Annotated in this window: 56 protein-coding genes, 9 tRNA genes, 3 rRNA genes, 1 pseudogene and 1 other annotated feature (2 of these 70 only partly in view); of the genes and pseudogenes, 60 read left to right on the top strand and 9 right to left on the bottom strand. The window is 44.9% G+C overall.

All coding sequences use genetic code 11. From position 1 onward, the window contains the following. From OKX00_RS22730 to OKX00_RS22685, 10 genes are all read left to right on the top strand, one after another. Positions 1–465: the 3' portion of an energy-coupling factor ABC transporter ATP-binding protein gene (locus tag OKX00_RS22730; RefSeq protein ID WP_265408948.1), read on the top strand. It extends 375 nt beyond the left edge of the window; only the last 465 of its 840 coding nucleotides appear in the window; the start codon falls outside the window, past its left edge; its stop codon occupies positions 463–465. Further along, positions 441–1,313, top strand: a complete 873-nt coding sequence (locus OKX00_RS22725) for an energy-coupling factor ABC transporter ATP-binding protein (RefSeq protein ID WP_265408947.1) — start codon at positions 441–443, stop codon at positions 1,311–1,313. Before OKX00_RS22730 ends, OKX00_RS22725 begins: the two co-directional genes overlap by 25 nt. Next, on the top strand, positions 1,307–2,107 hold the full coding sequence (locus OKX00_RS22720) for an energy-coupling factor transporter transmembrane component T family protein (protein WP_265408946.1): 801 nt from the start codon (positions 1,307–1,309) through the stop codon (positions 2,105–2,107). The genes OKX00_RS22725 and OKX00_RS22720 overlap by 7 nt, the downstream gene beginning before the upstream one ends. Positions 2,108–2,126: 19 nt before the next feature. Further along, positions 2,127–2,864, top strand: a complete 738-nt coding sequence (gene truA / locus OKX00_RS22715; protein ID WP_265408945.1) for a tRNA pseudouridine(38-40) synthase TruA — start codon at positions 2,127–2,129, stop codon at positions 2,862–2,864. A gap of 252 nt (positions 2,865–3,116) precedes the next feature. Continuing rightward, positions 3,117–3,554, top strand: coding sequence for a 50S ribosomal protein L13 (gene rplM / locus OKX00_RS22710; RefSeq protein ID WP_007203517.1), 438 nt, complete (start codon positions 3,117–3,119; stop codon positions 3,552–3,554). Positions 3,555–3,572: 18 nt separating this feature from the next. Further along, positions 3,573–3,965, top strand: coding sequence for a 30S ribosomal protein S9 (gene rpsI / locus OKX00_RS22705; protein ID WP_053356167.1), 393 nt, complete (start codon positions 3,573–3,575; stop codon positions 3,963–3,965). A gap of 146 nt (positions 3,966–4,111) precedes the next feature. Then, positions 4,112–4,825, top strand: a complete 714-nt coding sequence (locus OKX00_RS22700) for a DUF421 domain-containing protein (RefSeq protein ID WP_265408944.1) — start codon at positions 4,112–4,114, stop codon at positions 4,823–4,825. 184 nt (positions 4,826–5,009) lie between these two features. Next, complete coding sequence (locus OKX00_RS22695; protein ID WP_082316073.1) at positions 5,010–5,453, top strand: DUF2521 family protein; 444 nt, start codon at positions 5,010–5,012, stop codon at positions 5,451–5,453. 62 nt (positions 5,454–5,515) lie between these two features. After that, a complete protein-coding gene (gene cwlD / locus OKX00_RS22690) occupies positions 5,516–6,229 on the top strand; it encodes an N-acetylmuramoyl-L-alanine amidase CwlD (protein ID WP_265408943.1) in 714 nt (237 codons plus the stop codon). A gap of 107 nt (positions 6,230–6,336) precedes the next feature. Continuing rightward, complete coding sequence (locus OKX00_RS22685) at positions 6,337–7,371, top strand: Mrp/NBP35 family ATP-binding protein (RefSeq protein WP_091010622.1); 1,035 nt, start codon at positions 6,337–6,339, stop codon at positions 7,369–7,371. A gap of 43 nt (positions 7,372–7,414) precedes the next feature. Here OKX00_RS22685 and gerD read toward each other — a convergent pair whose 3' ends face one another. Then, positions 7,415–8,050 (bottom strand): spore germination lipoprotein GerD, encoded by a 636-nt coding sequence (gerD, locus tag OKX00_RS22680; protein ID WP_265408942.1) that lies wholly within the window; start codon positions 8,048–8,050, stop codon positions 7,415–7,417. 150 nt (positions 8,051–8,200) lie between these two features. Here gerD and OKX00_RS22675 point away from each other — a divergent pair, with 150 nt between their 5' ends. Beyond that, positions 8,201–8,812, top strand: coding sequence for a KinB-signaling pathway activation protein (locus OKX00_RS22675; protein WP_265408941.1), 612 nt, complete (start codon positions 8,201–8,203; stop codon positions 8,810–8,812). A gap of 21 nt (positions 8,813–8,833) precedes the next feature. Here OKX00_RS22675 and pdaB read toward each other — a convergent pair whose 3' ends face one another. Then, the gene (pdaB, locus tag OKX00_RS22670) at positions 8,834–9,595 is read right to left on the bottom strand and encodes a polysaccharide deacetylase family sporulation protein PdaB (protein WP_265408940.1); all 762 of its coding nucleotides are present in this window, start codon (positions 9,593–9,595) and stop codon (positions 8,834–8,836) included. A gap of 195 nt (positions 9,596–9,790) precedes the next feature. Between pdaB and OKX00_RS22665 the strand changes: the two genes are divergently transcribed. From OKX00_RS22665 to rocF, 14 genes are all read left to right on the top strand, one after another. Then, a complete protein-coding gene (locus OKX00_RS22665; RefSeq protein ID WP_265408939.1) occupies positions 9,791–10,009 on the top strand; it encodes a hypothetical protein in 219 nt (72 codons plus the stop codon). Positions 10,010–10,284: 275 nt separating this feature from the next. Beyond that, positions 10,285–11,834, top strand: a 16S ribosomal RNA gene (locus OKX00_RS22660). A 258-nt stretch (positions 11,835–12,092) separates the two neighbouring features. After that, positions 12,093–15,030, top strand: a 23S ribosomal RNA gene (locus OKX00_RS22655). 267 nt (positions 15,031–15,297) lie between these two features. Beyond that, positions 15,298–15,413 (top strand): 5S ribosomal RNA (gene rrf / locus OKX00_RS22650). The 16S, 23S and 5S rRNA genes sit together here with 9 tRNA genes alongside, the layout of an rRNA operon. A 36-nt stretch (positions 15,414–15,449) precedes the next feature. Then, a tRNA-Asn gene (locus OKX00_RS22645) sits at positions 15,450–15,524 on the top strand. Position 15,525: 1 nt separating this feature from the next. Next, positions 15,526–15,601 (top strand) — tRNA-Thr (locus OKX00_RS22640). A 3-nt stretch (positions 15,602–15,604) separates the two neighbouring features. Further along, positions 15,605–15,679: transfer RNA gene (locus tag OKX00_RS22635), tRNA-Glu, on the top strand. A 62-nt stretch (positions 15,680–15,741) separates the two neighbouring features. Next, positions 15,742–15,817, top strand: a tRNA-Val gene (locus tag OKX00_RS22630). Between the two features lie 19 nt (positions 15,818–15,836). Further along, positions 15,837–15,912: transfer RNA gene (locus OKX00_RS22625), tRNA-Thr, on the top strand. Positions 15,913–15,950: 38 nt separating this feature from the next. Beyond that, positions 15,951–16,034 (top strand) — tRNA-Tyr (locus tag OKX00_RS22620). 31 nt (positions 16,035–16,065) lie between these two features. Continuing rightward, a tRNA-Lys gene (locus OKX00_RS22615) sits at positions 16,066–16,141 on the top strand. A 49-nt stretch (positions 16,142–16,190) separates the two neighbouring features. Then, positions 16,191–16,264: transfer RNA gene (locus OKX00_RS22610), tRNA-Gly, on the top strand. A gap of 4 nt (positions 16,265–16,268) precedes the next feature. Further along, a tRNA-Ala gene (locus tag OKX00_RS22605) sits at positions 16,269–16,344 on the top strand. Between the two features lie 248 nt (positions 16,345–16,592). Then, positions 16,593–17,495: an arginase gene (gene rocF, locus OKX00_RS22600; RefSeq protein WP_053356158.1), complete on the top strand. Its 903-nt coding sequence runs from the start codon at positions 16,593–16,595 to the stop codon at positions 17,493–17,495. Between the two features lie 26 nt (positions 17,496–17,521). On the opposite strand, the gene OKX00_RS22595 is transcribed toward rocF, so the two are convergent. Next, the gene (locus tag OKX00_RS22595) at positions 17,522–17,689 is read right to left on the bottom strand and encodes an aspartyl-phosphate phosphatase Spo0E family protein (protein ID WP_082316072.1); all 168 of its coding nucleotides are present in this window, start codon (positions 17,687–17,689) and stop codon (positions 17,522–17,524) included. 212 nt (positions 17,690–17,901) lie between these two features. On the opposite strand from OKX00_RS22595, the gene sigW reads away from it, so the two are divergent. From sigW to OKX00_RS22560, 7 genes are all read left to right on the top strand, one after another. Then, the gene (sigW, locus tag OKX00_RS22590; protein WP_265408938.1) at positions 17,902–18,477 is read left to right on the top strand and encodes an RNA polymerase sigma factor SigW; all 576 of its coding nucleotides are present in this window, start codon (positions 17,902–17,904) and stop codon (positions 18,475–18,477) included. 5 nt (positions 18,478–18,482) lie between these two features. Next, positions 18,483–19,100: an anti-sigma factor family protein gene (locus tag OKX00_RS22585; RefSeq protein ID WP_256227729.1), complete on the top strand. Its 618-nt coding sequence runs from the start codon at positions 18,483–18,485 to the stop codon at positions 19,098–19,100. Positions 19,101–19,326: 226 nt separating this feature from the next. After that, the gene (gene cdaA / locus OKX00_RS22580; protein WP_197275530.1) at positions 19,327–20,157 is read left to right on the top strand and encodes a diadenylate cyclase CdaA; all 831 of its coding nucleotides are present in this window, start codon (positions 19,327–19,329) and stop codon (positions 20,155–20,157) included. Then, positions 20,141–21,562 carry a CdaR family protein gene (locus OKX00_RS22575; RefSeq protein WP_265408937.1) on the top strand — a complete coding sequence of 474 codons (1,422 nt, stop codon included), beginning with the start codon at positions 20,141–20,143 and terminating at the stop codon, positions 21,560–21,562. Before cdaA ends, OKX00_RS22575 begins: the two co-directional genes overlap by 17 nt. Positions 21,563–21,565: 3 nt before the next feature. Further along, positions 21,566–22,906 carry a phosphoglucosamine mutase gene (gene glmM, locus OKX00_RS22570; protein WP_265408936.1) on the top strand — a complete coding sequence of 447 codons (1,341 nt, stop codon included), beginning with the start codon at positions 21,566–21,568 and terminating at the stop codon, positions 22,904–22,906. A 468-nt stretch (positions 22,907–23,374) separates the two neighbouring features. After that, a complete protein-coding gene (gene glmS, locus OKX00_RS22565; protein ID WP_265408935.1) occupies positions 23,375–25,177 on the top strand; it encodes a glutamine--fructose-6-phosphate transaminase (isomerizing) in 1,803 nt (600 codons plus the stop codon). A gap of 350 nt (positions 25,178–25,527) precedes the next feature. Then, positions 25,528–25,737, top strand: a complete 210-nt coding sequence (locus tag OKX00_RS22560; protein ID WP_265408934.1) for a hypothetical protein — start codon at positions 25,528–25,530, stop codon at positions 25,735–25,737. Positions 25,738–25,939: 202 nt separating this feature from the next. Here the strand turns inward: OKX00_RS22560 and OKX00_RS22555 are convergent, their stop codons facing one another. Further along, complete coding sequence (locus tag OKX00_RS22555) at positions 25,940–26,230, bottom strand: hypothetical protein (RefSeq protein WP_053356135.1); 291 nt, start codon at positions 26,228–26,230, stop codon at positions 25,940–25,942. A 472-nt stretch (positions 26,231–26,702) separates the two neighbouring features. On the opposite strand from OKX00_RS22555, the gene OKX00_RS22550 reads away from it, so the two are divergent. The 4 genes from OKX00_RS22550 to OKX00_RS22535 all read left to right on the top strand — a co-directional run bounded on the left by OKX00_RS22550 (position 26,703) and on the right by OKX00_RS22535 (position 32,416). Further along, positions 26,703–28,520 carry a PTS mannitol transporter subunit IIBC gene (locus tag OKX00_RS22550; RefSeq protein WP_265408933.1) on the top strand — a complete coding sequence of 606 codons (1,818 nt, stop codon included), beginning with the start codon at positions 26,703–26,705 and terminating at the stop codon, positions 28,518–28,520. Positions 28,521–28,691: 171 nt separating this feature from the next. Next, the gene (locus tag OKX00_RS22545; RefSeq protein ID WP_265408932.1) at positions 28,692–30,812 is read left to right on the top strand and encodes a BglG family transcription antiterminator; all 2,121 of its coding nucleotides are present in this window, start codon (positions 28,692–28,694) and stop codon (positions 30,810–30,812) included. A gap of 1 nt (position 30,813) precedes the next feature. Next, positions 30,814–31,248 (top strand): PTS mannitol transporter subunit IIA, encoded by a 435-nt coding sequence (locus OKX00_RS22540; RefSeq protein ID WP_053356132.1) that lies wholly within the window; start codon positions 30,814–30,816, stop codon positions 31,246–31,248. A gap of 1 nt (position 31,249) precedes the next feature. After that, positions 31,250–32,416, top strand: coding sequence for a mannitol-1-phosphate 5-dehydrogenase (locus OKX00_RS22535; RefSeq protein WP_265408931.1), 1,167 nt, complete (start codon positions 31,250–31,252; stop codon positions 32,414–32,416). Between the two features lie 52 nt (positions 32,417–32,468). Here OKX00_RS22535 and OKX00_RS22530 read toward each other — a convergent pair whose 3' ends face one another. Further along, entirely contained in the window at positions 32,469–33,542 is a 1,074-nt protein-coding gene (locus OKX00_RS22530) for an FUSC family protein (protein WP_053356130.1), read from the bottom strand. A gap of 192 nt (positions 33,543–33,734) precedes the next feature. After that, positions 33,735–33,973: a binding site (T-box leader), on the top strand. 62 nt (positions 33,974–34,035) lie between these two features. On the opposite strand from OKX00_RS22530, the gene proS reads away from it, so the two are divergent. The 6 genes from proS (at position 34,036) to OKX00_RS22500 (ending at position 41,739) form a co-directional block, all read left to right on the top strand. Beyond that, positions 34,036–35,472 carry a proline--tRNA ligase gene (gene proS, locus OKX00_RS22525; RefSeq protein WP_416054359.1) on the top strand — a complete coding sequence of 479 codons (1,437 nt, stop codon included), beginning with the start codon at positions 34,036–34,038 and terminating at the stop codon, positions 35,470–35,472. Positions 35,473–35,652: 180 nt separating this feature from the next. After that, positions 35,653–35,799, top strand: a complete 147-nt coding sequence (locus OKX00_RS22520) for a hypothetical protein (RefSeq protein ID WP_265408929.1) — start codon at positions 35,653–35,655, stop codon at positions 35,797–35,799. Positions 35,800–35,882: 83 nt separating this feature from the next. Then, the gene (locus tag OKX00_RS22515) at positions 35,883–36,326 is read left to right on the top strand and encodes a DMT family transporter (protein WP_265408928.1); all 444 of its coding nucleotides are present in this window, start codon (positions 35,883–35,885) and stop codon (positions 36,324–36,326) included. A gap of 181 nt (positions 36,327–36,507) precedes the next feature. After that, complete coding sequence (gene putP / locus OKX00_RS22510; protein ID WP_053356127.1) at positions 36,508–37,974, top strand: sodium/proline symporter PutP; 1,467 nt, start codon at positions 36,508–36,510, stop codon at positions 37,972–37,974. 156 nt (positions 37,975–38,130) lie between these two features. Next, the gene (locus OKX00_RS22505) at positions 38,131–38,571 is read left to right on the top strand and encodes a MarR family winged helix-turn-helix transcriptional regulator (RefSeq protein ID WP_256227741.1); all 441 of its coding nucleotides are present in this window, start codon (positions 38,131–38,133) and stop codon (positions 38,569–38,571) included. A gap of 15 nt (positions 38,572–38,586) precedes the next feature. Next, entirely contained in the window at positions 38,587–41,739 is a 3,153-nt protein-coding gene (locus OKX00_RS22500) for an MMPL/RND family transporter (protein WP_265408927.1), read from the top strand. 90 nt (positions 41,740–41,829) lie between these two features. On the opposite strand, the pseudogene OKX00_RS22495 reads toward OKX00_RS22500, so the two are convergent. Then, positions 41,830–42,027, bottom strand: a pseudogene (locus OKX00_RS22495) (YjcZ family sporulation protein); the annotation flags it as partial. A 279-nt stretch (positions 42,028–42,306) separates the two neighbouring features. Here OKX00_RS22495 and OKX00_RS22490 point away from each other — a divergent pair. Both OKX00_RS22490 and OKX00_RS22485 read left to right on the top strand, forming a co-directional pair. Beyond that, a complete protein-coding gene (locus OKX00_RS22490) occupies positions 42,307–43,392 on the top strand; it encodes a hypothetical protein (RefSeq protein WP_265408926.1) in 1,086 nt (361 codons plus the stop codon). Beyond that, positions 43,389–43,862 (top strand): DinB family protein, encoded by a 474-nt coding sequence (locus OKX00_RS22485; protein WP_265408925.1) that lies wholly within the window; start codon positions 43,389–43,391, stop codon positions 43,860–43,862. The genes OKX00_RS22490 and OKX00_RS22485 overlap by 4 nt, the downstream gene beginning before the upstream one ends. A 112-nt stretch (positions 43,863–43,974) precedes the next feature. Here the strand turns inward: OKX00_RS22485 and OKX00_RS22480 are convergent, their stop codons facing one another. Beyond that, positions 43,975–44,316 (bottom strand): Mpo1-like protein, encoded by a 342-nt coding sequence (locus tag OKX00_RS22480; protein WP_265408924.1) that lies wholly within the window; start codon positions 44,314–44,316, stop codon positions 43,975–43,977. A 189-nt stretch (positions 44,317–44,505) separates the two neighbouring features. Here OKX00_RS22480 and OKX00_RS22475 point away from each other — a divergent pair, with 189 nt between their 5' ends. The 10 genes from OKX00_RS22475 (at position 44,506) to OKX00_RS22430 (ending at position 51,868) form a co-directional block, all read left to right on the top strand. Then, positions 44,506–44,799, top strand: coding sequence for a hypothetical protein (locus tag OKX00_RS22475; protein WP_062240075.1), 294 nt, complete (start codon positions 44,506–44,508; stop codon positions 44,797–44,799). 67 nt (positions 44,800–44,866) lie between these two features. Next, entirely contained in the window at positions 44,867–45,406 is a 540-nt protein-coding gene (locus OKX00_RS22470) for a general stress protein (protein ID WP_265408923.1), read from the top strand. Positions 45,407–45,586: 180 nt separating this feature from the next. Then, complete coding sequence (locus OKX00_RS22465) at positions 45,587–46,504, top strand: GNAT family N-acetyltransferase (protein ID WP_265408922.1); 918 nt, start codon at positions 45,587–45,589, stop codon at positions 46,502–46,504. A 75-nt stretch (positions 46,505–46,579) separates the two neighbouring features. Beyond that, on the top strand, positions 46,580–47,203 hold the full coding sequence (locus OKX00_RS22460) for a TetR/AcrR family transcriptional regulator (protein WP_265408921.1): 624 nt from the start codon (positions 46,580–46,582) through the stop codon (positions 47,201–47,203). 257 nt (positions 47,204–47,460) lie between these two features. Next, positions 47,461–48,006 (top strand): RNA polymerase sigma factor SigX, encoded by a 546-nt coding sequence (gene sigX / locus OKX00_RS22455; RefSeq protein ID WP_062240085.1) that lies wholly within the window; start codon positions 47,461–47,463, stop codon positions 48,004–48,006. Beyond that, positions 47,993–49,324: a hypothetical protein gene (locus OKX00_RS22450; protein WP_265408920.1), complete on the top strand. Its 1,332-nt coding sequence runs from the start codon at positions 47,993–47,995 to the stop codon at positions 49,322–49,324. The genes sigX and OKX00_RS22450 overlap by 14 nt, the downstream gene beginning before the upstream one ends. Positions 49,325–49,430: 106 nt before the next feature. After that, on the top strand, positions 49,431–49,889 hold the full coding sequence (locus OKX00_RS22445) for a C40 family peptidase (RefSeq protein WP_265408919.1): 459 nt from the start codon (positions 49,431–49,433) through the stop codon (positions 49,887–49,889). A 182-nt stretch (positions 49,890–50,071) separates the two neighbouring features. Further along, on the top strand, positions 50,072–50,401 hold the full coding sequence (locus tag OKX00_RS22440) for a PadR family transcriptional regulator (protein WP_265408918.1): 330 nt from the start codon (positions 50,072–50,074) through the stop codon (positions 50,399–50,401). Further along, positions 50,388–50,939: an HAAS signaling domain-containing protein gene (locus OKX00_RS22435; RefSeq protein WP_265408917.1), complete on the top strand. Its 552-nt coding sequence runs from the start codon at positions 50,388–50,390 to the stop codon at positions 50,937–50,939. Before OKX00_RS22440 ends, OKX00_RS22435 begins: the two co-directional genes overlap by 14 nt. Before the next feature lie 2 nt (positions 50,940–50,941). Beyond that, positions 50,942–51,868 carry a DUF4097 family beta strand repeat-containing protein gene (locus OKX00_RS22430; protein WP_265408916.1) on the top strand — a complete coding sequence of 309 codons (927 nt, stop codon included), beginning with the start codon at positions 50,942–50,944 and terminating at the stop codon, positions 51,866–51,868. A 39-nt stretch (positions 51,869–51,907) separates the two neighbouring features. On the opposite strand, the gene OKX00_RS22425 is transcribed toward OKX00_RS22430, so the two are convergent. Continuing rightward, on the bottom strand, positions 51,908–52,174 hold the full coding sequence (locus OKX00_RS22425; RefSeq protein WP_265408915.1) for a hypothetical protein: 267 nt from the start codon (positions 52,172–52,174) through the stop codon (positions 51,908–51,910). Between the two features lie 35 nt (positions 52,175–52,209). Then, complete coding sequence (locus OKX00_RS22420; protein ID WP_062240104.1) at positions 52,210–53,139, bottom strand: DMT family transporter; 930 nt, start codon at positions 53,137–53,139, stop codon at positions 52,210–52,212. Positions 53,140–53,271: 132 nt separating this feature from the next. Here OKX00_RS22420 and uvsE point away from each other — a divergent pair, with 132 nt between their 5' ends. The 6 genes from uvsE to OKX00_RS22390 all read left to right on the top strand — a co-directional run. Then, on the top strand, positions 53,272–54,237 hold the full coding sequence (uvsE, locus tag OKX00_RS22415; protein ID WP_265408914.1) for a UV DNA damage repair endonuclease UvsE: 966 nt from the start codon (positions 53,272–53,274) through the stop codon (positions 54,235–54,237). A 151-nt stretch (positions 54,238–54,388) separates the two neighbouring features. Further along, the gene (locus tag OKX00_RS22410) at positions 54,389–55,114 is read left to right on the top strand and encodes an SDR family oxidoreductase (protein WP_265408913.1); all 726 of its coding nucleotides are present in this window, start codon (positions 54,389–54,391) and stop codon (positions 55,112–55,114) included. Next, entirely contained in the window at positions 55,114–56,139 is a 1,026-nt protein-coding gene (locus tag OKX00_RS22405) for an S-adenosylmethionine:tRNA ribosyltransferase-isomerase (RefSeq protein ID WP_265408912.1), read from the top strand. Before OKX00_RS22410 ends, OKX00_RS22405 begins: the two co-directional genes overlap by 1 nt. Positions 56,140–56,150: 11 nt before the next feature. Further along, positions 56,151–56,498 carry a VOC family protein gene (locus OKX00_RS22400; protein ID WP_265408911.1) on the top strand — a complete coding sequence of 116 codons (348 nt, stop codon included), beginning with the start codon at positions 56,151–56,153 and terminating at the stop codon, positions 56,496–56,498. Positions 56,499–56,890: 392 nt separating this feature from the next. Then, a complete protein-coding gene (lepB, locus tag OKX00_RS22395) occupies positions 56,891–57,439 on the top strand; it encodes a signal peptidase I (RefSeq protein ID WP_082683654.1) in 549 nt (182 codons plus the stop codon). A gap of 120 nt (positions 57,440–57,559) precedes the next feature. Then, positions 57,560–57,671, top strand: the beginning of a protein-coding gene (locus tag OKX00_RS22390; protein WP_265408910.1) for a DNA-3-methyladenine glycosylase I. 416 nt of this gene lie beyond the right edge of the window; the window shows 112 of its 528 coding nt (coding positions 1–112); its start codon is at positions 57,560–57,562; its stop codon lies beyond the right edge, outside the window.

Below are 57,671 nucleotides of genomic sequence, written 5' to 3'. Positions count from 1 at the left end.
CAGCGTGTAAAGATGCAGGAGTTTATTGAAAGTGAACCTCACCATCTTTCAGGCGGCCAGAAGCAGCGTGTCGCCATTGCCGGCATCATTGCCCAAAAGCCGTCTATCATCATCCTGGATGAAGCGACTTCCATGCTGGATCCGATGGGCCGGAAAGAAGTCATCGACACGGTGAAACAACTGAACGAGGAAGAAGGGATCACCGTTATCTCCATTACGCATGATCTGGAGGAAGCGGTCCGTGCTGACCGGGTCATCGTCATGAAACAAGGTTCCATCCTCACGACAGGCAGTCCGAGACAAGTGTTCCAGAACGAGTCGTTATTGCTGGATGCCGGCTTGGATCTGCCGTTCTCCCTTAAACTCGGATTAGCGCTAAAGGAAAATGGGATAGGCTTAAAAGAACAACATTTAACACAGGAAGAATTGGTGGGTGCATTATGGACATTAAAATCAACAACCTAACCCATCGCTACAAGCCTGGAACGCCTTTTGAGCGGCTTGCACTAAAGGATGTGAATCTATCTATTCCATCGGGCTCATTCCTTGCAGTCATCGGTCACACGGGTTCTGGGAAGTCGACGCTCATTCAGCATTTGAACGGCCTGTTAAAGCCATCTGAAGGCACCATACAGGTTGGGGACCTGACGATTGCTGCCAATGAGAAAAAGAAACAGCTAAAAGCCCTGCGCAAAAGAGTAGGGATTGTCTTTCAATATCCAGAACATCAGTTATTTGATGAAACGGTGGAGAAGGATGTCATGTTCGGTCCGATGAACTTCGGACAGAGTGATGAAGCAGCCAGAAAAACAGCTCGAGAGATGGTTAAGCTCGTCGGGCTTCCTGATGAGGTACTGCAAAAGTCACCTTTTGACTTGAGCGGCGGACAGATGCGGCGGGTAGCTATCGCTGGTGTTCTTGCGATGCAGCCTGAAGTGCTGATTCTGGATGAGCCGACAGCGGGGCTAGATCCAAAGGGGCGCAAAGAGATCATGGACTTATTCCGTGCCCTTCATGATCAGCGTAAGACGACGACCATCCTTGTTACGCATTCCATGGAGGATGCTGCGTATTATGCGGACCATATTGTTGTCATGGATAAAGGATCCACCTATCTAGAAGGCACTCCTGCGGAAATCTTTGATAAACGGGACGAGCTTCAGGCCGTTGGGCTGGATGTGCCGGAAACGGTGCAGTTTTTGCTCAAGTGGCAGGGATTGACGAAGAATCCAATGAAACTATCCTCTTTTACCATTGAAGAAACAGCTAAAGCCATTGCGGCTGACTTCGGCAAAGGAGGGTCAATATGCTAGATAACGTGATCATTGGGCAGTATATTCCGGGCCGTTCCGTCATCCACAAGATGGACCCGCGTGCGAAGCTGCTCAGCATCTTTTTGTTTATTTTCGTGGTCTTTCTGGCCAATAACTGGCTGACCTATGTCCTGCTCGGCATTTTTGCAGCAGGTGCTATGCTGTCATCCCAGGTATCGCTCCGTTATATCTATAAAGGGCTTAAACCCATTTTTCTTATTGTCATTTTTACATTCATCCTGCACATTGTGATGACGAAGCAAGGCGATGTCATCTACCACCTGGGATGGCTGAAGATTTATGAAGGCGGCTTAAAGCAAGGGGTATTCATCTCACTTCGTCTCGTCTATCTCGTGGTCATCACATCATTGCTGACGCTGACGACCACACCGATCGATATAACAGATGGACTTGAATACTTACTGTCTCCTTTTAAAAAGATAAAGCTGCCCGTTCATGAGTTTGCCCTCATGATGTCCATTTCTCTCCGCTTCATTCCTACGCTGCTGCAGGAAACGGAGAAAATCATGAAGGCACAGATGGCCCGGGGTGCAGAGTTTACAACCGGTCCTATAAAAGAGCGCGTCAAAGCGTTTGTTCCGCTTCTGGTGCCTTTGTTTATCTCATCCTTTAAACGGGCGGAAGACCTGGCTCTCGCAATGGAAGCCCGCGGTTACCGAGGGGGAGAGGGCAGGACGAGGCTGCGCATTCTGGAATGGAAATTCAGGGATACAGCCTCTCTGCTCATTCTGCTCGCATTGGCCGTCGTTCTTTTCGTATTCCGAACGCATTAATCTTAAGGGAGTTTGATGTATGCAGCGCTGGAAAGCTACCGTAAGCTATGATGGCACCTTGTTTGCCGGCTATCAGGTCCAGCCGGAGGGCCGTACTGTACAGAGTGAGATTGAACGGAGCCTGGCCAAAATGCATAAAGGCGAGGATCTGCGCATCTCGGCTTCTGGAAGGACAGATGCAGGAGTCCATGCCATTGGGCAGGTATGTCACTTTGACAGCCCGTTGGCCATTGCCGGAGACCGTTGGCAGAAAGCCCTGAATGCGCTGCTGCCCAGTGATATACGCATCACGAAAGTAGAAGCTGTTGCTCCGGATTTTCATGCGCGTTTCAGTGCACAGAAGAAGGAGTATCATTATCGGCTATTGACCTGCAGTCAGCCAGATGTTTTCCGCCGGCATTATGCGTATCATTTTCCTTATTCTCTAAATCGTGACGCCTTGGAAGTGGGCATGAGGATGTTCTTGGGAACACACGACTTTACATCGTTTTCCTCGGCCCGTTCCACTGTTGAGGACAAAATACGTACCATCTACCGTTTTGAAATGGACACGTCTACAGACGAGATCATTTTTAAAGTGAGCGGGAGCGGGTTTTTGTATAACATGGTCAGAATCATGATTGGCACTCTTCTTGATGCAGGCCAGGGCAGGATCGAGCCGAAGGAAATCGAAGCGATGCTGCAGGAGAAGAACCGGATTGCTGCAGGAAAGACGGCTCCTCCGCATGGATTATACTTATATCACGTCACCTATTAAAATTATAAAAAATCACCTAGTGATTTTATAAAAAATCACCTGATAAATTTCGCGACACACTTGACATCGTTGTTTATATGTTATAAGATATTCTTTGGTATTTCTAAGATTATCTCCCTGCCCCGGAAGATAATTCGGCGAAATGTTTAGTAATTCAAAAATGTTCAGCGAACCGTATTTTACTGTGAGTTTGAACAGCATTCATAAAAAAATTGAGCGATTTAGCGAATGAAGATACAGGAGGGAAAATTCATGCGTACGACATTCATGGCGAAAGCTTCTGAAGTAGAACGTAAGTGGTTATTGATCGACGCTGAAGGAAAGACTTTAGGTCGTCTTGCAAGTGAAGTTGCAGCAATCCTTCGCGGAAAACACAAACCAACTTTTACACCACATGTTGATACTGGAGATCATGTAATCCTAATCAACGCAGAAAAAATTCATCTAACAGGTAAAAAGTTAAGTGACAAGATTTACTACCGCCACACTGGACACCCAGGTGGACTTCGCACAAGAACTGCATTAGAAATGCGTACAACTCGTTCTGAGCAAATGCTTGAATTAGCGATCAAAGGTATGCTTCCTAAGAACAGCCTTGGCCGTCAAATGATCAAAAAGCTTCACGTATATGCTGGAGCTGAGCACCAACACCAAGCACAAAAGCCAGAAAAATACGAATTACGCGGATAATAAAAGGGAGGTATTCACGTGGCACAAGTACAATATTACGGTACTGGGCGTCGTAAGCACTCCGTTGCTCGCGTACGTTTAGTTCCTGGTGATGGCCGTATCGTAATCAACGGTCGCAGCATTGACGAATATTTCGGTTTAGAAACATTAAAACTTATCGTAAGACAGCCCCTTAACGAAACAGCTACAGAAGGTAACTACGACGTTCTTGTAACTGTTCAAGGTGGAGGATATACAGGACAAGCAGGAGCAATCCGTCATGGTATCTCTCGCGCTCTTCTACAAGCAGATCCAGAATTCCGCGGCAACCTTAAGTCTGCTGGATTCTTGACTCGTGACGCTCGTATGAAAGAACGTAAGAAATACGGTCTTAAAGGCGCTCGTCGTGCACCACAGTTCTCAAAACGTTAATTCTCAACGTTTCAAAGGCTCTCAACCATTTTGGTTGGGGGTCTTTTTTGTTGTTCAGGCACTTAATCCTCACTTTGAGCTCATGTTCCTTTCGCTACTCGTAAACAATAGCTATAAAAGATCGAGTTTTCTGAAGGAGGGACATGATGTCGGAGTTAATGGAAATCTTTTTAAGGACCTTGCTTGCTTTTGTTTTGTTTATAGCAATTGCCCGGCTGCTTGGAAAGCAAACCTTGTCGTATCTGACACTGAATCATTTTATAGCTGCTGCCACTCTTGGATCGATCACCGCTAACCTGGCATTTAATCTTAATATCGAGACATGGCATACAGTACTCGCCATGATTACCTTCTTTGTTACCTCCATCCTCATTCTGTTTTGGACGGTAAAAAGCAGAAAGGCGCGCAGGTGGATATCGGGAGAACCGACAGTACTGATTGAAGACGGAACCATTCTGGAGAAAAACATGGGGAAAGCAAAATTTACGATTGATAACCTGAACCAGCTTCTTAGAGAGAAGGGGGTATTTGATATCAATGAGGTCCAATATGCTATCCTGGAAACAAACGGAGGCATCTCTGTTCAAAAAAAGCCGCCATTCAGGATGCTTACGCGACAAGACATGGGTATTGCCTCCCAAAAGAATGACGCGAAGTTTCCTGTGGAGCTTATTATGGAAAAACAAGTTCTGACGCAAAACCTTATGCAGAATAATTTATCGGAAGCCTGGCTGCAGGAGGAGTTAAACAAGAAAAACCTCACCCTGTCAGAGGTTTACTATGCAGTAAAAGGAACGAACGGCAACCTGTATATTGACTGTTATAAAGACAAGCTGGAGGCTCCAATTGATAAGGAATAACGGTTAAACAAGCGTTTAAGCTTTTGATCCGTCCAGCTTCAACGCTAAACAGTCGTTTCAGCATCTCTTTTTTCCCATCATTTACGCAGGATGATGCTTTACTCTTTTGCAAAAGATGTAGTTAAGGGTGAACCCATTAATTATATAGATATGTGATTGGCGCATCTGCGCGGGAAGAGGAAAAATGATGGCGATTGTAATTACAACATTTAGGGAGAAGCAGCGTACGAAAAAAGCGGAGTACGAAAGAAAAGTGCTAAGAGATCTTTCCCTAGGAAAGATCAAAAAGGAATTCCAAAGCCTGTATCAGCCCTTCTTTCAATATTCTTTGCTGTATCAGCAGGACATTGAAGACGCCTGCATTGATCTGGCGATTGATGCCTACTTGCTTGGGGCCGCGTACAGCCGGTTTGCGTATCACGGGGAATCGCTGGATGGCATTAAGAAACGCAGCCAACAGGCTGAAAAGGAATTGACGGACAGCCTCTTTGAATATTGGCAGTTCTGGTGCTGGGGAACAGAACAGATGATGGAATCTCTATATATGTGCTGTGAAGTGTATATCCAGCATTGGTGGCTCGAAGGATACTGGAACGGAGAGAAAAGATACAGAATGAAGCTTCATTAAGTTATATTCATCGTCTTGTCCCATATATATAGACATATATGACTGTTTATTAGGGGGCAAAAATGAAGAAGCGGGTAAAGCAAGTTGCCTTTGCCTTAGGTTTTACACTTCTGCTATTTATCTTAACGTACCAGTTTACGGAAAACCGGTCTTGGAAATCGTGGAACCTGCCGCTATCAGGTAAGGTAATCGTGCTGGATCCAGGCCACGGCGGAATGGATGGCGGGGCAGTCGGCAGTGACGGTGTACTGGAAAAGGATATCTCTTTGGACATATCGTTAAAACTGAGGGATTATTTGCAGGAGGCCGGAGCTCTCGTCATTATGACAAGGGAAAGAGATAAAGATTTAGGGAACAAAGATACAGAAAGAATTCGGGCCCGGAAATGGGAAGATTTACGAAAACGAAAAGAAATCATCAATGGATCCAACGGGGACTTATATGTGAGCATTCATCTAAATGCTTTGCCCTCCAGCCGATGGAGAGGCGCACAAGTATTTTTTAATCCCGCAGACAAAAAAGGGGAAGCGGCCTCTAAATTTATTCAAAATGAACTTAAACGCAACCTTCAGAATACCAACCGGATTGCCAAATCCATTGATGGCATCTATTTGATGCGGACGAGCAAACTGCCGGCAACATTGGTCGAGGTTGGCTTCTTGTCCAATCCGAACGAGCGGGAGCTGCTTAAAACCAAGTCCTATCAGCATAAGGTTTCGGCATCAGTTTACCAAGGCATCCTTCGTTATTATACAAAAGAAAAGATACCTGATTAAGGTGCGAGCCCTTCGGCTTGCACCTTTTAGCTTATGAGTCAACGTTTAAAGCCATTTGTGCTATACTGAATATGAAATCGAATACATGCAAAGGAAGTGTCTTTACCATGACAGAAGAGAAAGTAATTGAACTTTTATCTCATATTCAAGACCCTTTTTTACATAAAAGCCTGACAGAATCAGGGGCGATTCAAGAAATAAAAGTAAAGGAAAGCTACGTAAGCTTAAAAGTAGCTTTGCCTCAAACGGGAACACCTGAACAGATGATGCTTCAGCAGGAAATCGTTAATATTCTAAAAGGTGCTGGATTCGAATCAGTCGGCCTGAGGTTTGAAGAACGCAAACCCGCTCAGGGAACCCAAAAGGCGGCACCTGGTGTACCGCCTTTGCTTGCCCCTGAAAGTAAGACAGAATTTATCGCGATTGCCAGCGGTAAAGGCGGAGTCGGAAAATCCACCGTATCCGTTAACCTTGCCGTTGCTCTTGCCCGTCTCGGCAAAAAAGTAGGATTGATCGATGCGGACATTTATGGGTTCAGTGTTCCGGATATGATGGGCATCACAGAACGGCCGAAAGTAGTGGGTGAAACCATACAGCCGGTTGAACGTTTCGGTGTAAAAGTCATTTCCATGGCCTTTTTCGTAGAGGACAATGCACCTGTTATCTGGCGCGGACCAATGCTCGGCAAGATGCTGATGAATTTCTTTAGTGAAGTAGAATGGGGAGAACTTGACTACGTTTTGCTGGATCTGCCGCCGGGAACCGGAGATGTGGCCCTGGATGTTCATAAGATGCTGCCTAAATGCAAAGAAATCATTGTTACCACTCCGCATGCAACAGCAGCTTTCGTTGCGGCAAGAGCGGGAACAATGGCATTAAAAACCGATCATGAGATCATCGGTGTTATTGAAAATATGTCCTTTTTTGAGAGCCAGCTGACTGGAGAAAAAGAATATGTATTCGGTAAAGGCGGTGGAGAGCGCCTTTCAGAAGAACTCGGAATCCCAATGCTTGGCCAGCTTCCACTCGGCCAGCCTGATATTAACGAAGATGACTTTGCACCAAGTATCTATGCTGCAGATCATCGTCTTGGAAGAGCTTATGAAGACATCGCACAAAAGGTAATCGATCAGGTTAAATAAAACAAAACCTCGTACTGAAATCCAGTACGAGGTTTTTTAATGGTTATTGGCCGCCGCCTCCGCCTCCGCCTTGCTGATTCTGCTGCTGACCGCCCTGTTGTCCTTTTTTGGAGGTGGCCTGATCAATTTCGTCGTGTGCAGCTTTTTGCAGCATCTCAGCTAATTGAGCACGCACAATCGGGCTGTCGAAGGTTTCCATCATGACTTTCTTTACTTCTTTTCGGTATTGAGGGGAATTGGCAAGGTCCAATAGTTCTTGTCCCATCTTGGGATCTTTCATAATGTTCATGATCTGTTGCTGATAAGAAGGGTCTTTCATTAGACCTTTCATTAACTTTTCGTGTTCTGGCTTCATGCTTTTTGCATAAGCCGCAGCAAATTTAGGATCCTTAAAGGCTTGTTTCCAAAATTGTTCGCCTTTGGGAGATAACAGTTCTTTCTCGATCGTCTGTTTAATTAATGCCTGATCAAGCAATAGCTGTTCCTTCATTTTTTCATCAGATAATACATCTTTAATGGCCTTTTTGCCGTCATCTGTTTTTAATATATCCACCAGCATCTTTTTGGTTGCATCATAATCGATGTTCTGGGAACTGCTTCCTTGTGCTTCATTTTGCGCACAGGCGCTTAGGGCAAAAAGAAGAAAACAGAAGAGACATGGGATCCACGTTTTTTTCACGTCTGCTCCTTCTCCTTTCTATTAGGTCTTACCTTTAGGTTGGGTGTTTTGAGAAGATTTATGCAGAACAAATATAGGAAAACAGTATGGCTTTTTTGGGGTAGGATTGGTACAATCGATAACGGTTACATTTGGATTGGAGGCAATCACGTGAAGTCAAGAAACTGGGTCTTTTTATTTATTACTACGTTGCTCTTAGGAATTGGCTGCGCTATTGTGGCAGGTTTGATATCACAATTTCCGCAAAGCGGAGGTGTGAAAGAGTTTTTTATCTATATACTCGGTCTTGTTGGTTTTGGCGCATTGTTCAGTGTGTTCAGCCAAATGGGCTTTTTTGCGTACTTAACGGTTCACCGATTCGGTTTGGGAATATTTAAATCGCAATCCCTTTGGAATGGTGTCCAGATCGTTCTTATTATTGTTGTTCTCTTTGACTTATTTTATCTGCGGTATACCGCGTTTCATAAAGCGGGACAAAGCCTTGCTTCCTACAGCTTAATTCCAATCGGCGTGCTGATTATAGGGTTTGCGGTGGCTTATCTTAAACAAAAGCAAACCAACAAGGGAGCATTTGTCCCAACGCTGTTTTTCATCATCGTCGTTACGACGATGGAGTGGGTCCCAGTTTTAAAAACAAACGCTCCAAGTGCCATGTGGATGGCATTTGCGGCTCTTGGTGCCTGCAATACTTATCAGATCTTAATGCTGCACCGGCTCATCAATCAAAATACAGGAACAAAATCAAAAACTTCCGCTGTCTAGGCGGAAGTTTTTTTGTGAGAATTAATGGACTTCCTGGCTTTGTGCCTGAGTGTTGGCAATCATTTCACCAACGCTGACAAACGAATAACCTTCCGATTTTAATTTGCTGATAATTTCTGGCAGGGCTTTATGTGTCTGCTTGACTGAGTCAGAAGCATGCAGGAGAAGGATATCTCCAGGTTTCACGTGACCAGTCGCATTTTGCACGATCTTTTCGACTCCGGGATTTTTCCAGTCTTTCGTATCGATGCTCCAATGCACAACAGAATGGTGAGTACCTTCTGAGACTTCAAGGACCCGTTTATCAAAATTGCCATTCGGCGGACGAAGGAGCGTCGTTGTTTTTCCGGAAACCTTTTTGATTTTTTCCTGTGCGATTAAGATGTCTCTTCGAATTCGGGGAACTTCCCAATCCGTATAGCTCTTATATTGATAACCGAGGCTGGCAATTTCGTGCCCATCTTTTACGATTCGTTCAATAATTTCAGGATGCCTTTCCGCCCAGGCGGCAGAAACAAAGAAGGTGCAATTTTTGATTCCTTGTTTTTTCAGTACGTTTAAGATAGGAATAGCTCTCTTGTCTCCCCAGCTGATATCAAACGTCAGCGCGACTTTGTTCCCTTTTTCTTCACCTTTATAGATTGCCCGGGGCCCATCTTTGGATGAAAAAACAGATAATTGCTCTTGTCCCATAAATGCAAGTGAAGCGGCAAAGAAGGCAGCAAACACAACGACCATATACTGCTTCACTTTCTTACCGTTAACCACCATGAAAAATTTCATACCGTCCCCCCTAATCCTGTATATTAGCTGATCCTTTTTCTTTTTCGTTTGCCAGAGCTGTCTGCCTAAGGAAATATATATGACCAGTGAGGACAAGATAGACCACAGACAGGAAACGGCCATTTATATACATAGAAAACAAGGGGGCGGGAACGATAGCTTAAAACAAACACTAAAGGAAGCTATGGTGGCGCAATGATAGGCTTAATGATGAATCGCAGGGAAGCAAAGGAATTCGAATATCTTCTAAAAAAAGAAATGGAAGAGCTTTTGTTTGATCTGCAAGATGACAGTCTGGATAAGATAGTAAAATCTGCAATCGAAGAAAGGTACCAGGTTCTCTTTAAGCTCTTTGCCAGGCTTGCCGAACCTGCAGAATGCGCGCGTTTCTGCAGAAGAAAACAGAGCCAATAACATGGCATAAAAGGATTCAAACACTTTTTTCAAATAAAGTGTTGACACTAAAAAGCGATACGTGATATAGTATTCCTTGTCGCTGCTGAGACGGTGATGAGCAACAAAATATCAACAAAATAATCGTTGACATGATAGTTGCAAAAATGTTAAAGTATAAAAGTCGCCAAAACGAGTGACACAAACTTGTTCTTTGAAAACCAAACAAAAGCCAGGTAAGTCAGGGATTTTATAATCCCATCAATTTTTAAACTTTAAGAGCTATATCAAACACTTTATTGGAGAGTTTGATCCTGGCTCAGGATGAACGCTGGCGGCGTGCCTAATACATGCAAGTCGAGCGGACCAAAGAGAGCTTGCTCTCTGAGGTTAGCGGCGGACGGGTGAGTAACACGTGGGTAACCTGCCTGTAAGACGGGGATAACTTCGGGAAACCGAAGCTAATACCGGATGATAAAGAGAAACGCCTGTTTCTTTTTTGAAAGTCGGCCTTGTGCTGACGCTTACAGATGGGCCCGCGGCGCATTAGCTAGTTGGTGAGGTAACGGCTCACCAAGGCGACGATGCGTAGCCGACCTGAGAGGGTGATCGGCCACACTGGGACTGAGACACGGCCCAGACTCCTACGGGAGGCAGCAGTAGGGAATCTTCGGCAATGGACGAAAGTCTGACCGAGCAACGCCGCGTGAGCGATGAAGGCCTTCGGGTCGTAAAGCTCTGTTGTCAGAGAAGAACAAGTACCGGAGTAACTGCCGGTACCTTGACGGTACCTGACCAGAAAGCCACGGCTAACTACGTGCCAGCAGCCGCGGTAATACGTAGGTGGCAAGCGTTATCCGGAATTATTGGGCGTAAAGCGCGCGCAGGCGGTTCTTTAAGTCTGATGTGAAAGCCCACGGCTCAACCGTGGAGGGTCATTGGAAACTGGGGAACTTGAGTGCAGGAGAGAAAAGTGGAATTCCACGTGTAGCGGTGAAATGCGTAGAGATGTGGAGGAACACCAGTGGCGAAGGCGGCTTTTTGGCCTGTAACTGACGCTGAGGCGCGAAAGCGTGGGGAGCAAACAGGATTAGATACCCTGGTAGTCCACGCCGTAAACGATGAGTGCTAGGTGTTGGGGGGTTCCACCCTCAGTGCTGACGTTAACACATTAAGCACTCCGCCTGGGGAGTACGACCGCAAGGTTGAAACTCAAAGGAATTGACGGGGGCCCGCACAAGCAGTGGAGCATGTGGTTTAATTCGAAGCAACGCGAAGAACCTTACCAGGTCTTGACATCCTCTGACCATCCTAGAGATAGGACTTTCCCCTTCGGGGGACAGAGTGACAGGTGGTGCATGGTTGTCGTCAGCTCGTGTCGTGAGATGTTGGGTTAAGTCCCGCAACGAGCGCAACCCTTGACCTTAGTTGCCAGCATTCAGTTGGGCACTCTAAGGTGACTGCCGGTGACAAACCGGAGGAAGGTGGGGATGACGTCAAATCATCATGCCCCTTATGACCTGGGCTACACACGTGCTACAATGGGTGGTACAAAGGGTTGCAAAGCCGCGAGGCCGAGCCAATCCCAAAAAGCCACTCTCAGTTCGGATTGTAGGCTGCAACTCGCCTACATGAAGCCGGAATTGCTAGTAATCGCGGATCAGCATGCCGCGGTGAATACGTTCCCGGGCCTTGTACACACCGCCCGTCACACCACGAGAGTTTGTAACACCCGAAGTCGGTGGGGTAACCTTTTAGGAGCCAGCCGCCGAAGGTGGGACAGATGATTGGGGTGAAGTCGTAACAAGGTAGCCGTATCGGAAGGTGCGGCTGGATCACCTCCTTTCTATGGAGACATGAGTGCACTTAGTAGCCTCATGAACTTACCTGAGCTTTTGTTTGGTTTTGAAAGAACATCGTTTCTTTCAAACAATAGAGGTTATGTGACGCGTTTTTTTTGCGCGCACGGACCATGTTCCTTGAAAACTAGATAACGAAACATCCAAACAAAGCCAACTAATTCATTAGTTGTGCGCTGATTATGCAAGACCCATGATCTAACGATCATGTGAAACGATTCAGCTGAAAAGCTGATTCGGTTAAAGGTTAAGCTAGAAAGGGCGCACGGTGGATGCCTTGGCACTAGGAGCCGAAGAAGGACGGGACGAACACCGATATGCCTCGGGGAGCTGTAAGTAAGCATTGATCCGGGGATTTCCGAATGGGGGAACCCACCATCCGTAATGGGATGGTATCCATATCTGAATACATAGGATATGAGAAGGCAGACCCGGGGAACTGAAACATCTAAGTACCCGGAGGAAGAGAAAGCAAATGCGATTTCCTGAGTAGCGGCGAGCGAAACGGAATCAGCCCAAACCAGAGGGCTTGCCCTCTGGGGTTGTAGGACACTCAACATGGAGTTACAAAGGAACGGGGTAGATGAAGCGGTCTGGAAAGGCCAGCCAAAGAAGGTAACAGCCCTGTAGTTGAAACTTCGTTCCCTCCTGAGTGGATCCTGAGTACGGCGGGACACGTGAAACCCCGTCGGAATCCGGGAGGACCATCTCCCAAGGCTAAATACTCCCTAGTGACCGATAGTGAACCAGTACCGTGAGGGAAAGGTGAAAAGCACCCCGGAAGGGGAGTGAAAGAGATCCTGAAACCGTGTGCCTACAAGTAGTTGGAGCCCATTAACGGGTGACAGCGTGCCTTTTGTAGAATGAACCGGCGAGTTACGATAACGTGCAAGGTTAAGCTGATAAGGCGGAGCCGCAGCGAAAGCGAGTCTGAACAGGGCGCCATAGTACGTTGTCGTAGACCCGAAACCGTGTGATCTACCCATGTCCAGGGTGAAGTTCAGGTAACACTGAATGGAGGCCCGAACCCACGCACGTTGAAAAGTGCGGGGATGAGGTGTGGGTAGGGGTGAAATGCCAATCGAACACGGAGATAGCTGGTTCTCCCCGAAATAGCTTTAGGGCTAGCCTCGCGGCTAGAGTCCTGGAGGTAGAGCACTGATTGGACTAGGGGCCCCCACAGGGTTACCGAATTCAGTCAAACTCCGAATGCCAGAGACTTATCCGCGGGAGTCAGACTGCGAGTGATAAGATCCGTAGTCAAGAGGGAAACAGCCCAGACCATCAGCTAAGGTCCCAAAGTATACGTTAAGTGGGAAAGGATGTGGAGTTGCCCAGACAACCAGGATGTTGGCTTAGAAGCAGCCACCATTTAAAGAGTGCGTAATAGCTCACTGGTCGAGTGACTCTGCGCCGAAAATGTACCGGGGCTAAACGTATCACCGAAGCTATGGATTGTACCTTAGGGTACAGTGGTAGGGGAGCGTTCGAAGTGCGGTGAAGTCAGACCGGAAGGACTGGTGGAGCGCTTTGAAGTGAGAATGCCGGTATGAGTAGCGAAAGACAAGTGAGAATCTTGTCCATCGAAAGCCTAAGGTTTCCTGAGGAAGGCTCGTCCGCTCAGGGTTAGTCGGGACCTAAGCCGAGGCCGAAAGGCGTAGGCGATGGCCAACAGGTTGAAATTCCTGTACCACCTCCTTTCCGTTTGAACGACGGGGGGACGCAGGAAGGTAGGGAGAGCGCGCGATTGGAAATGCGCGTCTAAGCAGTTAGGCTGATTGTGAGGCAAATCCCGCAATCGTGAAGGCTGAGCTGTGACGGCGAGGGAAATTACAGTACCGAAGTCCCTGATCCTACACTGCCAAGAAAAGCCTCTAGTGAGGAAAGAGGTGCCCGTACCGCAAACCGACACAGGTAGGCGAGGAGAGAATCCTAAGATGATCGGGAGAACTCTCGTTAAGGAACTCGGCAAAATGACCCCGTAACTTCGGGAGAAGGGGTGCTCTGATAGGGTTAACGCCCGAGAGAGCCGCAGTGAATAGATCCAAGCGACTGTTTAGCAAAAACACAGGTCTCTGCGAAGCCGCAAGGCGAAGTATAGGGGCTGACACCTGCCCGGTGCTGGAAGGTTAAGAGGAGGGGTTATCCCTTACGGGAGAAGCTCTGAATTGAAGCCCCAGTAAACGGCGGCCGTAACTATAACGGTCCTAAGGTAGCGAAATTCCTTGTCGGGTAAGTTCCGACCCGCACGAAAGGTGTAACGACTTGGATACTGTCTCAACGAGAGACCCGGTGAAATTATAGTACCTGTGAAGATGCAGGTTACCCGCGACAGGACGGAAAGACCCCATGGAGCTTTACTGCAGCTTGATATTGGATTTTGGTACAGTTTGTACAGGATAGGTAGGAGCCTGGGAAGTCGGAGCGCCAGCTTCGATGGAGGCGTCGGTGGGATACTACCCTGACTGTATTGAAATTCTAACCTGGAACCGTGATCCGGTTCGGAGACAGTGTCAGGTGGGCAGTTTGACTGGGGCGGTCGCCTCCTAAATTGTAACGGAGGCGCCCAAAGGTTCCCTCAGAATGGTTGGAAATCATTCGCAGAGTGTAAAGGCACAAGGGAGCTTGACTGCGAGACCTACAAGTCGAGCAGGGACGAAAGTCGGGCTTAGTGATCCGGTGGTTCCGCATGGAAGGGCCATCGCTCAACGGATAAAAGCTACCCTGGGGATAACAGGCTTATCTCCCCCAAGAGTCCACATCGACGGGGAGGTTTGGCACCTCGATGTCGGCTCATCGCATCCTGGGGCTGAAGTAGGTCCCAAGGGTTGGGCTGTTCGCCCATTAAAGCGGTACGCGAGCTGGGTTCAGAACGTCGTGAGACAGTTCGGTCCCTATCCGTCGCGGGCGCAGGAAATTTGAGAGGAGCTGTCCTTAGTACGAGAGGACCGGGATGGACACACCGCTGGTGTACCAGTTGTTCCGCCAGGGGCATAGCTGGGTAGCTACGTGTGGACGGGATAAGTGCTGAAAGCATCTAAGCATGAAGCCCCCCTCAAGATGAGATTTCCCATCACGTCAAGTGAGTAAGACCCCTTAGAGATGATGAGGTTGATAGGTCTGGTGTGGAAGCGTGGTGACACGTGGAGCTGACAGATACTAATCGGTCGAGGGCTTATCCTTATTAACAAAAGCGGTATGAACCGTTTAAATCCGACAAGCGTTGGAGATCCTGACGAGAACACGTTTTTGGTGTTCGCAGGAGGGATTGAAACGACCTCGAGGATATGGTACATGGAGCTGGACGTTAGCATCAGTGAAAGTTTGGATGAAGTTATCTAGTTTTGAGGGAATATACCTCATTTTTCTAAAAAAGCTCTTGTCAAAAGAGCAAATACATTGTAAAATGTAACTTGTCCTTGAGAAAATAGGACATCCTTTGAAAGACAGTCTGGTGGCGATAGCGAAGAGGTCACACCCGTTCCCATACCGAACACGGAAGTTAAGCTCTTCAGCGCCGATGGTAGTTGGGGGCTTCCCCCTGTAAGAGTAGGACGTTGCCAGGCTATCATTTCATACATACTCGTATGTGGTTTTATTATTCCACAGTAGCTCAGTGGTAGAGCTATCGGCTGTTAACCGATCGGTCGTAGGTTCGAGTCCTACCTGTGGAGCCATGCTTCCATAGCTCAGTAGGTAGAGTGCTTCCATGGTAAGGAAGAGGTCACCGGTTCGAGCCCGGTTGGAAGCTCCAGTCGGCCCGTTGGTCAAGCGGTTAAGACACCGCCCTTTCACGGCGGTAACACGGGTTCGAATCCCGTACGGGTCACCAAGTTTTTTTCGTTAAGAAAAATAACCAAGTTTTTTCGTTAAGAAAATAACATTCATTAATACGGAGGATTAGCTCAGCTGGGAGAGCACCTGCCTTACAAGCAGGGGGTCGGCGGTTCGAACCCGTCATCCTCCACCATTATTTATCCCAACGGCAGGCCGGTTTAGCTCAATTGGTAGAGCAACTGACTTGTAATCAGTAGGTTGGGGGTTCAAGTCCTCTAGCCGGCACCATTTCTTTATAAGCAATGTCTGAAGCCTTTTTTTTATGTGGAGGGGTAGCGAAGTGGCTAAACGCGGCGGACTGTAAATCCGCTCCTTTGGGTTCGGCGGTTCGAATCCGTCCCCCTCCACCATCTTTATTTCCGACAGATTATGTTACAACACGAGCCATTAGCTCAGTCGGTAGAGCATCTGACTTTTAATCAGAGGGTCGAAGGTTCGAGTCCTTCATGGCTCACCATTTGAACTTCTGAATAAAAGATGATATCAATGGTTACAAAGTATAATATGCGGGTGTAGTTTAGTGGTAAAACAAGAGCCTTCCAAGCTCTGGTCGTGAGTTCGATTCTCATCACCCGCTCCATTATGGGGCCTTAGCTCAGCTGGGAGAGCGCCTGCCTTGCACGCAGGAGGTCAGCGGTTCGATCCCGCTAGGCTCCACCATACATAATAAGTACTGTCCTTAGACGAATGTCTAAGGGCTTTTTTATGTCTTTCAAACCTTCAAGGATTCCTGATCCAATAAAGAGGAGGGTGCTTTTGTCCTAATAATTATCCATCAACCTCCTCGAAAGCGCTTACGTATCGGTATATCTATGCATATTTCTGTCCAGTTGAACCAACACGAATAGACAGGCTACAATGAATTTATAGAATTTTTTGAAACACAGCATAAGGGGAGGCCGTACAGAATGAAGAAGGATATTACGATCATCGGAGTACCGATGGATTTAGGGCAGACAAGGCGCGGCGTTGACATGGGGCCAAGCGCCATTCGATATGCAGGAATTGTGGAACGTTTAGAAGATATAAATTATAATGTCCAGGATTTCGGGGACATAGAGATTGCCCGGCCTGGGACAATAGAAGAAAAAATAGACACCAATCTTAAGAACCTTCAAGAAGTTTCAACTGCAAGTGAAAAGCTGGCAGACACGGTTTCTAATGTCATTCAGGAAAACCGGTTTCCTCTTGTCTTTGGAGGAGACCACAGTATCGCGATTGGCTCTCTTGCAGGAATTGCCAAGCACTACGAAAATCTTGGCGTCATCTGGTATGATGCTCATGGAGACTTAAATACCGCTGATACTTCACCAAGCGGAAACATTCATGGTATGCCCCTTGCAGCAAGTTTGGGAATCGGGCATGAATCCTTAACTGGTATTGGAGGATATGAGCAAAAAGTTAAGCCTGAAAATATTGTTATTATCGGTGCCCGTTCATTGGATGAAGGAGAAAAAGAATTAATCAAAGAACGCGGTATTAAAGTATACACGATGCATGAAATTGATCGGATCGGCATGACCAAGGTAATGGAGGAAACGATTGAATACCTTTCTAAAAAAACGGACGGTGTTCATTTAAGCCTTGACCTTGATGGATTGGATCCGCTTGACGCACCGGGTGTAGGGACGCCGGTTCTTGGTGGAATCAGCTACAGAGAAAGCCATTTGGCGATGGAAATGCTGGCCGAGTCTCAGATTATTACTTCAGCTGAATTTGTAGAGGTCAATCCAATTCTTGACGAAAGAAACAAGACAGCGACAGTGGCTGTGGCGCTAATGGGATCACTATTTGGCGAAAAATTATTATAATTATAAATCAAAAAAACAGCTCTCGATTACGAGTAGCTGTTTTTTACGTTTGCTTTTTGGAATTCATTTAATAGCTCATCTATGTGTTGGCTGATTTCAACAATTTCTTCAGCGATTAAAGGCATAATTTTAGACATTTCATTCATTTTTTTCCGTGAAACTTCAATTTCTCTTAGCAGGATATTGCGGTCCATGTGTGCACGCTCCTTAAAAAAAATCTTTAATTCCACTATTCCCTCATTTACCCAAATTGAAACTCATTTTCTAAATTTTGTACAAAACATTTCTCTATCCCTGTCTGTTTTCATGCTAAAATAAAAATTGCTCAATTTTTTATGGAATATGAAACTTTTTTGAATACTAAACGTAGAAAAATACGAACCGCAACTGGTGGTGGAAAATTGAAATGGATTCATTAATTAATAATCTGGTTACCCAAGTGAAAGCAGGGAACCAGGAGGCTTTTGAAGGTCTTGTTGAAATTTACAAAGATAAAATATACCGGCTGTGCTACAGAATGGTCGGAGACAGCCATGAGGCGGAGGACCTTGCTCAGGAAGCATTTGTCCGCGCTTACGTAAACATTGATAAATACAGTGGAAGCTATAAGTTTTCAACGTGGCTGTATCGCATCGCCACAAACTTGTGTATTGATAAACTGCGGAAAAAGAAACCGGATTACTCTATGGATGCTGAAATTCCAGGAACGGAAGGAGCAACGCTTTACGGCCAGGTGGCAGGAGCGGATCCACTTCCGGAAGAGGAAGCGGAGGAAAAGGAGAAGCGGGATCATCTCCAGCAGGAAATCATGAAACTTCCGGAAAAGTACAGGACAGCGATCCTGCTAAAGTATGTCGAAGATCTATCGCTTGAAGAGATCAGCTCTGTTATGGATTTGCCCGTTCCGACTGTCAAAACACGGATACATCGGGGAAGAGAAGCGTTAAAAAAGGTGTATAAAAAGGTTGCAAAATCGAGGTGAACATAATGTCATGTGATACAGAAAAATATATGAGCCTGATTGATAAAGCCCTGGATAGGGATATAACGGAGCTGGAGCAGAAAGAGCTGAACATACATCTGGAAAATTGCGAAGCCTGCAGAGAGCACTATTATGCCCTGAAGGAAATCATTTCCGACATGAAAGAATCAGCGCCTGTTGTAGCTCCCGACCATTTTACAGAGAATGTAATGAAGAAGCTTCCTGCCGTGAAAAAGAAAAGGATGCCGGCTCAATGGATCAGGCGTTATCCAGTCCTGACTGCGGCTGCAGTATTCTTAATCTTAATGTTCGGTTCAGTCATGGCCAATTGGAGTACGGGGAATGAACTATCAGTAGTCTCCGGCTCGGATAACGTTCAGATCAAGCCATCCACGCATACAGTTATCGTTCCTAAAGGAAAAACGGTCAAAGGTGACCTGGTCGTAGAAAATGGCGATGTGAGGGTGGAAGGAAAGGTTGACGGCAATGTCGTCGTCATCAAAGGGAAAAAATATATGGCTTCCGCGGGCCAGATAACCGGTGACAGCCAGGAAATCCATCAAGTGGTTGAATGGGTCTGGTATAAACTTAAAATGTTCTTCACAGGAGAGGAACAAAAATAATATTTAGTATCGAAATAATATGAAGATCTAAAAAGCCGCCTGTTTATGGCTGGCTTTTTACTTTTTCGGGACTTTATAACGCAGCCAAAGACACCCGGCCAGCCAGTCTCCAACTTTTATGGCAGCGGATGGGGTATGCTATAATAAGGGATACCGAATAATTATGATCATTGTTGCACTACATTAACATAGAAAGAGTAGTTCCCTGAAGTGGAGTGATGTCATGTTGCCTGTTGGAAGTTTTAGTTTAGGTAGCTATATCAGCCAGATCGTTGATATTTTGCTGGTTACCTATGTTTTTTATAAATTAATAATGCTGATAAGAGGAACCAAGGCGGTACAGCTTTTAAAAGGAATTGTGGTCATTGTAGCTGTATGGCTTGCAAGCAGTTTCTTTGAACTGCGGACAATGGGCTGGCTGATGGATAAAGCCATTACATATGGATTATTGGCCATTATTATTATTTTCCAGCCTGAATTAAGGAGAGCGCTGGAGCAGCTCGGCAGGGGAAAACTGTTTTCCCGATCTGGTTTAGCTGACGAAGAGGAGATGGGAAATTCCATTGATGCGATCGTTAAGTCAACCAGTTATATGGCCAAGCGCCGAATTGGGGCCATCATATCGTTTGAAAGAGAAACCGGTCTTACCGATTATGTGGAAACAGGGATTCCTATTCATTCGAAATTGTCATCAGAGCTGCTGACCAATATTTTTGTGCCCAACACGCCTCTGCACGACGGAGCGGTTATTTTGCGGCAGAATGAGATCGTTGCGGCAGGCTGTTATCTTCCGTTGACCGAAAGCCCTTTTGTTTCCAAAGAACTGGGTACAAGGCACAGAGCGGCTATCGGTGTAAGTGAAGTGACAGATGCGATTACTGTCATTGTCTCAGAAGAAACCGGTGGCATCTCGATTACGAAGAACGGAGAAATCCATCGCAACCTGAATGAGGAAACACTGAGAGCTTTATTGAATGCGGAATTAATGGTATCTGGCAGAAATGCTTCCTCATCACGCTGGAATTGGAGGGGGAAGAAAAATGGACAAACTCCTTAAGAGCAATTGGTTTGTAAAAATTATCGCTTTTCTTTTGGCATTAATGCTTTATACCGTCCTATCCATGGAAAACCAGCAGCAATCTGACCGGCAATCCCTGTTCACCTCCGTCTCCAAGACGAGTGAAACAGTAAGCGGGGTTGCCATTACGCCTTTTTTTGATGAAAATAAATACGTACTTACAGACTTGCCCCGATCGGTGGACGTCAAGCTGACGGGGTCTTCCAATCTGCTGACGAAAGCATTAAAAGTAGACCGTCGAATGGAAGTCTATATCGATCTTACAAAGATGGGTCCAGGTACAAAAAAAGTTCCTGTGAAAATCAGGAATGTTCCGGAAGGGTTAAGAGCCGTTCCATCACCTCAGGAAGTGGAAGTAACGCTTCACCGAAAACAAACGAAGCAGATCCCGATTTCTGTGGATATCAAGAACAAGAATAAACTGCCGGAGGGTTATGAAGCCGGAAAACTTAGCTACTCGCCGAAGAGTGTGTATGTAACAGGTCCAGAGGATTACATCAGGGATATTGCAAGTATCCGGGCATCTGTGGATGTTTCGAATGCCAAGGATAAGGTAGAATCAAGGGTGCCGCTGCGGGCTTACGACAGTCAAGGCAATCTGCTCGATGTACTGATTGATCCAAAGTCTGTCAATGTTACGGTCCCTATTACAAAACCAAGTAAAACGGTACCGCTGAGCCTGAATGAAAAAGGCAACCTTCCTGACGGACTTACCCTGGCAGGTATAACTGTGGATCCGAAAGAAGTGACGTTAACAGGTCCTTCATCCGCCCTTGATAAAATCAGTGAAGTAAGCGGCGTAGACATAGATTTAGACAAGATTAAAGAAGATTCAACGATAGACGTTGATGTGCCTCTTCCAAAAGGCACAGAAGCTGTAAATCCCAAACAAGTCCAAGTAAAAGTGGATGTAGAGAATGACGTGAAAACAAAGACCTTTAAGGATATCCCTATTGAAATGAGGGGAGAGATTCCTGAACAGCAGGCGTCTTTCTTATCTCCTGCGAGCGGAAAGATGGATGTGACCATTACAGGCAGCAAAAAAACAGTTGATGCATTGGTGGCTTCAGATATTAGGGCATATGTTGATGTCAGCAAGCTGAAACCAGGCGAGCATACGATTTCGATAAAAGCCTCAAACTCCAAGAACCTTCAAATGAAAAAGGAGTTTACGACGGCGAAAATTAAAATCGAAACCACGGCAACCCAGACTGGCTCTGATAACCAGACTGACCAAACCACATCGCAGAGCGGGGATAAGAACAGCAATAACGAGAATAACGGCACTGCCGGCAGCAAGCCGGACAATAACCCAACCTTTTCTCAATCAAAGGCAGAGGGACAATCGGATCGTACCGAATCAATTACTGAAGGAGAGAATTAAATCATGGGAAAATACTTTGGAACAGACGGGGTAAGAGGAGTTGCCAATACAGAGCTTACACCAGAATTAGCTTTTAAACTTGGCCGATTTGGGGGATATGTATTAACAAAGGAAACCCGAAAACCAAAAGTACTGATCGGCAGAGATACACGAATTTCTGGTCATATGCTTGAAGGAGCATTGGTGGCTGGCCTTTTATCTACGGGAGCTGAAGTATTGCGTTTAGGTGTCATCTCGACACCTGGCGTTGCTTTCTTGACAAATGCACTTGGCGCTCAGGCAGGTGTCATGATCTCTGCTTCCCATAACCCAGTCGCTGACAACGGAATTAAGTTTTTCGGAGCGGATGGCTTTAAGCTTTTGGACGAGCAGGAAGCAGAGATTGAAGCTCTCCTCGATCAGGAGAAAGACGAGCTTCCGCGCCCTTCAGGCGGTGATATTGGCTCAGTAGGCGACTATTTCGAAGGCGGACAAAAGTACCTTCAATATTTAAAACAAACCATCCCTGGCGATTTTTCCGGTATGCATATCGCACTCGACTGCGCTCACGGTGCAACATCTTCTTTGGCTCCGCATCTGTTTGCCGACCTGGAAGCCGATATCTCAACGATGGGAACAAGCCCAAATGGTCTAAATATTAATGATGGTGTAGGTTCCACACACCCTGAAAAATTGGCTGAACTGGTCAAGGAAAAAGGAGCAGACATGGGTCTGGCCTTTGATGGGGACGGAGACCGTCTGATTGCGATTGATGAAAAGGGGAACATCGTGGATGGCGACCAAATCATGTTTATTTGCGCCGTCTACTTAAAAGAACAGGGAAGACTGAAGAACGATACCATCGTCTCCACTGTGATGAGCAACCTTGGATTCTATAAAGGACTTGAAGACAGAGAAGTAAAATCGGTTCAGACTGCTGTCGGCGACCGATATGTAATGGAAGAAATGAGAAAGAGCGGATATAACCTGGGCGGAGAGCAATCAGGACATATCATTTTCCTTGACCATACCACGACGGGTGATGGCATGTTATCGGCTATTCAATTAGCAAGCATCGTCCAGCAGACGAAAAAGCCATTATCTGAGCTTGCGGATGAAATGAAAAAGTTCCCTCAGCTTTTAATCAACGTTAGAGTTGTAGATAAAACAAAGCTTGAAGGCAATACAACGATCCAATCTGCGATCGAGAAGGTCGAAGCAGAAATGAACGGAAACGGGCGTGTACTTGTACGTCCATCGGGAACTGAGCCGTTGGTGCGTGTCATGGTCGAAGCACCTACGAAGGAACAATGCCAAATCTATGCTGATCAGATAGCTGATGTGGTCAAGGCGGAACTTGTTTAGTCAAATGCACCCTCATTCATCAAGATAGGCACGAAACCTATGCATAAGCGCATCACCAGCGGGTTCGCTTATGCATATTTTATTAAATATTTATTAAGCTGCTTAGCAACCAATTGACGCTTAAATCGAAACAAGATATCATTAGGTTTGAATTTACTTTGAAACGGGAAGGTGGATAGAGCGGCCAATTTATTAACCTAAGCGCCTGAACTATTTTCGGACGGAAGAAAATAGTTGACGAGGAAGAGGTTCATCGATTTTTCGGCGGATGCCTCTCGGAACCAGTCACTTTCGTAAGCTTTTAAATAAAACAGGCAAGGCGACTTCCTGTACAAAATTAAAAGCAGTGGCTAACAAAATAAATCAAACATAGGTGGGGCTGTGAGCCCCGCTCACAGTCCCCCTGTTACAGAGGCAGGTGCCAGCCCATATTTTGGGCTATACCTGACCCAAGGGAGGATATATTAAATGTGCGGAATTGTAGGTTATGTAGGGAATAAGGATGCTAAAGAAATCTTGCTTCGCGGACTGGAAAAATTAGAGTACCGCGGTTATGACTCAGCAGGTATTGCTGTAGTTGATAATGACGGCGTTCAAGTCTTCAAAGAAAAAGGAAGAATCGCTGTATTGCGTGATATCGTTGACTCAAGCGTTGAAACATCAATGGGGATCGGACATACACGCTGGGCAACACACGGAGCGCCAAGCAAGGTGAATTCTCACCCACACCAAAGTACTGCAGGGCGATTTACGCTTGTGCATAACGGTGTTATTGAGAACTATGAGAATATTAAAAGAGAATACTTACCGAATGTTGAATTCGTAAGTGATACAGATACAGAAGTTGTTGTACAGCTTATTGAAAAGTTTGTCAGCGAAGGGGAGAACGTGGAAGAAGCATTCCGCCACGCGCTTTCTGTTATTAAAGGCTCTTACGCGATTGCGTTAGTCGATAACCAAGATTCAGACACCATCTATGTTGGTAAAAATAAAAGCCCGCTATTGGTCGGCGTAGGAGAAGGATTTAACGTTGTAGCAAGTGATGCTATGGCAATGATTTCTCAAACAGACCAATACGTTGAACTGATGGATGAGGAGATCGTTATCGTAACACGTGACTCCTATACCATCAAAACACTGGACGGCAAAGAAGTAGCACGTGATCCTTACACAGCTGAATTGGATGCAAGTGATATCGAAAAGGGAACGTACCCTCACTATATGCTGAAAGAAATTGATGAGCAGCCATTTGTTATGCGTAACATCATCAAGCAGTATCAAAACGAAGAAGGCAATCTTAAGCTTGATGACGATATTCGCAGCGCGATGAAAGGTGCAGACCGCATTTACATCGTGGCTTGCGGAACAAGCTACAATGCAGGACTTGTAGGTAAACAGCTGATCGAAAACATTGCCAATATCCCTGTAGAGGTTCATATTGCCAGTGAATTCGTTTATAACATGCCGCTTCTTTCTCAGAAGCCATTGTTTATCTTTATCTCTCAATCGGGAGAAACAGCCGACAGCCGTGCGGTATTGGTAGAAGTGAAAAAGCTGGGCCATAAAGCGTTGACGATTACTAACGTTCCTGGCTCTACCCTTTCAAGGGAAGCTGACCATACACTTCACCTATATGCAGGACCTGAAATCGCAGTAGCATCAACAAAAGCTTATACAGCGCAAATTGCTGTCCTTGCTATTCTTGCCGTTGATTCTGCTCGTGCAAAAGGCATCGAGCTTGATTTCAATCCGCTTCAAGAGCTTGCGATTGTGGCAAACGCAATGGAAACATTGACAGACCAAAAAGAAACCATGGATCGTGTAGCACAGGAATACCTATCAGTAACACGCAATGCCTTCTTTATCGGCCGTGCGGTTGATTACTTTGTTTGTTTGGAAGGTTCTCTAAAGCTTAAAGAAATCTCTTATATCCAAGCAGAAGGCTTTGCAGGAGGAGAACTTAAGCATGGTACGATTGCTTTGATTGAAGAAGGAACGCCAGTTATCGCTCTAGCTACACAAGAACACGTGAACTTGAGCATCCGCGGAAATGTAAAAGAAGTAGCAGCCCGTGGAGCAGAAACTTGCGTGATCAGTACAGAAGCGACGAAGGACGAAGGCGACCGCATCGTACTTCCTGAAGTACATGAGTACCTTACTCCGCTCGTATCTGTTGTACCGCTTCAATTGATTGCTTACTATGCAGCACTTCACCGTGACTGTGATGTTGATAAGCCGCGTAATCTTGCGAAAAGTGTAACAGTAGAATAAGTATTAAGTAAAAGCCAGTGGAAATTTACTGGTGTTTTACGCTAAAATAGCATTTTACTAGATAAAGAAGTCCTTTACTGAATAATAAAGTGCTTTTCACCCTTGGAATTTAACTTCCAGGGGTTTTTTCATTATGGAGCACTTAGTGAAATATTATATTGGATATTTCACTCTTATAGCATTCCACTATGAAGCAGGCTATGTCCTTGATCAAGTGTTTAGCACAACAAAAAAGTTTGACAAGTATCAGTAAAGAACTCTTTTATCTTACAACAGAAATGTCTTTTTAAAACTAAGTTGTACCCTGGCTGTCAATATCAAAAGGGGCTGTCCAAGAAGTCTGTAAGCTGTTGATTTCCGTGCCAGGCTCACCTGTCACGCTAGTCCCTCAGGACAAGGGGGGGTCCGGCAGCTTTTTATCGCACGAAGAAAAAGTGAAGTTCATTTTCGAGGAGTCTCGCACCATCCACTTCAATCAACTTTTCATTGAAGATTTTCAAGCCAAAAAGGAGCTGCTGAAGGTCAATTTTCGACTTTCAGGACAGCCCCTTTTTTTGTAGTAATTATTTCAAGTTATTTTTACATCAACTAAATCAGACAACTTAATCCTATGTACTTCTTTGTGGTTATCCACAATTCTCAATTCTTTTTTATAAATGGTGTCTTCAAATTAAACCCGTCGGTGAACAAGTTTAAAGTGGCTTAAAATTAATTATAACTGAAATAACATCTAAATACATATGAATCGTTCACAATTATCATTTAATTAACGAAGTGAACGCTTCCATCATCCGTAATATAAATAGATTGATGGCTACTTAAATATTTCAGTGCATCTTTCATTATTCCATGCTCTTTTAAATCAGCCTGTCCACGTATGTAAGTGTGCACATCTAAGATCAGCACATAGGAATAGCATTGCTGGCCATCGATCGGCTCAACATTTGAGAGCTGAAAAGCATCGCCATACTTTTCTTTAAACCATAACTTTGCCTGTTCATGAGTCTTAAATGAAGGGATTTTTGCTTCGTCAATTACTCCTGCAGCGTACACTCCTACACCAGCTCCTTTATGTAGATTTTCCCTATAATCATTCGCTGCCTCAGGATGAATTGCTGTTGGTCAAATCCTTTGTAATTTTAACCAGCACCAATATATATAGATATTATTTGATCAGAATAGTGCTGAGATGTTATTTGAAGGTGTGTTTAAGCTCCGCGAGTTTATAGAACAAGAGGCATAAATAATCACGAAAATGAGCCAAAGGTAATTGTTCCAGGAGGTGAGTCTAATGAAGAAAAAGGACGAGGACAAGCTGCGTAAAGAAATTTTAGATTTTGAATAAGGCTTTCCAGATGGTATTTATGGATGGCAGCTTTTTTTATGTTTTAAACATGACAACAAGTATGGTGACAAAATGCCCTTTTCTTTGAATTGAAAAATGGTGTGTAAACGCTTTATTATTAGAGCATAAGACCTATAGATTGTACGAATAGTACCAAATAGGAAAGGGGTTTCGATTGATATGGCAAGTTCTGAACAGACAAAGACAGGCGCTAAAGTAAAAATACAGCGGTTTGGCAGCTATTTGAGCGGTATGATCATGCCAAACATAGGGGCGTTCATCGCCTGGGGAATCATCACGGCATTATTCATTCCTACAGGATGGATTCCAAATGAAGATATGGCAAAACTGGTTAGCCCGATGATCACTTACTTGCTGCCGCTGCTTATCGGATTTTCAGGCGGACGCATCGTTTATGACCTGCGAGGCGGTGTCGTTGGTGCCACGGCAACGATGGGGGTTATTGTCGGAGCTGACATTCCAATGCTTCTAGGTGCCATGATTATGGGGCCTCTTGGCGGGTATGCCATTAAGAAGTTTGACAAGATGATTGAAGGAAAAGTGAAATCCGGCTTCGAGATGCTCGTGAATAACTTTTCCGCCGGGATTATTGCCGGAATTTTAACGATCATTGCCTACAAAGGAATTGGACCGGTTGTATTAACGTTAAACAAAACGCTTGCTGCAGGAGTACAGGCTATTGTAGACGCACACTTGCTGCCGCTGGCCAGCATCTTTATCGAACCAGCAAAAGTGTTATTCTTAAACAATGCCATTAACCATGGGATCTTAAGCCCGCTGGGAATTGAGCAAGCCACCAAAGCAGGAAAATCCATTCTGTTCTTGTTGGAATCCAATCCGGGACCAGGGCTGGGTGTCCTATTGGCTTACATCCTTTTTGGAAAAGGAATGTCGAAACAATCGGCACCAGGGGCTGCCATTATCCATTTCCTTGGCGGGATTCATGAGATTTACTTCCCGTATATTCTGATGAGACCGTTACTTCTTTTAGCGGTAATCGGAGGCGGTGCTTCCGGTGTATTCACTTTCTTGCTGTTTGACGCAGGATTGGTAGCCGCTCCGTCACCAGGAAGTATCTTTGCTCTTATTGCCATGACACCGAGAGGACACTACCTTGGGGTCATAGCTGGAGTTCTGGTTGCGGCAGCCGTATCCTTCTTGATTTCTTCTGTCATCTTAAAATCTTCCAAACAAACAGATGAAGATGATTTGACAAAAGCGACAGAAAAAACATCTGCACTTAAAGGAAAAGAAAGCCGTGCTTCATCACTTGTCCAACCGAAAGAAACGCAAGCGCAACAAACGTCTGGTGGTGCCAGGCACCACATCGCTGTAGAAAAAAGCCGTGCCGACGTTCAAAAGATTATTTTCGCTTGTGATGCAGGCATGGGTTCAAGTGCAATGGGCGCATCAATCTTAAAAAACAAAGCACGAAAAGCGGGACTGGATGTATCGGTGTCTAATACATCGATTACGAATATTCCCCCTGATGCAGATATCGTCATTACGCATAAAGATTTAACAGACAGGGCGAAAGCAAAACTGCCGAATGCCGAACACATTTCAGTAGAAAATTTCTTGAACAGTCCTAAATATGAAAAACTGCTGAATGAGTTAGTAGAAAGCAAAGGTACAACAGCACCTGCCGAGCCTGAAGGTATGCCAATCGCAGAAAACGAGTATGAAGACGTTTCGAAAATTATCTTTGCCTGTGATGCGGGTATGGGTTCGAGTGCGATGGGAGCTTCTATACTCAAAAATAAAGTTCAAAAAGCAGGGCTGGATGTTTCCGTGTCCAATACTTCGATTACCAATCTGCCCGCTGATGCAGACTTGGTCATCACCCACAAAGATTTAACCGATCGTGCAAAAGCTAAACTACCGGGCGCAAAACATATTTCAGTTGAGAACTTTTTAAACTCACCGAAATATGAAGAACTGCTTGAGAAGTTAAAAGCAGCCAAAAGCCTGCACTAATCGAAAAGTCCGGTTCCCAGGAATCGGACTTTTTCTATACTTTTTAAATCATGGCAACAATGATGATGACGAAATCGGCTTTTCATTTCGTTGTATTAAGGAACGGCGTGGCTTTATTATTTAATTAAGGGTATACAAATTAAATATTGTCATTAACGTGGAGTGAAGAACATGTATATATCGGCAAGAGAACGACTGATATTTGAAATCTTATTATCTAAAAAAGAAGAGATGACGGTCAAGGATCTTGCGGATGAAATTGATGTGAGTACCCGGACGATCCACCGTGATCTAAAAGAACTTGAAAATACGCTAAAAGAGTATGAACTGGAGCTGATCAAAAAATCAGGAGTGGGTATACAGATCATCGGGGACGAACATAGAATGGAAGAACTGAAGCTGGCGCTGTTTCATTTATCGTATAACGAGTACACGCCTGAAGAGCGGCAGACCATGATTTTTTGTTCCCTTCTGGAAGCGAAGGAACCGGTTAAGCTTGTCTCACTGGCTCATGATTTAAACGTGACCATCGCTACGATCAGCAATGATTTAACAAAATTAGAAAGCCGTCTGCTTGAATTTGATCTGACCCTCGTTAGAAAAAGAGGATACGGGGTAGAAATTACAGGGGACGAAAAAGCAAAAAGAAGAGCGATGAGCCAAATCATTGCGCAAAATCTTAACGAAACTGAATTCTTATCAATCGTAAAAGAAAATATCCAGAAAAAATCTCTTCATACGGCTGATTCCATTTCTGAGCGGTTATTGGGACTCGTTGAAAAGAACCGGCTATTGACGGTAGAGAAAGCGATTGAAGAAGTGAATGAAGAGCTTCCCTATCCCATTGCAGACAGTGCGTATATCGGCCTGGTCGTCCATCTGACACTGGCCATCGAACGAATTCTGCAGGGAGAAAACATCAATATGGACGAGGCTTTTCTGGAGACGTTAAAGACTGCACCGGAATATAAGGCAGCTGAAAAAATTATTGAAAAGCTGAAGAAGGTCATTCATGCCGACATACCTGAAGCAGAGGTAGGCTATATTACGATGCATCTGCAAGGTGCCAAGCTTAGGCAGGACAAAGGATACTTGCTGGAGGAGTCGAGTTTTCAAACGGCTTTAAAAGCGAAAAGCCTGATGATGTTTGTCGGTGAAAAGACCGGTATTGAACTTTTAGGGAACGCATCGCTCTTTCAGGGGCTAGTTACGCATTTAAAACCGGCGCTGTATCGGATCAAGCAAAACATGGGGATCTCTAACCCGCTCATGCCCAAGATTAAAAAAGATTATGAAGATCTCTTTCACATCGTACAGGATGGGGCCGCAGCTATTTTTCCGGATTTGCATGTTCCAGATGAGGAAGTGGCCTATCTTGTCATGCATTTTGGTTCCGCTTTGATGAACGGGCGCCATGCTGAACGATTGAAAGCTTTAGTGATCTGTTCTACGGGTATTGGGACGTCCAAAATGCTTGCGACTCGACTGAAACGGGAAATACCTGAAATTAAGGAACTGAAAAATGTATCACTCTTTGAATTGAATAAGATGGACACGGAAGAGTATGATCTTGTCATTTCTACGATACTTCTGCCGGATTATCATTCTCCGTATATTGTCATCAGCCCCATCCCTAACGAGGAGGAACTGCAGAAGGTTAAGCAATACATCGCAGAGACAGCCGGAGCACATTCAGAAGAGAAGCGTTCGGCTTTGCTCGAAACGAGCACGGGGGAAAAAGATCCTAAACAGTTTTTGGAAGGGCTGGAGAGCATCAAGAAGTATACCGATTCCATCGTGGACCTCTTACAAGGATTTAAACTGACCCCTGTCCATGGCCGGAAAGGCGTTGAGCTCATCCTAAAGGAAGCCTGTGAAGCTCTGGCTGCAGCAGGTGCCCTGCATAGCAGCGAACAGGTTGCTGCTGCACTGTTTGAACGTGAAAAACTGGGCGGACTTGGGATACCGAATACCGAGCTTGTGCTTTACCATGCACGCAGTGATGAGGTCGTTAAACCTTCCTTTACCATTTATGGGCTGGAAGATGCCATCAGGGTGCCCGCCATGGATCAGACTGTCATTGAAGCTGGCAATATACTGCTTCTGCTTGCGCCCAGCGAGTATTCAAGCCAGGGATTAGAGGTACTCAGCTTTATCAGTTCCATTATTATTGAAAACGAACAAAGCATAGCGCTGTTCGAATCAAAGGATGAACAGAAACTATCAGCCTATCTGGCGGAAAAGTTTGATCAGTTTTATAAAGAAAAACTAACAGAATTAAGGAGAGGATAATATGTCATCAGTGTTAACGAAAGAAAACATCCTATTAAATGCGGAAGTGGAGAGCAAGGAAAATGCGATCCGATTAACCGGAAACCTGTTAGTGGAAAATGGATATGTTGAACCGCAATACATTGAAAAAATGCTGGAGAGGGAGCAGCTGACCTCTACGTATATGGGGAACTTTGTGGCCATCCCGCATGGTACGGAGGATGCAAAGCAAGCGGTCAAGGAGTCAGGGATTGCTATTATCCAAGTGCCGGGCGGAGTGGAATTTGGACCTGGAAATGAAGTGAAACTGCTGATTGGAATTGCCGGAAAAGGCGATGAGCATTTGGAGATTCTTTCACAAATCGCCATTGTTTGTTCTGAAGAAGAAAATGTACTGGGGATCGTAAATGCCGGTTCAAAAGAAGAGATTCTAGACTACTTTGAAGGAGTAAACTAATATGCTGGCTGTACATTTTGGAGCGGGTAACATTGGCAGAGGATTTATTGGCAACTTATTGTTTCAATCAGGCTATCAAACAGTATTTGTAGATGTAAACCAGGAAATCGTAGACTTATTGAATGAAAAGAATCAGTATACTGTAGTTCTTGCGGATAAAAGCCAGGAAGAACTTCAGATCAGGAATGTATCAGCGGTTAACAGCGGAACAGATCCTGATCAGGTAATTGAGCTCATCGCAAATGCGGACCTGGTAACAGCAGCAGTTGGACCAAACATTCTTCCGTTTATCGCTGGCTCCATTGCTGAAGGACTTCGTAAAAGAATAACAGCAACTAACGCTCCTTTAAATATCATCGCCTGTGAAAACATGATCGGCGGAAGTACACTTTTAAAAGAAAAAGTTTACGAGAAATTGGAAGAAAGCGAGAAGCAGCTGTTTGATTCCCGCTTTGGATTTCCGGATGCAGCGGTTGATCGCATCGTTCCCAATCAGTCCAATGAAGATAAACTGATGGTTAAGGTAGAACCTTTCTATGAGTGGGCAGTAGATGAGACGAAAATCATCGGGAGCAGACCTGAAGTCGAAGGAATCACCTATGTAGAGGATTTGAAGCCGTATATTGAGCGAAAGCTGTTCACGGTGAACACTGGACATGCAGCAGCTGCATACATCGGGTATCAAGCTGGCATGCGAACCATTGATGAAGCGATGAAAATCAAAGAACTGCAAGAACTGATTCAAGAAACGCTGCAGGAAACAGGACGCATGCTTGTCAGCAAATATGCCTTTGACCCTGATGAACATCAGAAATATATCAAAAAAATTGTAAATCGTTTTGTGAATCCTTATATCACGGACGAGGTGACGAGAGTTGGACGTTCTCCGATCCGCAAACTTGGACCGGCAGACCGTCTTGTGAGCCCAGCCGTTCAATATCTTCAGCTGACTGGAGATGTCCCAGTTTCGTTAACAAGAGTCATTGCTTCAGCTCTTCTCTATGATTATAAAGAGGATCCAGAAGCAGTCGCTATTCAGGAAGCGATATATGAAAAAGGTATCGAACGAGCTATAGAGCAGTTTACCGGAATTGAAGCAGGGTCCATACTGTCTGAAACCGTGCTCAACCACTATCATCAATTAAAATCGGGCATCACAATAAAGTAATAAGTACAAAAAGCAGTGGATTCCTTAACGGAGATCTCACTGCTTTTTGATTTTAAAACACTCTCCCTGTACTTACGACGGTTTGTCCGCCAGTCTCCTTTAAAATTCGGTTTAAATCGGTAAGTATGGCACCTACATCCCGCAGGATCGTCAATGACTCGTAGCGTTTTAGAATGAAAAGACAATGAGACTGAATTTCCTGTGCTTCTTTTACAGTTGAGATGAGTTTTAACAAATTTTCGGCGGATGGATCAATGACCGTCATTCCATAATGAGCAATACAGTCTGACGTATGTTCAATGGCCAAATTTAACTGCGTGATTTCTTCAGAGGCGGCATGATCATCAAGATTAGTGGAAAGATCCCGGATCCCGCGGGCAATGCCGCGAATCTGCAGTGTAATGTGATTCAGATGCTTCATTCCGGTTTCAAGGTGCTCCAGCCGTATGCGCCGCTTCGTAAAGAAAGGGGTGAACCGGAGATTTTGACTGGCGAGAACAACAGCTTCAATGCCTTTCTCGTTCTGCTCTGTCAGTTCTTTGACCTCCTGCTGGATCTCTCGGCGGTGAGAGAGCGTCCTGTCCCAAAGGAGAACAAGATCTTTTAAGGTTATGGATGCCTTATTCGATAACTTTAAGAGCAGCTCTTCTGCAGCAGGTATCGTGTTGGGAGGGACGAGCAGAGCATTTGTCAGTACTGCGATGGCTGAACCGATGATCGTTTCCACAATACGGCTGAGCGCATAACCTTGTCCAAACGCGAGGACAAGAATGGAACTTACAGACACCTGAGAGACCACCTGAGCCGGCATCCGGAAGGCCGTTGTTACTGCCATGCCGACCAATACGACTAGAAGGATAGATCCCGCGTTCAATTTTAGCCAGTGCCCAATCAGCATGCTGATAATGACTCCGCCAATGACCCCGCTTACTCTATAGATCGCCTTTTCCATCGATCCAGCAATAGTGACCTGCATCGTCAGCACAGCTGCCAACGGAGCAAAGAACGGATAGTCATTTTGAGAGAGATGGGAGGAAACCATCCAGCCAAGGGCTGCGGCGATTGCTGTTTTCAATACTTGTAACGTCAGACCGAGACGTAAAAAGACTTCCAATCCTTTTCTCAATGGCGTTATCCTTTCTGCACATAGTCTTGTAAGTTGTTTTTTCCAAAAAGGCTTGAGCTGAAACCTGTTCAGCAGCCTTACCTGTTTACAGTATAACCTTGTTTCTTAGTAATTGATGCAGTTCTATATTCTCTGCAAACGGTTCTTGACTTTTTCCAGAAAAATGAATATATTATTTCTTAATCCAATATAGAAGAAGCGTTGAAAAGGATTAGTAGAATGTAGTGGTTTCTTTCCTTCAGAAAAAAACTTCGTCTTTCCAAAGAGAGGAAACTTACAGCTGAAAGGTTTCCGGGAGACAGCATTCGAACCTGCCTTGGAGTTCGGCATCGTTCATAAGATGTCTGCGGAAAGTGCCGTTACCAAAATGAGTGTACAGAGTGAATTCGTCTGTAAATAAGGGTGGTACCACCAATACCCCGGTCCCTTTTAAAGGATCGGGTTTTTTTGCGTTCCTTTTCACGGTTTTTACAATAGAAAGGAAGAGATAATGATGCGAAAAGAAAAAAAGCTGGTTGAAGAAATTACGGCCATGGAAGATGATTTTGCACAATGGTACACTGACGTCGCACGTAAAGCGGATCTCGTCGATTATGCAAGTGTAAGAGGATCCATGATCATCCGTCCTTACGGATATGCGATCTGGGAACATATCCAAAAAGAACTTGACCGCCAGATTAAGGATACCGGTCATGAGAATGTCTATCTTCCATTGTTTATACCAGAGAGCCTCCTTCAAAAAGAGAAAGATCATATCGAAGGATTTGCTCCTGAAGTGGCATGGGTTACACACGGGGGAGAGGAGAAGCTTGCGGAGCGCCTCTGTGTCCGTCCGACTTCTGAAGTGCTTTTCTGCGAGCATTATGCGAACATCATTCATTCATATCGCGACCTTCCAAAGCTGTATAACCAGTGGGGCAATGTTGTTCGCTGGGAGAAAACCACGCGTCCTTTCCTTCGCTCTCTTGAATTCCTTTGGCAGGAAGGCCACACGTGCCATGCGACCGATGAGGAAGCGGGAGAGGAAACCCGAAAGATGCTTGAAGTTTATGCGGATATATGTGAAGAGTATTTAGCGGTGCCTGTCCTTCGTGGCCGGAAAACAGACAAAGAAAAGTTTGCCGGAGCGAAGTTCACACTGACGATTGAAAGCTTGATGCATGACGGAAAAGCATTGCAGACAGGAACATCACATCACCTGGGAAGCGGATTTGCTGAAGCATTTGGCATTCAATACACCGACAAGCAAGGGAAACTTCAGCACGTACACCAAACGTCCTGGGGAATCACGACTCGCCTGATCGGTGCATTGATCATGGTGCACGGAGACAACCGAGGGCTTGTTCTTCCACCAAAAATCGCTCCAGTCCAAGTGATGGTCATCCCGATTGCTCAGCATAAAGAAGGGGTGCTCGACAAAGCGTATGAGCTTAAAGACCAGCTGAACAAAACGGTCCGTGCGGGGATTGATGCATCCGATAAGTCACCGGGATGGAAATTCAGCCAGCATGAGATGAAAGGTGTACCGCTTCGCATTGAGATTGGCCCGAAAGATATCGAAAAGAATCAGGCCGTTGCGGTCCGCAGGGATACAGGAGAAAAAATCTTCCTTTCTCTTGATGAACTGGAAACACGTATTCCGCTTCTGCTGGAAGAAATCCAAAAAGGTCTGCTGCAAAAAGCAAAGGCACACCGCGAAGAGAAAACGAACATCGCCCTCAGCATGGGAGAATTCAAAGCGGTGCTGGAATCTAATCCTGGTTTCATTAAAGCCATGTGGTGCGGAGACCGTAAGTGTGAGGATCAAATAAAGGAAGAGACAGGCGCGACCTCCCGCTGTATGCCATTTGAGCAGGAGGTTATTTCGAAAACGTGTGTTTGCTGCAGAAAAGAAGCGGCAGAACTTGTCTATTGGGCAAAAGCGTATTAAGATACGCGAATGGTTTTGATATAAAACAAAAAGGGAAAACAACAGATTACAGCGAAAGAATTTTGCTTCTAGAAACCCTGGCAGAACAATAAACTACAGTTATCAATCAAAAACACTTCACGAAATATTTTGACTACTTAGGCAACAGGCGTTATAATCATTTAAAAGGAAGTGAGAACAATGAATACTTTTAAAAAGATAGTTGTTCGAGTAATCGGATCCAATCTTCTAGTGCTGTTTGCCCTCCTGCTTCTTCCGGTGTTCCTGTTAACTGACAATGTCAATGTGTTTCAAGATCTCGTAGAATATATTTTTAAGCCAGATTAATAATTAAACACCACCAACTGTGTGGTGTTTTTTGTTGAGTAAAAGTACATAGTAAAAAAAACAAAGAGCAAGGAGAGAACGCAATGGCAAAAGTCATCGTGCTGTTGCTTGCTTTGTTTTCCGGAATGGGGCAAAGCATGCAGGCGGCTGTAAACGGAACGCTTGGAAAGAAGATTGGTTCAATCGAAGGTGCTTTCGTTTCCTTTTTTACGGGAACCGTGATGCTCCTTATTTTTATGCTGATTTGGGGGAACGGCAGTCTCAGTACAGTGTGGAACGTTCCAAAATGGAACCTTATCGGTGGTGTGCTGGGGGCCATCTATGTATTTATTGTTATCATGGCTGTTCCGAAGATTGGAGTAACAAGTGCCATTACGGCAGTCATCATTGGCCAGCTGACCATGAGTGTTGTCATTGACCATTTTGGATGGTTTGGCAATGAACCTGTCCATTTTACGTATAAAAGGATGATCGGGCTCGTTCTGATGTTTGCCGGCCTCTATTTTATTTTCTCGGACAAGCATTAAGCACAAGTAGTTTCTAAATAAAAGCATTGTTTAAAAAAAATTGCTGTGATAAATTTTTAAATAGAGCTACTTTTCAGTTACTTTTCCATTGGTAAGATAGCCGGGGAGCAGCATTTTTTATGTTCAATTTGAAAGCGTTAACAAAGGGAGAAGTATCGAAAGGGAAAAAGGGGGAGAAACAATGGAATATGGGGTAATAGTGTCCATCGGCATTTATATGGCCGGGATGCTTCTGATCGGCTGGTTCGCTTACCGAAGAACAGCGAACTTGACTGATTATATGCTGGGGGGCAGAGATTTGGGGCCTGCAGTCACAGCACTGAGTGCGGGGGCATCTGATATGAGCGGCTGGCTGCTCATGGGTCTGCCGGGAGCAATGTATGTTTCCGGTTTAAGTGCGGGGTGGATCGTTGTTGGTCTGACAGCGGGTGCCTACTTAAACTGGCTTTTTGTTGCACCACGCCTTCGTACGTATACGGAAATAGCAAATAATTCTATTACTATTCCGGATTACTTTGAAAATCGATTCAAGGATACATCCCGAATTCTAAGAATTACATCAGCAATTGTTATTTTGATTTTCTTTACGTTTTATACTTCATCTGGAATGGTTTCAGGCGGCGAACTATTTAAGACGGCTTTCAATCTCGATTACACATGGGGAATTTGGCTGACCGCCAGTGTTGTTGTTCTGTATACGCTGTTTGGCGGTTTTCTTGCCGTCAGCTGGACTGATTTTGTTCAAGGGACGATCATGTTTATTGCGTTAATCCTCGTGCCGGTCGTAACAATCTTTCAACTCGGCGGGACAGGGCCAACTTTTACAGAAATTCAATCCATCGATCCGAAATTGCTCGACGCCTTTAAGGGGACAAGCTTGATCGGAATCGTTTCTCTCTTAGCGTGGGGACTTGGTTATTTTGGACAGCCTCATATCATCGTCCGTTTTATGGCCATTTCTTCTGTCAAGCAGATGAAAAATGCTCGAAGAATCGGAATGGGCTGGATGATTTTTTCCATTGTTGGAGCAATGTTTACAGGTCTGGTTGGTATTGCATATTTCAATCTTAACGGCGGAGGGCTCGGTGAGAAAAAGGCTGAAACCGTATTTATTGTGCTATCGGAAGTGCTGTTTCATCCGCTGATTACGGGATTCCTGCTAGCCGCTATTTTAGCAGCGGTTATGAGTACGATTTCATCACAGCTGCTTGTCACATCGAGTGCTATGACAGAAGACTTTTATAAAGCGTTCTTTAAGCGATCCGCTTCAGACAAAGAACTTGTATTGGTCGGACGCCTTTCTGTATTGGCGATCTCAGTGATCGCTTTAGTTCTTGCTCTTAATCCGAATAAAACCATCCTTAACCTTGTTGGCTATGCGTGGGCAGGATTTGGAGCGGCGTTTGGACCGGTCGTTCTTCTAAGTTTATACTGGAAAAGAATGACGAAATGGGGAGCCTTTTATGGCATGCTTTCGGGTACACTGACCGTTATTATCTGGGAGCAAATTAAAGCGTTTGAAGCAGTGTACGAGATTATTCCAGGCTTTATCGTTTGCTCCGTCGTTATTGTAGCGGTAAGCATGATGACAGCAAAACCATCTGCTGAGATCGAATCAGAATTTGAAGAAGCACAAAAGATTGCATAAGACGTATGAAAGGCCGTCCTGTCTGACAGGGCGGCTTTTTTAAATTTCTGGAAAATTCAATCTTGACCGGAACCGCCATTCTGTCATATAGTTATCATCGTGAACAGTTCAATTCTTGAACTAGTTATAGTCTAAGTCGGAAAATGGGTGAATACAATGGATGTTGGGAAATGGCAAAGCATACTTGGCCGGTATGAAGCGGCTTCCTTTACAGTAAATAAAAGGTTCGGTGCCCTGATCAAGGAGCAGCTTCAGGATGTGCTGACGAATGACCAGCACATGACGCTGAGCTATATTAAAAGATTCGGATCCTGCACGACGACTGAGCTGGCAGAGGCGTTTTGTGTACATAAGAGCGCCATTACAGCTATTGTTACGCGGCTGGCAGAGAAAGGATATATCGATCGGATAAGAGACCAAAAGGATAGAAGAATTGTGTACTTGTCTTTGACAGAAGAAGGGTTAAAGGTCTTTCAATGGGCAGATGAGAAAGTTTTTGAGGTGGTTGCTCCTTTTCTTAAGGTGTTCAGTGAAGAAGAGATTGAATCGTTCTTGAACCTGTACGAGAAACTGGCATCTGTACTGAATGAGGAGTAGGGGAGGAGAGAAAGAATGAGAGCGGTGTTAAAAGGAAAGTGGATCATTGCAGCCGTCTGGCTGGCACTTGTCGTTGGGCTGGCGCTGCTCGCACCTAATATGGCAGACCTGGTGAGGGAAAAGGGGCAGATTAATGTTCCAGACGGATATTCGTCGAGCTATGCCCAAAAAATGCTGAATGATTTGGATAAAAAAGAAAAATCGGAGGATGAATCGCAGGTTGCTCTTGTGTTCCACAGCAGCAAAAAGCTGACAGAAAGCGAAAAGAGCGAGGTCAAAAGCGCTGTAGCGAAACTGGAACAGGATAAGAACGGCCTTGGAATCAGCGAGGTTTTAACACATTTTAAAAATAAAGAACTGAAAGACCAGCTCGCTTCAAAGGATGGAAAGACCATCCTTTCCTTAGTTACCGTTAAAACTGACGGCAAAGAGCCGGCTGACATTTCAAAATCACTCTACAGTGAATTAAAAGACGTAAAAGTACCGCATTATTACACAAGCAGCTGGATGATTGACGAGGATGTGGTCGCAAGTTCTCAGGAAGGGCTCAAAAAAACCGAATACATAACGGTCGTCTTCATTCTTGCCGTTCTGTTCGTTGTTTTCCGCTCGTTTATTGCACCGCTAGTCCCGCTTGTTACCGTTGGGATCAGCTATGTTGCGGCACAGTCGATCGTAGCTTTTTTAGTGGATAAATGGAACTTCCCGCTGTCCACGTTTACACAGATCTTTCTTGTCGCGGTCTTGTTCGGTATCGGAACAGATTATTGTATCCTGCTTCTCAGCCGCTTTAAAGAAGAGATGGGCCGGAATGAGAGTTTACTGGATGCCATTATCACCACGTACAAAACGGCGGGAAGAACCGTATTTTTCAGCGGTCTTGCTGTGATGATCGGCTTTGCAGCCATCGGTTTCTCAACTTTTAAACTCTATCAGTCTGCTGCAGCTGTTGCAATTGGAGTCGCGGTGCTGCTGCTGGCATTATTGACGCTCGTTCCGTTTTTCATGGCGGTGCTCGGCACCAAGCTGTTCTGGCCGTCTAAAGCCGCGATGGAGCATAAACAAAGCAGGATTTGGGGAGCTGCAGGGTCGTTCTCCTTTAAACGCCCGCTCGTTACGCTTCTTATCGTCGCCGCCATCGTCACTCCTTTTCTTGCAACTTATGATGGAGATTTGTCCTTTAACTCTTTGGATGAGATCGGCGATAAATATAACTCGGTAAAAGCGTTTAATGTTATCTCTGACAGCTTTGGTCCGGGAGAATCCCTTCCTGCCAGAGTTGTCGTAAAGAATGATGAGCCGATGGACCGTTCGGAGTATTTGGCAACCATTGAGAAAATCAGCCGTGAAGTCGGACAGATTAAAGGTGTGGACCGGGTGCGCAGTGCCACACGGCCGGTCGGCGAGGAGCTGAAAGATCTCCAGGTCGCTAATCAGGCAGCTTCTCTGGATAATGGATTAGAAAAAGGCAACAACGGATTGAAAAAAATCAGCGGAGGATTGGCCGAAGCAAGCACGCAGCTTAGCAATTCCCAGCCCAAGATGAAGCAGACGACAGATGGAATCGGTGAGCTGGTGACAGGCACTAACAAACTTAAAACAGGAATCGGTGACCTTTCCGGCGCGCTTTCCAAGATCGAAAAGGGAATGCGTGACGGCTCCAAAGGCGCAGGAGACCTGAAAAAGGGCGTGCAGCAAGCGAAGTCGAGTGCAGACCTGCTATACCAAAGTAATCTGAAGCTTCTTTCCGGCTATAAAGAAATGGAAAGCGGTCTGGGACAGCTGCAAGGCGGCTATGCCAAAACGGCAAAGCAGCTGAGTACCACCTCAAAAAGTCTTGCCCAACTAAAGGGAAGCTTCACTCATTTAGAAAAAAAATACACGAGTACAGATAAAAGCAAAGACATTAACAGCGATTCTGATTACCAGGCCATCAAAGGCACGTTTACTCAGCTTCAAGGCGGCCTAGGCCAGCTGGCAGCGGGTCTGGACCAGTTGAATGGAAATTTGAATAAGGTAAAAACCAACATGGGGAAAGCCAATGACGGCTTGAGTAAAGTAGTCGGCGGCCAAAAACAGCTGGCTGACGGACTCGGCTCGATTTCAGCGGGGCTTGGCCAGTTAGAAACAGGAATCAATAAGGCTGCAGACGGACAGCAGCAAGTTATCGGAAAGCTGCCAGAAGTACAGGGCGGTTTAGCTAAAATCGCCGGTGGACAGGAGCAGCTGAAGAGCGGTTTTTCACAGATGGACCGCCAGCTTTCAGAGCTTTCTGACGGGCTTGGGCAAAGCGCGTCAGGCATTAAAAAGGTTTCAGGCGGAATCGATTCTGCCAACGATTACCTTCACTCTCTGTCTTCATCACCCGACCCGGAGATGGCGGGCTGGTTCCTGCCTGAAGATGTACTGAACAACAAGGATTTTCAGCAGGTGTTCGATAACTATATGCCGGGTGACCGCAAACTGACAACGCTTGATGTAATTTTTAAAGAAAACCCTTATTCACAGCAAGCGCTCGGACAGGTGGATGAAATCAAGCAAGCGGTTAAGCGTGCAACAGCCGGTACCAACCTTGAGAATGCACAGGTTGGGATCAGCGGAGTAACAAGCATCTACTCTGATCTGAATGATATCTCGGCTTCTGATTATTCGAGAACAGTTGTTTTAATGTTAGTAGGAATTGCGATTATTCTCATCATCATGCTGCGATCCTTTATTATGCCGCTTTATATTATCGCTTCACTTGTCTTAACGTTTTATACAGCGATGGCTTTTACAGAAACCATTTTTGTCAATGTACTGGGTTATTCCGGCATCAACTGGGCGGTACCGTTTTTTGCCTTTGTTATATTGGTAGCGCTGGGAGTAGATTATAGCATCTTCCTTATGGACCGGTTTAACGAATACAAGTCACTGTCCGTAAAAGAAGCGATGCTTTCCTCCATGAAGAATATGGGGACCGTCATTATCTCAGCGGTTGTCATTCTCGGAGGAACATTCGCGGCGATGTATCCTTCGGGGGTATTGTCGCTGCTGCAAATCGCGACGATTATTTTAAGTGGTCTATTGCTTTATGCGTTTGTCATTTTGCCGCTGTTTGTCCCGGTTATGGTAAGAACGTTCGGAAAAGCAAACTGGTGGCCATTTATGGATTCAAAAAAAGAATAGAAATATTGATTAAAGCAGCGTACGGAATGTGCGCTGCTTTTTTGACGCCAAAAAAAAAAGAGACAAGATACAGATCTTGTCTCCAGAGGGTTAGCAGCAGCCTTTAACGCTACTTTCGCCGAAGCCACCAAGAAAGTGCCCGCCGCCAAAGCACGATGTGCTGCAGCCGATGATGATCAAGAGGATAAACAGGACAACAATGATGGCAAATCCGCGTCCGCCGCCATAACCGCAGCCGCCGAATCCAGGATAACCGTAGCCATATCCGCCTCCGAATCCGCCTCCGAATCCGCCAACACCGCCAAATCCGCCTCCGAATCCACCAACTGGGCCATATCCGTAGCCAGGGGCACCGCCGCCATACCCGTATCCATAACCAAATCCTTGACGCTGATTTCTAAATCCAGACAATGTGTAGATCTCCTTTCTTCCAACAATTAAAAGTTACTTGCCATATAGAGTATGTAGAAACACGGGAAGGGTTTGGACAATTGTCGTGACAATGGTGGAATTTATTATATAATTAGGGAACTGTAAGTTTTTTGAAAATTCGAATGAGGTGAGATCATGATTGAAAAGGTCAACCAAATTCTGCGGCATAGCGGCCTTCCTGCGTTAAAAGATTCTTCGGATTATTACTTTCTGGGTGAGGGTGCCTGGCACGCCGCTTATCGTGCCGTTCTTTGTGAAGGGGATTATGTAATACGGATACCTAAGCCTGTCGCCTATGATCGAATGGTGGAATATCATGAAGAGAGCTTACTGGCTGAATATGATGGGGCAGAGTGGTATTACAGAACAGCCAACAGGGCAGTAAAGGGAATCTGCCCGGAATTCTACCATTATCATGTATCCCGGGAACTGACTTACACGATTGAAAGTTACATGGGAGAAACTCTTAACCTTTCAGCAGCAACAAAACAGCAGATGTATGACTACGGGTTTCAGTTAGGCTCATTTTATAAAAAGATGGACAGTCTTCCTTTAGAGCGCCAAGGCTTTGGGTATTTAAAATGGAATGGAACAGAAGCGTCGGGTGAACTGGAGGAAGACCCCATTCAATATCTGATTCATGAAAAGGCGGAATATCAGCAGGAGCTTGAAAATCTGTTGAGATCTGATCTTCCTTTTCGTAAGATTCTCTTAAAACAAAAAGTAGAAGAACTTCTAAATTTAAGACAGATCGAAAAATTCGGGGTTACACTATCCAATCAGGATACGTCGCCAGAAAACCTCATCATAAATGGCCAACGGGCTAAGCTGATTGATCCGGTCCCTATTATCTACAGTGGGGTCAGCCTTGCTGCTAATCATATACATAACTACGAAGTTACTTTTCCTTTTTATTGGAATGCACCAAGGTACAAGAGACATCAGTTTCATTTATATAAAGATCAGCTGTCGGCAAACAGCCAAGGATTCAGAGAGGGATATGTGGAACAATCAGAAGAGATGGGGTTAGCCCTGGAAATTGAGCGGATGCTGAAGCTATTATCAATGGCTCATGTTCATTATCAAAAGACAGCCAGCAATACACTGAGCAGGGAACAGCAGATTCGGATGGGCAATCTGAACGAGGTGAAAGAACGGCTTATGTTGCTCCTTGGACTGCTCGAAAACTATGAAGTAAGAGATAAAGCAGGGGTACGATGAGTTTTTTGAAGTCATTTGCTGAACAAGTAGACTGGCTGGAGGAATTAAGGACGGTGAAAGAGGAATTGTGGCTTGAGCCTATTTCAAGCGGGAAATGGTCAATAGGTGAAGTGGTTTCTCATTTTAAATCATGGGACTTGTTCGTGATCCACCACCGTTTTCCTTATTTTCTGGAACATCAAACTTTCCCGGAGAATGAGATCGATGCGGAGAAGATCAATCAGGACGCCGCTCTTTATGCCAATTCGGGTGTTTCCAAATCTCAATTGCTTCAGGAAACGATTGAAACAAGGGACATTCTGGTTCAGCAGCTGCATACGATTCCAGAAGAATGGTGGTTTCACCCTTTTTCCTATAAAACAAAGACACTGACGCTCGCCGCTTATATTAAAGGATTGTCAGAGCATGACAAGCACCATCAGGATCAGATCAGCCTCTATCTGCAAAAGTCAGCCAATCATGCAGGGTAATGAATTGCCATGATGGGGAAAAATGGCGCAGGAGATCGAATTTCCCCGGAAATGATCGAAAAAATCAGGAGGAATGAGAAAACGTAACACCCTGTTTTAGAGAAACAGGGTGCTAAAGGAACAACCTTTTCAATTCTTGCTCGAGCCTTCCTGTCAGGGTAAAGAAAAACATCTTAAAGTCTGCGCGTAATGACCAAAGGGGATGCCCGAATGTGGCCGGCTTGTTGCCTTCGATAAAGAAATGACTATACCACGCAAGCCCATAGGCTGTAACGGGAGCCGTAATTAAAAACCAGGCATTGACCGAAGCACCAAGTGCCAAGAAGATAAATACAAGGGAGGTTCCAAGAAAATGCCAGGCCCTTGTGCTTTTCTTGGAATGCTGAGTTAAATAGAATACCCAAAATTCATCAAATGTTTTTAGTTTGTTATCCGGTGGAATACCTGGTTGCATAAAAATCAGCCTCCTAATCATCTTTTCTTTATGTACTTCGGTAAAGGTTAGGTTTTTCCTTTAAAAAGAGCTTCGTCACTTCATCAGGTGACGGAGCTCTTAGCTGTTGATAAACGCAAGGTTAGTATTTTGTCAAACGGGTAAATTAAATAAGACTTGCGTAACAGACAAAAAGGAAGGTGCCGAAAAATGTTAAAAACACAAACAGCCGAACGCGTAAATATACTGTATTCACTATTAGGGCAGCAGCTTGAAGAGAAGGAATATAACAAAGATCGTCTGCAAAAAATAACCGAACTTTGCCAGCTGTTAAAGGAAGACGTTGAAGTTGGCGAACAAACTTCTGAAGTTTTTAATGACATTGTGGCCGTTGGGCAGGACGCTCTCGAAACCCAAGGGGATAAAAAAAGTTTTCTTCATTCAAAGGAAAAAGAGTTAAATGAGTATTACGAGCATCTCAAAAAACTGTTGGAGGAGCAGTAATGTTTTAGATGCATTGAACAAGGGTACATGCTTTAATAGAACTTTATTAAAACTTGGAGGGATTACGATGGATCAGAAAAAAGTCATTGGTGTTTTTTCGACAGAAGAAGAAGCCGTATCAGCGATTAATTCTTTACGGGAAAGAGGCTATGATGAAGGGGACATCTCGGTAATCGCCCAGGATAAAGAAGAACGGAGACACATTGAAGACGAAACAGGAACAAAAGCTGGTGAAGGAGCAGCAGCGGGTGCTGCGACCGGCGGTGTGCTAGGCGGTGTAGGAGGCTTGCTCGCAGGTATTGGCGCACTTGCTATTCCTGGGATTGGTCCGATTGTAGCTGCCGGTCCGATCGCAGCTACCCTTGGCGGAGCAGCCATCGGTGCAGGTGCAGGTGGACTTGTGGGTGCATTGGTTGGTATGGGTATTCCTGAAGAGGAAGCAAAAGAATACCGGAACTACGTAGAAAATGGGAAAATTTTAGTTATGGTGGATGCTGATGCTGAGCGCCGGGAGCATGTGTACGACACATTCCGGAACAACAATACGCTGAACTCCCGCTATTATGAAAGAAACTTGCCTGGAGGAGACAGCGGTAGAATCTATTAACAAGTGGCACGCGGTAAGGCAACAGTTTGAAAAGTTTAGGTTGGAGCTAAAGCTGGAATGCTTTAGCTTCTTTTTGTTTGTTCATCGGTCTATTTGTCGAAGGATTATAGTTGAAGAGGATGGAAAGTTATGTAAAGATAAAATAAAACGACTAGTCATTTTTATTGGAGGGATAAGATTATGGTTTCCATTAAAAGGTTGAATACACTCAGTTTTCAAGAGGCTGCTGATTTATTTAATGAAGGTTTCAAGCATTATTTTACAGATATCACGTTAACTGTCGATTCGCTGATTAAAAAACTGGCCAATGAAGATCTCTCTCCTGAAAAGTCAGTGGTCGCCTTTGATCAGGAAAAACCGGTTGGCTTTGTCATCAACGGATTCAGAACTGTAAATGGCCAAAAGATTTCCTGGAATGGCGGAACGGGCATCATACCTGAATACCGGGGCAAGGGTATAGGCAAAGAGATGATAACCGCTTGTATGGATATTTATGAAGAAGAAGGAGTAGAACTGCTGCTTCTTGAAGCGATTACTGAAAATACAAGAGCCATCAAGTTGTATGAGAGCATGGGTTACAGCATATTTGATGAACTTACTTTCCTCGTAAATAATGAGCCTCTTTCTGAGGGCGCCTTTTACTTTGAAGGTGATTATGACTTGATTCACGGAATTCCGCAGGATGTAAGGGATATTGAATTTTATCAGCATATGCCACCATGGCAGACACAGTATCAGAGCCTTAAAGACAGTGAATCGCTCATTGTAAAATGTGGCCAGGAAACGGTTGGCTATGCTGTGTTCAAACGTACGAAAAATGCGGAAGGAAAGATTGAGGGCATCGCACTTTATCAGTGTGAAGCAAAACCAGGATATGAGAAAGCGTATGATGTTATTCAATTTATGCTTCGTTCCGTTTATACTCCTGCTGAACCTGCCTGCCGCCGCATGACCGTAAACTTTTCAAAGAGCAATAAGCTGGTTTGTGATGCCCTTTCTAAAGAAGGTTTTACAGTTATGATCGAGCAGGTCCATATGTCCAAAGCGGTACGTACACCCTCCAGCAGCGAAAAAGAAACAAAAGCAGTACAATCATAAATAAAGGGTTTCGTAATTTTCATGCAGAAAAGGGTGTGCATACAGCCACGAGATCAAAACATTGGGGGAAAGAGCATGCCAAAGGTTTCAGAAGAATACAAAGAAGAGAAGAAGAACAGGATTCTGGAGAGTGCCCTTCGCTGTTTTGGCGAAAAAGGGTACGAAGCGACCATTATTGATGATATTGTGAGAGAATCCAATTTGAGCAAGGGCGCCATCTACAATTACTTTAACAGTAAGGAAGAAATTTATCTTCAGCTCCTTCAGGGGCGGACGAATGATTTTTTCTCAGAGGTAGAGAGTGAATATCATAAGAGATCAAGTGCAACAGATAAACTGCGTTTTTTATTTGAAAGGTTCCAGAATCAGCCGTTGACTGATGAGCGCAGGAAATCCATGAGGTTATATACGGAATTCTGGCTGTACAGCGCCCGTCAGGAAGATCTAAAGAAACTGATGGAAGAAAGGTACCTGCAATTTACTGGGTTTATAAAAGACATTATTAAAGAAGGACAAGAGACCGGAGAGTTCAACGAACAGGTCGATTCTGAGTTTATTTCTCAAATTTTTTGGGCGCTCAGGGACGGCAACGTTCTTCATTACTCTCTGCTTGGAGAAGAAGAACAGTATAAAAAAACGTGGGAAATGATTGAGGGGTTTTTTATTGGCTGCTTAACCACACCAAAGAATCGGGAGTAGAATCCCGATTTTTTTTGTGGAGAAAAAGAGAATAATTTCCCGGGATATAAAAGATTTTGTCGAATGGAGGCAGGGTCAACCCGCGAGGATAGGCCAGAACGGAGAGCATGTCAAAATACCCCGATATTTCTATATTAATAGCGACTGGTTATACATTGTAATTTACAAAAATTGGAGTACACTTAAGTTTGGGTTTTTTTTGAAACCTTTTACTTCAAAACAACGACTAAAAAATAGATAGATAGGGGGGCAACGCAGTGAAAGACTCGTTTGACCGGCTATATGAGGAATACCACCATTCCTTGTTTCAGTTTGTTTTCTACATGGTCAGAAACAGGGAGGCGGCAGAAGATATTGTCCAGGAAGTGTATATAAAAGTTCTCAAAGCCTATGAAACATTTGAAGGTAAAAGTTCTGAAAAGACATGGCTTTATTCAATAGCAAGGCATGTCACCATTGACTGGATCCGCAAGCAGAACCGCCGGAAGAAGAAACTCCTGTTTTTTACTTTATCGGAGAACGAGAACCAGCTTGCTGATCTCCAGCCCCTGCCGGATGAATTTGTCACCCAGAAGGAATCGGTCAAAGAGTTATATCACGCGTTAAAAAAATGTACCATACAGCAGCAGCAAGTGCTAATCCTCCGCTATATCCAATCGCTCTCCATCACGGAAACTGCTGCAGTGCTCGGTTGGACAGAAAGCAAAGTGAAAACAACACAACACCGGGCGATCAAGGGACTAAAAGGTCTTTTGGATCAGACGTCAGGCCAGGAGGAGGAACGGAAAGATGGAATCGTCTAAATGGACGGAAGAAGAAATACAAAAGCAGCTTGAAAAGATGCCCCCTGTTAAAGACAAGCGCTCCCGTGAATTAATATTTCACGAGATAGAAGGAAGACTGGAAGAATCCAAGTATAGTAAGAAGATCACAAGAACCTGGATTATGCCGGGGCTCGCTGCCGCCTGCTTGCTGGCCATCATCATGATCCTGGTGCCAGGCACCTTGTTTAAAAAAGAAGTCTCGGCGCCATCATTGCATGAGAATTCCATGGATAACAAAATGGCCGGAAAAGCAAAAGATCATGTCAAAGAACCCAGTCCGGCGGCCCAGCCGAAGCAGTCAGTGAAAGCAGCCCGTTTGGAAGAACAAAAGAAGCCTGCGGCTCCTCAGGGACGGGTAAAGCCTTCAGGCCCAGCAAAGCCTGAAACAAGTGCTGATACTCCTGTCCAGCGAAGCAAGGTTAAGGTTGCTGCACCTCCAACCGTTTCCATTACGGCTGCTGTTGAAAGCGGAAAATACCATCCTCCGATGACAATGAAAGCTCTCAAGCAGCAGCTGTCTTCAGGAAAATCGGTGGTGACGGTAGCCTATAGTGACGAACAGGCGCAGTTCGTTGTGCCGGTATCTTTCCTCGTAAATGAAAAGGGAACATACGTGGATAAGGTGGAGAATGTGCTAGGAACCTTTAACCCAGAGAGAGTGGGGCTTCAGCCGACCTTTCTGAACAAGGCGAAGCTTACTGAAAAAGAGGGATCGGTAGTAGTGGATCTGCCCCCAGGTTCGGTTTCTTCTGCAGAAGAAGCACTGCTTCCAAAGATTTTAAGCTATACCTTTGCGTACAACAAGGAATACTCCAACGTGAAATTTATGACAGGCGATAAGCCAGGCTATGAATTTTCCAACCTTGGACCAAAAGAGGATATGGACATTAATAGGAGTATTGGAGGAGCAAACTATCTCTATACTTCTCCATCAGGTGATGAGTTTCTGGTGGAAAGCAATGCGACGAGCTTTGCAGATTCTGCCGGAAGCCTGCAGGGAGCATTGGAGCAGCTGAGCAAGGGTTATAAGGATCAGAAACTTATGCCGGCAGTTCCCGATGGTATTAAGCTTACAGCTTCCAGGTCGGGAACAATGGCCGCAATCCGGGTGGATGGAAGTGATTTGAAAAATGATGAGGAAACAAGAAAAATGATGGATGCCATCTTAGTGACGGCTAAGAACTATGGAAGCCAGTCTGTTTCGGTGACCAATACTAACCTTGAGGCTGTTGGACCCTATGACCTTGAACAGCCAATTGATTATGTGGCTGGTGTTAATTTTATGAACATTAAATAATTTTCCAATATATGTAACCTTTTGATCAGCAGTGCGTCTAATACGTTGGAGCGAGGAAAAGAAAACATGGCTTCGTCTTCCAATCCATTTCAGGAGGTAAATGATGATGAAACGAGTAGTAATGTCACTTGTATCGTTGGGAACGGCTATAGGAATTTTATTGGGAGGAACCCATATTGCCAATGCTTCGCCTTCCTATGATCAGGAGGTAACCGCAACAGCAAAACACTTTGTGGGAACTCCTTTTAAATGGGGAGGTACAACACCAAAAGGCTTTGATGCGTCTGGGTATACTCAATATGTTTATAAGCATTCTGCAGTTAACATGAATTTGCCAAGGACTTCTGCTGAGCAGTATAAAACAGGTACAGCAGTCAAAAAAGAAAATTTAAAACAGGGAGACATTGTTTTCTTTAAAACAGATGGCAAAAAAGTATCCTTTTCAGGAATATACCTTGGAAACAGTGAATTTGTCGGGGCAACCTCCAAAGGAGTAAGAATCCAGTCTCTTAAAACAAAGTACTGGAAAGACACTTATGCAGGAGCTAAACGGGTATTAAAATAAAACGGATAAATAATCAGGCTGAAAAATAGTCCTGATTATTTTTTTGTTTAGTACCTTGCAATGTACAGTAGTGGATGATACTCTATAGTGAGTAAAGTAAGTAATTGGAAAATAAGCCAATTAACTTCCATGGATAGAAAACAGAAAAAGATGGAGACAGATTGGAAGGCGGCGGGAAACAAATGAATGCCCAGTTTAAAAAAGGAATATTAGAGTTATGTGTTTTAGTGCTTACTGCCAAAAGCGACAAATATGGATATGAACTCGTACAGATGATTTCTGAGAAATTTCATATTGCCGAAGGAACGGTCTATCCCCTTCTTAGGAGACTGACGAAAGAAGGTTACTTTTCCACCTATTTAAAGGAATCTTCAGGCGGTCCTCCACGTAAATATTACACGCTGACAGAAGAAGGAAACTGTTATATGGAGTCCTTGGTAGGCGAATGGAGGATGTTTTATGAAGGGGTTAATCAAATTATTGAGGAGGGGTTAGCGGATGGTGCAAAATGAATTTTTGTCACAGCTGAAGGATCAATTGAAGGAATTGCCTGAAGCAGACCGCCAGGATATTTTATATGACTATGAGGAGCACTTCAGGCTGGGCTTGGAAGAAGGAAAAACAGAAGAGGAAATCGCAGCTTCGCTCGGCCAGCCAAAAGCAATTGCGAAAGAAGTGAAAGCAGAATTTCGTGTGAAGGAAGCAAAATCTAAGCCATCGTTTGAATCCGTAGTAAAAGCGGTTCTATCTACCGTCAGTCTTGGTTTCTTTAATCTTATCTTTATATTGGGGCCGTTCTTTGCGGTTGTGGGTGTACTTCTTTCCATATATGCCGTATCCATTGGGCTGCTACTGTCTCCAATCGCCGTCTTATTTGGATGGGAGCAACTAGGAAGTTCTGCGAATTGGCTGATGGGGTTGTTCTCCATCGTCACCTTGCTTAGTGCAGGGGTTTTGTTAGGAGTAGCATCCATTGTCCTGACACGATGGTTTGTGAAAGTTCTTATTAAGTATCTGCAATTCAATGTCAATATTATTAAGGGGCGGTAGGGATGAATTCAGTGTTGAAAAAAATTACGGTCATTGCAGCAATCGGTTTGGCAGCTGGGTTGATTGGAACCTACAGCATTTATGCTTCAACCAGCCATTCTGTTTTCTCTTCCTTCAACAAAAGCAAAGAAACCGTGCTTTATACTGAAAAAAACTTCAGCAGCGATTCACTTAAATCGGTAGAGCTCACCTCAGATACGGCTGATATTACCGTGAAGAAATCTAACGAACCGGAAACCAGAGTGGTTCTTGAAGGCCAAAAGGGCGACAAGAAAGACTACAGCATTCAGGCTGAGCAGAATGGCGGCGTGCTGGATGTAGAGGTTATCGGGAAAAATAAGTTCTTTAACATGGGTTTTCACTGGAGTCCAAAGCTGACGGTGTATGTGCCTGATAAAAATTATGGCCATTTTAATATTTCAACTGACACAGGAGATGTAAGTATTAAAGATTTGAAGTCCGATAGGGCAAACATCGAGACGGATACAGGTGACATTGATGCTTCAGGAAAATTTACAGTAAGCAAGCTGAATGCAGAGAGCGACACCGGAGATTTGTCGTTCAATGACTATCGTGGAACATCTATAGATCTATCAACTGACACAGGTGATATACAAGCCGGCCGCATTTCAAAAAATGCGAAGGTGATGATCAAGACCTCTACCGGAGATATTCAAGACCTTTCGATGGAAAGTGCCAGCAAGGATGTTCACATTGAATCGGATACAGGAAATGTTGAACTCCAAATGGATCAGTCTCCATCTGATTTTAAGCTGCGTGCATCCTCTGACACTGGCGATGTTGAAGTTTCCCCGGACTGGAAAGTGAACTATGAAGAAAAAAGCGATCACAAGGCTAAAGGAAAAGCGGGTCAGGGAGGATTCAGCGTTTCTGTAAAAACGGATACGGGGGATATTTACCTAAAGTAACATAAAAAAGGGGCTGTCCTGAAAGTCGAAAATTGACCTTCAGCAGCTCCTTTTGGCTTGAAAATCTTCAATGAAAAGTTGATTGAAGTGGAAGGTGCGAGACTCCTCGAAAATGAACTTCACATTTTCTTCGTGCGATAAAAAGCTGCCGGAGCCTTCCTTGTCCTGCGGGACTAGCGTGACAGGTGAGACTCCCGCAGGCGCTAGCGCCAAAAAGTAGGCGTTCACGCCGGTAAGGCTCACCGCACGCCCCGCGAAAGTAGGAGCTCGCGCCGGTAAAAGCGAGCACCCTGGAACGGAAATCAACAGCTTACAGACTTCTTGGACAGCCCCTTTTAGTGCTAGATTGCTTTATTCATGTTCACTTTCTTGGAACGAGTACTTTCTTTTTTTCGCGCAAGACCGAGGTAAATGCCTGCTACGATCAGGAGAAGGGCAAGCGAGTGGTACCAGTGAATCTTTTCATTCAAAAAGAGTGAAGCGAAAAATAGGGAGCTGATCGGCATGACGTTTAAGAACAGGGTGGTTTTACTTGGGCCAATTTCTGAGATGGCCATGTTCCACCATGATGTACATAGAGCCGTTGCGATACATCCTGAGAAGGCCATGACACCAAATGAGAACCAGTGAACGTGATAGACGGCAGGCTGAACAGGATGAACGGCCCACATGATCATCAGCAGCACGGCACCAAACAAATGGCTGAATGCTGTAACCTGATAAACACTGGCTTGTTTGACCGCCTGTTTGATCAGCAAGCCTCCCGCCACGTATGCGAGCATGGATAGGAATACGAATAGGTTTCCTTTTATCGCATCTGTACCTGTTGCCCCTGGATGGCCAACGACAAGAATGACGCCAATAAACCCCATACCGATCCCGATGAACCGCTTGAGTTCGAACTTATCACCGAGAAACAGCATAGCAAGAAGAGCGGTTGTAAGAGGATTAAGCCCCAAAATGAGCGACCCGGCAGAGCCAGTCGTATAGCGCAGGCCCTGGGAGATTAATAGCTGATGCAAAAAGATCGACGTAAACCCTACAAGGAAAATGAGGAACCAGGCAGATTTAGAAAGCTGTTTAATCCCGAGTTTCCACTTCCCGTATGTAAAGAGCATAAGACCCAAAGCTGCCATGGAGATCCTCCAGGCAGAAAGCTGTACCACAGGGAAAATACCCGACAGATACTTGATCATAATGACATTTAATCCCCAAATAACCGTAACTAGACTTAATAAAACAAGCAACAGATAATATCGTTTTTTCTCCATAGTCAAATCCCTCTGTGTTGGTTAGTGAGCTGCTAACCGAATATAAACCCATTTCAAATATTTGTCTATAACCTAAGATGATCGAAGAAAATATTTTTTGGAAATACTGTTAGTAGAATTGAGGTGAACGGTATGACCATTATCCGTCTCGGGTATGTGGCGATGAGCATGAAGCTTCAAAATTCCTCTCCGTCGCAAACGATGACTTATGCCCGTTTTTCGCAGATTGCGGACAGGGCAGCAGCGTTAAGAAAACTGGAGCGGATTGCAAACTCCAACCTGAAAAACACGCTAAGGCTACTTATGCACAATGCAGCCAACGGTATCCAATTTTACCGGATGACATCAAGGCTTATTCCACTGGCCAACCATAAAGAACTGCTGGATTGGAAATACATGCTTCCACTAAAAGAGGCGCTGCAAGCAATCGGATCTTTTGCAAAAAAACATCAGATGAGACTGGACTTCCATCCGGATCATTTTGTACTGATCAATTCGACCAAAGATGAGATACTTAAGAATTCCATACAAACGCTGAATCTTCATTATAAGATCTTACGAGGGATGGAGATTGATCCTGTCCACCGATGTGTCATGCATGTTGGAGGCAATTACAAAGAAACCGATGTCGCACTTGAACGTTTCATACATAACTGGATGTATGTTCCGCATCATATTCAGCAAATGATGATGCTTGAAAATGATGATACCTCATTTACGATGGATGATACCCTTTATCTGTGTGAGAAGCTGGGTATACCGCTCGTTTTTGACTACCATCATCACTTGGCTCATCATCAGAACATCCATTGGGAAGAGAACTGGGATCGTGTCGTTCAGTCATGGGAATATTCGCCCCTTCCGCTGAAGATTCATATTTCCAGTCCGAAAAGCGAGAAAGAATACCGGCATCATGCTGATTTTGTGGATCCTGAAATGTTCTTCCGTTTCCTTCAGGGCATAAAAGGAAGCGTGGGGCAGGTCGATTGCATGATTGAAGCCAAGCGAAAGGATGACGCGCTGTTTCAGCTGATGGAGGACATAAAGAAAAGAAACGATATAGAGATCATAAACGGAGCTTCTTTTTATTTAAAATAACCAGCCAAAAACCTCTTGCTGCAAGGGGTTTTTTCATTTGTCGAAAATTATCGGGCGAAAGACATTGACGTTTGAAATTTCATACAATTATAATAAAGATACTTACTAAACAAAAATGTATAAAAAGTATAAAAATAAGGAGGAATAAAAAATGAAGAAAGTAGTGATGATTACCGGAGCCTCAAGAGGATTAGGAAAGGCACTTGCTCTATACTTTGCAAAGGAAGAATTTAACCTAGCGATCTGTGCCCGAACAGAAGGTGAACTGCTCAACGTAAAGGAGGAAACAGAAGCATATGGTGCTGACGTTCTGGCGGTAACGGCGGATGCCTCCCGGGCGAGAGATGTGGAACGTTTCGTTGCGCTGACAGAAGACTATTTCGGCCATATTGATGTACTCATTAACAATGCCTCCATGCTCGGACCAAGCCCGATGCCTTATTTGCTGGATTATCCGGAAGAGGATTTTGCTGAGGTGATCCGCGTCAATTCCATCGGACCGTTCCTGGTGACACGCAGAGTACTGCCGGCCATGCTGCAGCGGAACAAAGGAAGCATCATCAATGTAACGTCCGAGGCTGGAAACGTAGGATACGCAGGCTGGGGAGCATATGGAATTTCGAAGTTTGCACTTGAAGGGCTGACTGAAACGTGGGCAGACGAAGTTTCAGAGACTGGTGTAAGGGTGAACATGGTGGACCCTGGGGAAATGGATACCGAAATGCATGCCCTTGCTGTACCGGATTGTGATTATGAACTGGCTGATCCGATTGATCTTGTTCATGTCTTCGGATACCTTGCTTCCGAAGATTCTTCTGAAGAGAACGGTAAACGGTTCAGTGCGCAGGAATTTACGATGGAAGGGAGAGAAAGCTGATGAGTGCAGAAGCCATTTCCTTTTTCCTTCCAGAAGAGTTAAATGCCAGCATGCCTCCTGAACGGAGAGGATTGCGCAGAGATTATGTAAAAATGATGGTCATTGACAGAGTAAACGGCCATACTTCTCATACGCAGTTTTATCAGCTGGACCACTTTTTGAAAGCGGGAGATGTTCTCGTGTTGAACGCAAGCAGAACGATTCCTGCGGTGCTGCAGGGACAGCTTGAGGATGGAACCGTGGTAGAAGTCAGGCTGGCTCACCGGAAAAGTGAGAGGATCTGGGAGGCCTTGATCCTTTCCAATACCGTGAAAGCAGGTGACAAAATCATGTTTTCCCCTCTCTTAACCGCTTCTATCTTAACAACGGAAACAGCCAATCCGTTTGCTGTACTTGAGTTTAACTTATGCTGCTCGGCTCTGTATGATCAAATCTATCAGATCGGCCAGCCGGTGCGTTACGAGTATATCGACACTCCTTGGGATCTGGATTATTATCAGACGGTGTTTGCGACTTCTCCGGGTTCTGTTGAAATGCCTTCTGCAGGAAGGGCTTTTAGCTGGGAACTGCTTTTCCGTCTTCAGAAAAAAGGTGTGAAAATTGCCTATATCCAGCTGCATACCGGTCTGAGCTATTTAATGGATGATAAATGGCATGTAGAGCCGCGCGAGAACTTGGAAGAATACATGATACCGGAAGAAACTGCGCAGGCGGTTCAAAAGGCTAAGGAGAACGGCAATAAAGTGATTGCTGTTGGAACGACGGTGGTCCGTGCCCTTGAGTCAGGCGCCGACCGCGAAGGCCGCTTAAAGGCGGCAAACGGATGGACGAATTTATACATTACGGCCGAAACCAAACTTCAAATTGCAGACGGATTGATCACGGGACTTCATGAGCCAGAGGCCAGCCATCTTGATCTGCTGTCCGCCTTCGTTTCTCCTGAACGTTTAAAAGTTTCATATGAAGAGGCAATCAGCAAAAAGTATTTTTGGCATGAGTTTGGTGACATGAACCTGATTCTATAAGGATGGAAAAAATGAAGGTTCACCATTACGGGATTGCAGTGAAAGATTTGGATGCGGCAGCGGAGTTTTATATAAAAGCATTAAACATGAAGGAACTGTTTCGTACCCGCTGGATGGGGGAGGAACTCTTGTTCCTAGAGAGCGGAAGCATGAAGATCGAACTGATTGCACAAACGGGTACGGTAGGTGAAGCAGCCCATGTTGCTTATCAAACGGACGATTTAGAATATTTGGCTGGCAGACTTCAGCAGGAAGGAATTGTTCCGTCAGAAGGACCATATGTTTTGGAAAACGGCTGGCGTACTGTCTTTTATGAAGGGCCATCAGGTGAAATGATAGAGTTTGTGGAAGAACAATAGGTGGAGAATGGCTGGAGGTCAAGGTACCTCTGGCTTTTTTAATGAGTGTTTCCTGGCATTATAAAAAATTATCAAGTAACACTTTTAAATAACTTTGTAAATTTTTTCAAAAGTGTTTTAGCGGTCGCTGTTTTTGCTACAATAAAAGACAGCGGGCTAAAATACCCGAGGTAAAGCTCTTGATCCGATAGAGAAATCTACGTAATTAGCGAAATACGCGCGGCTTAAGCTGGTTTACGCGACAATCTGCCCGGAATACGCGCCAAACCGTATACTTGACAGCCCGGAGCGGGACAGCCAATAATTTTCGTGACCGCAGAGATATACATACGGTACAATAAAAAGAGAAAAATGGGTGACTAGTTCACCTGACCAAGAAAGGTGTGAACATTATGGAGCAAAAAGCTAAAAAAGGGAATGAACTCTTCAGCTGGATCAAGTCTATCGTATTTGCTCTCGTCCTTGTATATATTATTAAAACCTTTTTCTTCGCACCATACATGGTAGAAGGAGCATCCATGTCTCCAACCTTGCATAACCATGATAAATTATATGTAAATAAAATTATCTATTCGGTATCTGAACCGAAAATAGGGGATATCGTGATTATCAAAGGCACGGACAAAAGGTATGTTAAACGTGTAATTGGAGTGGAAGGTGACACCATCCAAGTTCACAGTGACAAGCTTTTGGTAAACGGCAAGCCGATAAAAGAACCCTATTTATCTAAAAACAAAAAGCAGGCGCGAAGCCTCGGTGTTTATTTAACAGAAGACTTCGGGCCGATTAAAATTCCTAAAGGAAAAATTTTCGTAATGGGTGACAACCGATTGAACAGTATGGATTCAAGAAACGGCCTGGGCCTCATTAACATCAGCTCAGTGGAAGGCCGCTCCGAAGTGGTCATCTATCCGTTCAAAGACATCCGACAAACAAAGTAAGCTAAAAAACCTGACCACACTGGCCAGGTTTTTATTTTAGAGATGCTATGTAGAAGTGCCAGGCACCCGTTTTACACAAGTATGTAATTGGCGGTGCCAGGCACCAAGGAGGTTAAAGAAATGGAAGAGACAGTGAGATGCAAGTGGAGCCGTGACAGTGAACTGCTGACGGCATATCACGATGAGGAGTGGGGGAAACAGGTTAAAGACGACACTAAATTATTTGAGTGTC

The organism is Fictibacillus sp. KU28468, assembly GCF_026153615.1.
GTDB lineage: Bacteria > Bacillota > Bacilli > Bacillales > Fictibacillaceae > Fictibacillus_C > Fictibacillus_C marinisediminis.
This window is presented reverse-complemented; position numbering and strand designations above follow the sequence as displayed.

Coding starts and splice junctions, on each gene's coding strand:
- OKX00_RS22725 (WP_265408947.1), top strand. CDS start 441: ATGGACATTAAAATCAACAACCTAACCCATCGCTACAAGCCTGGAACG.
- OKX00_RS22720 (WP_265408946.1), top strand. CDS start 1,307: ATGCTAGATAACGTGATCATTGGGCAGTATATTCCGGGCCGTTCCGTC.
- truA (WP_265408945.1), top strand. CDS start 2,127: ATGCAGCGCTGGAAAGCTACCGTAAGCTATGATGGCACCTTGTTTGCC.
- rplM (WP_007203517.1), top strand. CDS start 3,117: ATGCGTACGACATTCATGGCGAAAGCTTCTGAAGTAGAACGTAAGTGG.
- OKX00_RS22700 (WP_265408944.1), top strand. CDS start 4,112: ATGTCGGAGTTAATGGAAATCTTTTTAAGGACCTTGCTTGCTTTTGTT.
- OKX00_RS22695 (WP_082316073.1), top strand. CDS start 5,010: ATGATGGCGATTGTAATTACAACATTTAGGGAGAAGCAGCGTACGAAA.
- cwlD (WP_265408943.1), top strand. CDS start 5,516: ATGAAGAAGCGGGTAAAGCAAGTTGCCTTTGCCTTAGGTTTTACACTT.
- OKX00_RS22685 (WP_091010622.1), top strand. CDS start 6,337: ATGACAGAAGAGAAAGTAATTGAACTTTTATCTCATATTCAAGACCCT.
- pdaB (WP_265408940.1), bottom strand. CDS start 9,595: ATGAAATTTTTCATGGTGGTTAACGGTAAGAAAGTGAAGCAGTATATG.
- OKX00_RS22665 (WP_265408939.1), top strand. CDS start 9,791: ATGATAGGCTTAATGATGAATCGCAGGGAAGCAAAGGAATTCGAATAT.
- rocF (WP_053356158.1), top strand. CDS start 16,593: ATGAAGAAGGATATTACGATCATCGGAGTACCGATGGATTTAGGGCAG.
- OKX00_RS22595 (WP_082316072.1), bottom strand. CDS start 17,689: ATGGACCGCAATATCCTGCTAAGAGAAATTGAAGTTTCACGGAAAAAA.
- sigW (WP_265408938.1), top strand. CDS start 17,902: ATGGATTCATTAATTAATAATCTGGTTACCCAAGTGAAAGCAGGGAAC.
- OKX00_RS22585 (WP_256227729.1), top strand. CDS start 18,483: ATGTCATGTGATACAGAAAAATATATGAGCCTGATTGATAAAGCCCTG.
- OKX00_RS22575 (WP_265408937.1), top strand. CDS start 20,141: ATGGACAAACTCCTTAAGAGCAATTGGTTTGTAAAAATTATCGCTTTT.
- glmM (WP_265408936.1), top strand. CDS start 21,566: ATGGGAAAATACTTTGGAACAGACGGGGTAAGAGGAGTTGCCAATACA.
- glmS (WP_265408935.1), top strand. CDS start 23,375: ATGTGCGGAATTGTAGGTTATGTAGGGAATAAGGATGCTAAAGAAATC.
- OKX00_RS22550 (WP_265408933.1), top strand. CDS start 26,703: ATGGCAAGTTCTGAACAGACAAAGACAGGCGCTAAAGTAAAAATACAG.
- OKX00_RS22545 (WP_265408932.1), top strand. CDS start 28,692: ATGTATATATCGGCAAGAGAACGACTGATATTTGAAATCTTATTATCT.
- OKX00_RS22540 (WP_053356132.1), top strand. CDS start 30,814: ATGTCATCAGTGTTAACGAAAGAAAACATCCTATTAAATGCGGAAGTG.
- OKX00_RS22535 (WP_265408931.1), top strand. CDS start 31,250: ATGCTGGCTGTACATTTTGGAGCGGGTAACATTGGCAGAGGATTTATT.
- proS (WP_416054359.1), top strand. CDS start 34,036: ATGCGAAAAGAAAAAAAGCTGGTTGAAGAAATTACGGCCATGGAAGAT.
- OKX00_RS22520 (WP_265408929.1), top strand. CDS start 35,653: ATGAATACTTTTAAAAAGATAGTTGTTCGAGTAATCGGATCCAATCTT.
- OKX00_RS22515 (WP_265408928.1), top strand. CDS start 35,883: ATGGCAAAAGTCATCGTGCTGTTGCTTGCTTTGTTTTCCGGAATGGGG.
- putP (WP_053356127.1), top strand. CDS start 36,508: ATGGAATATGGGGTAATAGTGTCCATCGGCATTTATATGGCCGGGATG.
- OKX00_RS22505 (WP_256227741.1), top strand. CDS start 38,131: ATGGATGTTGGGAAATGGCAAAGCATACTTGGCCGGTATGAAGCGGCT.
- OKX00_RS22500 (WP_265408927.1), top strand. CDS start 38,587: ATGAGAGCGGTGTTAAAAGGAAAGTGGATCATTGCAGCCGTCTGGCTG.
- OKX00_RS22490 (WP_265408926.1), top strand. CDS start 42,307: ATGATTGAAAAGGTCAACCAAATTCTGCGGCATAGCGGCCTTCCTGCG.
- OKX00_RS22485 (WP_265408925.1), top strand. CDS start 43,389: ATGAGTTTTTTGAAGTCATTTGCTGAACAAGTAGACTGGCTGGAGGAA.
- OKX00_RS22480 (WP_265408924.1), bottom strand. CDS start 44,316: ATGCAACCAGGTATTCCACCGGATAACAAACTAAAAACATTTGATGAA.
- OKX00_RS22475 (WP_062240075.1), top strand. CDS start 44,506: ATGTTAAAAACACAAACAGCCGAACGCGTAAATATACTGTATTCACTA.
- OKX00_RS22470 (WP_265408923.1), top strand. CDS start 44,867: ATGGATCAGAAAAAAGTCATTGGTGTTTTTTCGACAGAAGAAGAAGCC.
- OKX00_RS22465 (WP_265408922.1), top strand. CDS start 45,587: ATGGTTTCCATTAAAAGGTTGAATACACTCAGTTTTCAAGAGGCTGCT.
- OKX00_RS22460 (WP_265408921.1), top strand. CDS start 46,580: ATGCCAAAGGTTTCAGAAGAATACAAAGAAGAGAAGAAGAACAGGATT.
- OKX00_RS22450 (WP_265408920.1), top strand. CDS start 47,993: ATGGAATCGTCTAAATGGACGGAAGAAGAAATACAAAAGCAGCTTGAA.
- OKX00_RS22445 (WP_265408919.1), top strand. CDS start 49,431: ATGAAACGAGTAGTAATGTCACTTGTATCGTTGGGAACGGCTATAGGA.
- OKX00_RS22440 (WP_265408918.1), top strand. CDS start 50,072: ATGAATGCCCAGTTTAAAAAAGGAATATTAGAGTTATGTGTTTTAGTG.
- OKX00_RS22435 (WP_265408917.1), top strand. CDS start 50,388: ATGGTGCAAAATGAATTTTTGTCACAGCTGAAGGATCAATTGAAGGAA.
- OKX00_RS22430 (WP_265408916.1), top strand. CDS start 50,942: ATGAATTCAGTGTTGAAAAAAATTACGGTCATTGCAGCAATCGGTTTG.
- OKX00_RS22420 (WP_062240104.1), bottom strand. CDS start 53,139: ATGGAGAAAAAACGATATTATCTGTTGCTTGTTTTATTAAGTCTAGTT.
- uvsE (WP_265408914.1), top strand. CDS start 53,272: ATGACCATTATCCGTCTCGGGTATGTGGCGATGAGCATGAAGCTTCAA.
- OKX00_RS22410 (WP_265408913.1), top strand. CDS start 54,389: ATGAAGAAAGTAGTGATGATTACCGGAGCCTCAAGAGGATTAGGAAAG.
- OKX00_RS22405 (WP_265408912.1), top strand. CDS start 55,114: ATGAGTGCAGAAGCCATTTCCTTTTTCCTTCCAGAAGAGTTAAATGCC.
- OKX00_RS22400 (WP_265408911.1), top strand. CDS start 56,151: ATGAAGGTTCACCATTACGGGATTGCAGTGAAAGATTTGGATGCGGCA.
- lepB (WP_082683654.1), top strand. CDS start 56,891: ATGGAGCAAAAAGCTAAAAAAGGGAATGAACTCTTCAGCTGGATCAAG.